44 protein-coding genes and 1 pseudogene are annotated in these 55,484 nt (G+C 46.3%); 24 read left to right on the top strand and 21 right to left on the bottom strand.

The window, feature by feature from the left end; genetic code table 11:
• On the bottom strand, nt 1–3,671 hold a 3,671-nt coding region (locus tag QUA70_RS08710), incomplete at its 3' end, for a cadherin-like domain-containing protein (RefSeq protein WP_333346257.1).
• A 1,417-nt stretch (nt 3,672–5,088) separates the two neighbouring features.
• On the opposite strand from QUA70_RS08710, the gene QUA70_RS08705 reads away from it, so the two are divergent.
• The 4 genes from QUA70_RS08705 (at nt 5,089) to QUA70_RS08690 (ending at nt 9,634) form a co-directional block, all read left to right on the top strand.
• Nucleotides 5,089–5,343 carry a hypothetical protein gene (locus tag QUA70_RS08705; RefSeq protein ID WP_333326765.1) on the top strand — a complete coding sequence of 85 codons (255 nt, stop codon included), beginning with the start codon at nt 5,089–5,091 and terminating at the stop codon, nt 5,341–5,343.
• Nucleotides 5,344–5,347: 4 nt separating this feature from the next.
• Nucleotides 5,348–7,048, top strand: coding sequence for a CHAT domain-containing protein (locus tag QUA70_RS08700; RefSeq protein WP_333346260.1), 1,701 nt, complete (start codon nt 5,348–5,350; stop codon nt 7,046–7,048).
• 1,617 nt (nt 7,049–8,665) lie between these two features.
• A complete protein-coding gene (locus QUA70_RS08695) occupies nt 8,666–9,076 on the top strand; it encodes an AbrB family transcriptional regulator (RefSeq protein ID WP_293126913.1) in 411 nt (136 codons plus the stop codon).
• 90 nt (nt 9,077–9,166) lie between these two features.
• Nucleotides 9,167–9,634, top strand: coding sequence for a regulatory protein RecX (locus QUA70_RS08690; RefSeq protein WP_006634375.1), 468 nt, complete (start codon nt 9,167–9,169; stop codon nt 9,632–9,634).
• 101 nt (nt 9,635–9,735) lie between these two features.
• Here QUA70_RS08690 and QUA70_RS08685 read toward each other — a convergent pair whose 3' ends face one another.
• The 3 genes from QUA70_RS08685 to QUA70_RS08675 all read right to left on the bottom strand — a co-directional run bounded on the left by QUA70_RS08685 (nt 9,736) and on the right by QUA70_RS08675 (nt 11,102).
• A complete protein-coding gene (locus QUA70_RS08685) occupies nt 9,736–10,251 on the bottom strand; it encodes a DUF4385 domain-containing protein (RefSeq protein ID WP_333326761.1) in 516 nt (171 codons plus the stop codon).
• Complete coding sequence (locus QUA70_RS08680; RefSeq protein WP_333326759.1) at nt 10,248–10,673, bottom strand: DoxX family protein; 426 nt, start codon at nt 10,671–10,673, stop codon at nt 10,248–10,250. The genes QUA70_RS08685 and QUA70_RS08680 overlap by 4 nt, the downstream gene beginning before the upstream one ends.
• Before the next feature lie 291 nt (nt 10,674–10,964).
• A complete protein-coding gene (locus tag QUA70_RS08675) occupies nt 10,965–11,102 on the bottom strand; it encodes a hypothetical protein (RefSeq protein WP_333326757.1) in 138 nt (45 codons plus the stop codon).
• A 437-nt stretch (nt 11,103–11,539) separates the two neighbouring features.
• Here QUA70_RS08675 and QUA70_RS08670 point away from each other — a divergent pair, with 437 nt between their 5' ends.
• The 4 genes from QUA70_RS08670 to ureG all read left to right on the top strand — a co-directional run bounded on the left by QUA70_RS08670 (nt 11,540) and on the right by ureG (nt 14,571).
• Complete coding sequence (locus QUA70_RS08670) at nt 11,540–12,031, top strand: DUF4168 domain-containing protein (protein WP_333326755.1); 492 nt, start codon at nt 11,540–11,542, stop codon at nt 12,029–12,031.
• Nucleotides 12,032–12,461: 430 nt separating this feature from the next.
• The gene (gene ureE / locus QUA70_RS08665; protein ID WP_333326753.1) at nt 12,462–12,899 is read left to right on the top strand and encodes an urease accessory protein UreE; all 438 of its coding nucleotides are present in this window, start codon (nt 12,462–12,464) and stop codon (nt 12,897–12,899) included.
• Nucleotides 12,900–13,240: 341 nt separating this feature from the next.
• On the top strand, nt 13,241–13,930 hold the full coding sequence (locus tag QUA70_RS08660) for an urease accessory protein UreF (protein WP_333410373.1): 690 nt from the start codon (nt 13,241–13,243) through the stop codon (nt 13,928–13,930).
• Between the two features lie 44 nt (nt 13,931–13,974).
• Nucleotides 13,975–14,571 carry an urease accessory protein UreG gene (gene ureG, locus QUA70_RS08655; protein ID WP_333346272.1) on the top strand — a complete coding sequence of 199 codons (597 nt, stop codon included), beginning with the start codon at nt 13,975–13,977 and terminating at the stop codon, nt 14,569–14,571.
• A gap of 70 nt (nt 14,572–14,641) precedes the next feature.
• On the opposite strand, the gene murG is transcribed toward ureG, so the two are convergent.
• Nucleotides 14,642–15,739, bottom strand: a complete 1,098-nt coding sequence (murG, locus tag QUA70_RS08650; RefSeq protein WP_445301486.1) for an undecaprenyldiphospho-muramoylpentapeptide beta-N-acetylglucosaminyltransferase — start codon at nt 15,737–15,739, stop codon at nt 14,642–14,644.
• Nucleotides 15,740–15,924: 185 nt separating this feature from the next.
• Here murG and QUA70_RS08645 point away from each other — a divergent pair, with 185 nt between their 5' ends.
• Together QUA70_RS08645 and QUA70_RS08640 are read left to right on the top strand one after the other, a co-directional pair.
• A complete protein-coding gene (locus QUA70_RS08645) occupies nt 15,925–16,830 on the top strand; it encodes a nuclear transport factor 2 family protein (RefSeq protein ID WP_333346277.1) in 906 nt (301 codons plus the stop codon).
• A gap of 214 nt (nt 16,831–17,044) precedes the next feature.
• On the top strand, nt 17,045–17,827 hold the full coding sequence (locus QUA70_RS08640; RefSeq protein ID WP_333346280.1) for an SDR family oxidoreductase: 783 nt from the start codon (nt 17,045–17,047) through the stop codon (nt 17,825–17,827).
• 1,088 nt (nt 17,828–18,915) lie between these two features.
• On the opposite strand, the gene QUA70_RS08635 is transcribed toward QUA70_RS08640, so the two are convergent.
• Both QUA70_RS08635 and QUA70_RS08630 read right to left on the bottom strand, forming a co-directional pair.
• The gene (locus QUA70_RS08635; protein WP_333085886.1) at nt 18,916–19,137 is read right to left on the bottom strand and encodes a hypothetical protein; all 222 of its coding nucleotides are present in this window, start codon (nt 19,135–19,137) and stop codon (nt 18,916–18,918) included.
• Nucleotides 19,134–20,903, bottom strand: coding sequence for a S8 family peptidase (locus QUA70_RS08630; protein WP_333346334.1), 1,770 nt, complete (start codon nt 20,901–20,903; stop codon nt 19,134–19,136). The genes QUA70_RS08635 and QUA70_RS08630 overlap by 4 nt, the downstream gene beginning before the upstream one ends.
• A gap of 254 nt (nt 20,904–21,157) precedes the next feature.
• On the opposite strand from QUA70_RS08630, the gene QUA70_RS08625 reads away from it, so the two are divergent.
• Both QUA70_RS08625 and QUA70_RS08620 read left to right on the top strand, forming a co-directional pair.
• Complete coding sequence (locus QUA70_RS08625) at nt 21,158–21,574, top strand: hypothetical protein (protein ID WP_333326745.1); 417 nt, start codon at nt 21,158–21,160, stop codon at nt 21,572–21,574.
• A gap of 287 nt (nt 21,575–21,861) precedes the next feature.
• Nucleotides 21,862–23,568 carry a pentapeptide repeat-containing protein gene (locus tag QUA70_RS08620; protein WP_333346283.1) on the top strand — a complete coding sequence of 569 codons (1,707 nt, stop codon included), beginning with the start codon at nt 21,862–21,864 and terminating at the stop codon, nt 23,566–23,568.
• Between the two features lie 260 nt (nt 23,569–23,828).
• Here the strand turns inward: QUA70_RS08620 and QUA70_RS08615 are convergent, their stop codons facing one another.
• The 7 genes from QUA70_RS08615 to QUA70_RS08585 form a co-directional block, all read right to left on the bottom strand.
• Complete coding sequence (locus QUA70_RS08615) at nt 23,829–24,911, bottom strand: patatin-like phospholipase family protein (protein ID WP_333326739.1); 1,083 nt, start codon at nt 24,909–24,911, stop codon at nt 23,829–23,831.
• Nucleotides 24,912–25,143: 232 nt separating this feature from the next.
• The gene (locus QUA70_RS08610) at nt 25,144–25,674 is read right to left on the bottom strand and encodes a peptidoglycan-binding protein (protein ID WP_333326737.1); all 531 of its coding nucleotides are present in this window, start codon (nt 25,672–25,674) and stop codon (nt 25,144–25,146) included.
• 300 nt (nt 25,675–25,974) lie between these two features.
• Nucleotides 25,975–28,068, bottom strand: coding sequence for a HEAT repeat domain-containing protein (locus tag QUA70_RS08605; protein WP_333346290.1), 2,094 nt, complete (start codon nt 28,066–28,068; stop codon nt 25,975–25,977).
• Nucleotides 28,069–28,285: 217 nt separating this feature from the next.
• Nucleotides 28,286–28,645 carry a nitrite reductase small subunit NirD gene (nirD, locus tag QUA70_RS08600; protein WP_333326733.1) on the bottom strand — a complete coding sequence of 120 codons (360 nt, stop codon included), beginning with the start codon at nt 28,643–28,645 and terminating at the stop codon, nt 28,286–28,288.
• Nucleotides 28,646–28,841: 196 nt separating this feature from the next.
• Nucleotides 28,842–31,406 (bottom strand): nitrite reductase large subunit NirB, encoded by a 2,565-nt coding sequence (gene nirB, locus QUA70_RS08595; protein WP_333346293.1) that lies wholly within the window; start codon nt 31,404–31,406, stop codon nt 28,842–28,844.
• A 302-nt stretch (nt 31,407–31,708) separates the two neighbouring features.
• Nucleotides 31,709–32,497, bottom strand: a complete 789-nt coding sequence (locus tag QUA70_RS08590; RefSeq protein ID WP_333346296.1) for an ABC-2 family transporter protein — start codon at nt 32,495–32,497, stop codon at nt 31,709–31,711.
• A gap of 222 nt (nt 32,498–32,719) precedes the next feature.
• Nucleotides 32,720–33,700 carry an ATP-binding cassette domain-containing protein gene (locus tag QUA70_RS08585; protein WP_333346299.1) on the bottom strand — a complete coding sequence of 327 codons (981 nt, stop codon included), beginning with the start codon at nt 33,698–33,700 and terminating at the stop codon, nt 32,720–32,722.
• 308 nt (nt 33,701–34,008) lie between these two features.
• Between QUA70_RS08585 and QUA70_RS08580 the strand changes: the two genes are divergently transcribed.
• Nucleotides 34,009–34,818, top strand: coding sequence for a calcium-binding protein (locus QUA70_RS08580; protein ID WP_333346302.1), 810 nt, complete (start codon nt 34,009–34,011; stop codon nt 34,816–34,818).
• A gap of 94 nt (nt 34,819–34,912) precedes the next feature.
• Here QUA70_RS08580 and QUA70_RS08575 read toward each other — a convergent pair whose 3' ends face one another.
• Nucleotides 34,913–35,713 carry an SDR family oxidoreductase gene (locus QUA70_RS08575; protein WP_333326723.1) on the bottom strand — a complete coding sequence of 267 codons (801 nt, stop codon included), beginning with the start codon at nt 35,711–35,713 and terminating at the stop codon, nt 34,913–34,915.
• A gap of 273 nt (nt 35,714–35,986) precedes the next feature.
• Here QUA70_RS08575 and QUA70_RS08570 point away from each other — a divergent pair, with 273 nt between their 5' ends.
• Together QUA70_RS08570 and QUA70_RS08565 are read left to right on the top strand one after the other, a co-directional pair.
• The gene (locus QUA70_RS08570; protein ID WP_333346305.1) at nt 35,987–36,913 is read left to right on the top strand and encodes a DMT family transporter; all 927 of its coding nucleotides are present in this window, start codon (nt 35,987–35,989) and stop codon (nt 36,911–36,913) included.
• Nucleotides 36,914–37,076: 163 nt separating this feature from the next.
• Entirely contained in the window at nt 37,077–37,937 is an 861-nt protein-coding gene (locus QUA70_RS08565) for an Hpt domain-containing protein (RefSeq protein WP_333346308.1), read from the top strand.
• A gap of 112 nt (nt 37,938–38,049) precedes the next feature.
• Here QUA70_RS08565 and QUA70_RS08560 read toward each other — a convergent pair whose 3' ends face one another.
• On the bottom strand, nt 38,050–38,424 hold the full coding sequence (locus tag QUA70_RS08560) for a hypothetical protein (RefSeq protein ID WP_333346310.1): 375 nt from the start codon (nt 38,422–38,424) through the stop codon (nt 38,050–38,052).
• Nucleotides 38,425–38,913: 489 nt separating this feature from the next.
• Between QUA70_RS08560 and QUA70_RS08555 the strand changes: the two genes are divergently transcribed.
• The 3 genes from QUA70_RS08555 to QUA70_RS08545 all read left to right on the top strand — a co-directional run bounded on the left by QUA70_RS08555 (nt 38,914) and on the right by QUA70_RS08545 (nt 44,072).
• Nucleotides 38,914–41,436, top strand: coding sequence for an ATP-binding protein (locus QUA70_RS08555; protein WP_333346313.1), 2,523 nt, complete (start codon nt 38,914–38,916; stop codon nt 41,434–41,436).
• A gap of 122 nt (nt 41,437–41,558) precedes the next feature.
• A complete protein-coding gene (locus tag QUA70_RS08550; protein ID WP_333346315.1) occupies nt 41,559–43,022 on the top strand; it encodes a CIA30 family protein in 1,464 nt (487 codons plus the stop codon).
• A 171-nt stretch (nt 43,023–43,193) separates the two neighbouring features.
• A complete protein-coding gene (locus QUA70_RS08545; protein ID WP_333326712.1) occupies nt 43,194–44,072 on the top strand; it encodes a sugar ABC transporter permease in 879 nt (292 codons plus the stop codon).
• Between the two features lie 158 nt (nt 44,073–44,230).
• Here the strand turns inward: QUA70_RS08545 and QUA70_RS08540 are convergent, their stop codons facing one another.
• Nucleotides 44,231–44,932, bottom strand: coding sequence for a DUF4079 domain-containing protein (locus QUA70_RS08540; RefSeq protein ID WP_333346317.1), 702 nt, complete (start codon nt 44,930–44,932; stop codon nt 44,231–44,233).
• Between the two features lie 360 nt (nt 44,933–45,292).
• Between QUA70_RS08540 and QUA70_RS28560 the strand changes: the two are divergent.
• A pseudogene (locus QUA70_RS28560) lies at nt 45,293–45,661 on the top strand (response regulator transcription factor); the annotation flags it as partial.
• Nucleotides 45,662–45,756: 95 nt separating this feature from the next.
• Here the strand turns inward: QUA70_RS28560 and QUA70_RS08530 are convergent.
• Entirely contained in the window at nt 45,757–46,179 is a 423-nt protein-coding gene (locus tag QUA70_RS08530) for a DUF6335 family protein (RefSeq protein WP_333346319.1), read from the bottom strand.
• 238 nt (nt 46,180–46,417) lie between these two features.
• The gene (locus QUA70_RS08525) at nt 46,418–46,624 is read right to left on the bottom strand and encodes a hypothetical protein (RefSeq protein WP_006634408.1); all 207 of its coding nucleotides are present in this window, start codon (nt 46,622–46,624) and stop codon (nt 46,418–46,420) included.
• A 165-nt stretch (nt 46,625–46,789) separates the two neighbouring features.
• On the opposite strand from QUA70_RS08525, the gene QUA70_RS08520 reads away from it, so the two are divergent.
• Nucleotides 46,790–47,203 (top strand): peptide chain release factor 1, encoded by a 414-nt coding sequence (locus QUA70_RS08520; protein WP_333346322.1) that lies wholly within the window; start codon nt 46,790–46,792, stop codon nt 47,201–47,203.
• Nucleotides 47,204–47,397: 194 nt separating this feature from the next.
• Here QUA70_RS08520 and QUA70_RS08515 read toward each other — a convergent pair whose 3' ends face one another.
• On the bottom strand, nt 47,398–48,909 hold the full coding sequence (locus QUA70_RS08515) for an FAD-dependent oxidoreductase (RefSeq protein ID WP_333346325.1): 1,512 nt from the start codon (nt 48,907–48,909) through the stop codon (nt 47,398–47,400).
• A 101-nt stretch (nt 48,910–49,010) separates the two neighbouring features.
• On the opposite strand from QUA70_RS08515, the gene QUA70_RS08510 reads away from it, so the two are divergent.
• From QUA70_RS08510 to QUA70_RS08495, 4 genes are all read left to right on the top strand, one after another.
• A complete protein-coding gene (locus tag QUA70_RS08510; RefSeq protein ID WP_333326700.1) occupies nt 49,011–49,859 on the top strand; it encodes an ABC transporter permease in 849 nt (282 codons plus the stop codon).
• 106 nt (nt 49,860–49,965) lie between these two features.
• Nucleotides 49,966–50,823: an ABC transporter permease gene (locus tag QUA70_RS08505; protein WP_333326698.1), complete on the top strand. Its 858-nt coding sequence runs from the start codon at nt 49,966–49,968 to the stop codon at nt 50,821–50,823.
• A 51-nt stretch (nt 50,824–50,874) separates the two neighbouring features.
• Nucleotides 50,875–51,936 carry a spermidine/putrescine ABC transporter substrate-binding protein gene (locus QUA70_RS08500; protein WP_333326696.1) on the top strand — a complete coding sequence of 354 codons (1,062 nt, stop codon included), beginning with the start codon at nt 50,875–50,877 and terminating at the stop codon, nt 51,934–51,936.
• 220 nt (nt 51,937–52,156) lie between these two features.
• On the top strand, nt 52,157–53,245 hold the full coding sequence (locus QUA70_RS08495) for an ABC transporter ATP-binding protein (protein WP_333326838.1): 1,089 nt from the start codon (nt 52,157–52,159) through the stop codon (nt 53,243–53,245).
• 222 nt (nt 53,246–53,467) lie between these two features.
• Here the strand turns inward: QUA70_RS08495 and QUA70_RS08490 are convergent.
• On the bottom strand, nt 53,468–55,484 hold a 2,017-nt coding region (locus QUA70_RS08490; protein WP_333346328.1), incomplete at its 5' end, for a thioredoxin domain-containing protein.

Here is a 55,484-nt window from a genome sequence, read left to right as displayed (position 1 = left end):
CCGCCTTCGCCTGTTGCTTTGTAAACAAACAGATCCGCACCAGCACCGCCTGTCAGAACATCTGCACCAGAACCGCCGCTGAAGATGTCAGCAAACTCAGTACCCGTGACGCTGTTAGCCTTCGCATCTCCGGTAAATAAGACAGGAGTAGTGAAGTTGTAACCGCCAGCACCTGAACCGAAGTTGTTAAACTCGCTTGGGTAAGAGTTCCCAGCAGCAGTTAAATCAACAATGCTGCCTGAGTTGGTAGTAGTCGTATTATCAGAAGAGGCGATCGTACCTGTAAATACAAAGTCCGCCGTTCCCAGATTGCTAGCAGCCGTACCCAGATTCGCAATCAAGGTAGAACCACCGGCTGTCGTACCGTTCGAGTCAAAATACAACACAGTCTCGTTCGACGCATTCGTAAAGGCGAAGAAACCAGCACTTGTAGAATTCCCCAGGGCTTTAGCTTGTGCAGCTTCCAAAGAGGCATAACTTCCGCCTGTGAAAATCACTAACTCTTTGCCCGTAATGTCAGGAGAAACCGCGCTAACACCGTCAAAGTTAGTCGTAGTCAAATTGCCGAAAGCGCTCGCGCTAAACTCGAATTTGTCTACCCCAACAGTAAAGTCGGAAATTTTATCGCCGCCTTCTTTAGTTGTCCTGTAAACAAACAGATCCGCACCACTGCCACCGCTTATGACATCCAAACCCAGGCCGCCAGTGATAGTATCGTTGCCGTCGCCGCCCTTGAGGCTATCGTTAAAGTTGCTGCCGACAATCTTGTCATCGCCTGCTAAACCATCGTAATTAACTGGGGCCGGAGAAGTGGTGAAATCCACATTGTCAGCACCAGCAGTACCGACAGGAATAGTTAGTGGCGGGCCCGTGAAGACAAAGTTACTGGCTTGGAGGCGAACGTTCAGCGAGAAACTGGCCACAATGTCCAAGCGCCCCGCAACACCATATACCACCACCACACGGCCGGTCTCGGCATCTATAAACTGACAGAAAACAGGCACGTCTGGGTTGCCACCCAACTCTACAAACCGCGCTTGCAACCTCGCGATGCTGGTAACAGTGATATCCGTCGTGAAGTCGAGGAAATTACCGCCGCTGATCGACCCAAAAGTAGAATTAGCAGTAATATTCACTTGGGTCAAGATAGAAGCGCCGACATTAAAAGCTGCGTTAGAAAGCTCTAAAACATCGTTATTGACATCAAAGTCAAGAATAAAGTCAGCTTCTGCAACTGTTTGAATCTCTTGCCGGGAAATGGAGTAACGGAAGCGATCGTTTCCACCACCACCAATTAGAGTATTGGTGCCTGTGCCGCCTTCGATCGTGTCATTGCCCTCATTTCCTGTTAATCGGTCATTCCCAGGACCGCCTACTACTGTGTCATCGCCGATGCCACCGTCGAGATCGTCATCGTCATCGTCGCCTTCGATACCGTCATTGCCATCGCCGGCTTTAACTGTGTCCTTGCCGTCGCCGCCGATGATTGTGTCGTCGGCCTGACCGCCTGTAATCTGATCGTCACCCTGGCCGCCTTCGATGTCGTTATCCAGCGTTGCAGAACCGACAATAACTTGAGATTGTGTGGTGTCAGCAAAGTTAAAGACATTTTGCTCGACTATCAAGCTAAAACGCTGGCCGGAGAACTCATTTCTGCCGTTGCTAACTTTAAAACGAAAACCAGCCTCACCCTTATAACCTACTGTCGCTTTGAAACTTACAAAGCCTTCGTTAATGTCTGCTTGAGTGAAGGTCGAACCGGGTTGTACGGGGACTCCCTTAAAGAATAGTTGGCCGGTTGTAGGATCGGGCAGCTCGGTTATCGTGTAGACTATGCCGCCAGGACCTTGCTGGTCATCGACATACTCCAACGACTCACGATTAATTTTTTGCTCGCCGCCGCTGGAACCAGCAACGCCGTTCTTATTAGCTCCGACTCGCGGAGGGTTAAAAATCGGGTTCGCAGTTGGAGTTGGAGTTTGAGTTGGAGTTTGATTTGGAGTTTGAGTTTGAGGATCAACTCCTAAAAAGTCGCCAGCATCGATCTGCGTTGCGTTGACATTCGACAATCGCACCAGCGCCCTGTTATTGACCCGAATTTCGGTATTAGCATCGACTTGTACAAAGCTCAAGCTGTTAAAGTTCAAGCCGCCAGTCAGCACAAACTTGTCTTGGCCGTCTTGGTAGTCAGTGATGACTGCACTTACCCCAGGCTGGTCACCGATGCCATAAACGTCAGATCCAGCACCGCCGATACAGGTATGGTTGCCAGTACCGCCCATCAGCGTATCGTTGCCATCGCCGCCCATCAGCGTATCATCGCCGTTGCCGCCGCCGCTAACGCTGTCGTCGCCGTCGCCGCCGTCTGCCATGTCAGTGCCGTCGCCAGTAACGAGGGTATCGTTGCCGGCACCGCCCATCACGCTATCGTCGCCGGCACCGCCCATCACGCTGTCGTCGCCGTCGTCGCCACTGCAAACGTCGCTGCCGTCACCGCCCATCACACTGTCGTCGCCGACGCCACCGCTAACGCTGTCGTCGCCGTCGTCGCCACTGCAAACGTCGCTGTCGCCACCGCCGCTCACGGTATCGTTACCGATGCCGCCGCTAACGCTGTCGTCGCCGTCGTCGCCACTGCAAACGTCGCTGTCGCCACCGCCGTTCACGGTATCGTTACCGGTGCCGCCGCTAACGCTGTCGTCGCCGTCGTCGCCTTCACACTTGTCGCTGCCTGCACCGCCCTTCACGGTATCGTTATCTTTACCGCCGTTAACGGTATCGTTGCCGTCGCCGCCCTCACAATCGTCGTTGCCTCGATCGCCCCGGACGTTATCGTTGCCTTCGTCGCCCTTGCAATCGTCGTCGTCTTTGCCACCGTAGATGCTATCGTTGCCGGCGCCGCCCTTAACCTTATCCTTTCCTTCCTTGCCGTGGACCCAGTCATCGCCGTCATCGCCTTCGCAGTCGTCGTTGCCTTCGCCGCCGATCACGGTATCGTTATCTTTACCGCCGTTAAGGGTGTCGTTGCCTTTGCCACCCTTAACGTCGTCTTTATCGCGATCGCCCTTTATTTGATCGTCGTCATCGCCGCCCTCGCAATCGTCGTCACCTTTACCGCCGTACAGTGTAGTTGGTTTGTCACGGTGTCCTCTGAGTGTGTCTTCGCCTTTTAGGCCGAATATCTCATCCTGATTGCCCGTGGCGACAATTAGGTCAGAGTCATCGGTACCGCGGACGGTTCGGCGGCGATCGATGCCGTTGTCATCATCTAAGTCATCGTCATCGTCATCAGTACCTCCGATGGTCTGGAAATCATCATCATCATCGTCATCATCATCTAAGTCATCGTCATCATCTAAGTCATCGTCATCGTCATCAGTACCTCCGATGGTCTGGAAATCATCATCATCATCATCATCATCATCATCATCGTCATCATCATCGTCATCATCATCGCCGACACCTGTTGTGGATGCGCCGTTAGACTGATTCGGAAATTTGGCGGTAACGCCCTCGGTGTTTTCGGCGAGTGCTTGGTTAATTAAATCGGCTAACTCCTGATCGGAAATTGTAGGGGTGTTGTTGCCTAAACCCTCGACAGGATTTTGTGTTTCATTTTGAACTGGAAAAAGTGTTCCCTGTCCTTCTTCCAACGAAATTAGGTCGTCCATCGTTGATATTTCCCAAAAAATGGTAAGCTTCTTAGAATCAATTTATCAGCAAACAGGAGGCTGCAGAAGAATTTTTTTTAACTTCATGCTTTCGCCTGCTAGAGGAGTTCGTCTCCTTCTCTTTACTATTATAGATGCCACTTAAACGGCAAGGTTTTTTTCATTGTGTTGCGAGTTTTATATTCTGCAATTGCGTATCAAAATTAATTGCTCCGCAACCTACACTGTAATTGCTGCGCCGAAGCTCCGAGCATTTAAGATGTTCTCGGTAATTTCTACAGTAAGCGGCGCCGAAGGGCCTCTGATTGTAGATTTTCTACGTAATTTCTACAGTGAATTAGCTGAATTTAAACTCGCAACTGACAACTCCCAAATAACTACCCAAAACCTGTATCCCCCAAATTTTACCCTTGCTTTTTTTCCGATCTCGGCTGGGTGTATTGAAGTTGTGTAACACTCCCAGCTTTGACAAATCCTTCCCTGACTTAGGATTTGAATCTCTTGACTAAACGACTGCACGCTTCTAATTTTAGTTCCCGATGAGTAATTAGAAATTTAGATAATTCGCCCGGGCAAATATTTGTTCTAATTTTTAGTTGCACAATTTTCTCTCGATTCGAGGAAACCTCGCGAACTGAGAAAAAGTTTTTTTTTCGGCTCAATACTAAGAGTTTTGCCAAAATATATCTATCTCAAGACGGATTGCAAAATTTTTCAAGAAGTAGTATTAGTGCAGAAGTCGTTTTTGGTGATAGTTGCAAGCTCGATCGGCATTTTGAGCAAGAATGACCCACGGCGAGGCTGCCAAACCCAGTTGCTTTGTAGAGGCTTCGCTACCAAATCGAATAATTCTCCGAGAAACCGACCTGATGAGGCGTAATCCTCTAGATGCCAAAAATGATGGTTGCTTGAGAGTACCGGAATAATTTGATTGCCATTGTATTGTTGAGAGTTCTTGGCTACTTAAGTTTATTTTTGCTGCTTAACTTTAACTAGATTAAGACAGTTAAAATAAAAATTTTCCATATCATGAAAGTGGTAAATTAGCAATAAGTTATTAGCAATTATCGAGGGTCAACTATCGATTACCGATCGCCACTGATGTCTTAAGGATGAGGGCGGAGGGCTTACGGATGAGAATCCAGGGCTGACCAATTAATTAATTGACACAAAATCAAGATTACACATGGGGGGTTGGTGGTAGAGGATAAGCGGTAAAGACCGATCGACCGATCGAAAAAAAAAAAAATACTCAACTTTGCCTGCGATATTGCCCTGAAAGCGGTTGGTGAGAGCCGAAGTAATTTTAATAAGAACTAGAGATCCGCCTGGTAAAGTGCCTCCACTTTAACTTTACTCAGCAATGAGAAACTCAAGTTCACGACGAATCTAAAGGGGTCTGCGGTAGAGGTGCAAAATGTCAAAGATAGCAAGATTGGAGAAAATTCGGCTTTCATCGAGCCACAGGGCAATCAAAACTAATAAACTGTTATTAAAGTACAACTTTTATATCCTCAAAGTGTTTGAACAAATATATATCACCCTAGCGATCGCCCGATCGGGGGAAGCGAATTCAGAAACTTTGATTAAAAGAGTAAAAAATATGTTGCCGAGTGCTATTGCTAGCCACAAAAACGCAGGCAAATTCAGAATTAAGGCGGGAGGGCGCTAAATCCGTGAGCCAGGAATTTCAACTCTCAGTCACCCCTGTTGGGGACGACGAATATCTAGTGCGGACAGAAAGGGTTGCACCCGGTGTACCCTTAGCCGAACAACAAGTCCGCTGGCCGATCGACGAATGGCTTGCACTGTCTGCTCAACTGATGAACGACCCACTGGTGGGCTTGCTCCAGGGAAAAGCAGTACAGGGAACCAATTTTGCTGGTCGCGGCCTCTCCCGTTCGGGAAACAACTCAGGGCCGAATTTAGTAGCCCTGGGGCAACAATTATACAGTGGGCTGTTTCAAGGAAATTTGCGCGATAGCTGGACTTGCGCTCAAGGCATTGCCCAGCACCGCCGAGAAGTGCTGCAACTGCGACTCGGACTCAAAGGCCGGCGCTTGCCGCGGCTGCCGTGGGAAGTTCTGCACGCCGGCGATCGCCCTTTGGCAACTGGCACCGATGTCGTGTTTTCTCGCTACCAACCAGGTACAAGTTTGTTCAAACAAACCCGGATACTGCCTAGTGGCGGGCCACTAAAAATTTTAATGGCGATCGCATCTCCAAGCGATCGAGACAGCTTGCAGCTCAAGCGAGAAGTGCTCCACCTGCAACAAGAACTCCAAAACCGCACCGGTAATCCTCTCAAAAACAGCCCCCATTCCCCGGAAATTCAACTGACTATTCTCGAACAGCCCGATCGAGAACAACTTACCCAAGCCCTAGAACAAGGACACTACCAAGTCCTGCACTACGCAGGCCACAGCAACTTAGGTTCCAGAGGTGGCGAACTCTACCTAGTCAGCAGCCGCACCGGCTTAACCGAAACCTTGAGTGGCGACGACTTAGCTGGATTGCTCGTTAACAACGGTATTCAGATGGCCGTGTTCAACTCCTGCCGCGGCGCCTACGGCGACCCCTCAGACCTCGCGGACGACAGCCCGGAACGAAACTTAACCGAAGCTCTAGTGAAGCGGGGCATTCCGGCAGTGCTAGCAATGGCAGAAAGCATCCCCGACGATGTAGCCCTAACTCTGACGCGGCTGTTTTACCGCAATCTCAATCAAGGCTATCCAGTCGATCTCAGCCTGAGCCGGGCCAGAGCTGGCCTAATTTCTGCCTATGGTTCTCACCAGCTATACTGGGCTTTGCCGATTCTCTACCAGCACCCGGACTTTGACGGCTATCTGACCGGGGCGCCAGCCCACAGTGCGACATCCGGTTCTATGGTGCACATAATCGCCTCGGGAACGCAACCGGCGCTCGCGGGTACAGAATGGAAGGCTCCGTCTTCGGTTTCGGCGATCGCCCAACACCCCCCAATCCCAGCCAATCGATCGCATGAGTCAGACAGTTCTGATGGCGAAGTTTGGGAATACTTTCCCGACCAATTAAAAGATCGTAGGGATTGGGTTCACCAGAACGATCGACCCGATGCTACTAATTCACCGAACTCACCGACGGCTTCGCCGTCCTCTATTCCTAATTCTGAGTGTTCGGTGATCCAAGCAACTCGCGCCGCTGTACCGACTCAGAAACCGTTAAAAAAACCGGGATTGAACAAATCTGTGGTCGTGATGCTTTGCTTATTGCCCGTTGCTTTGAGTGCTGGCTTTTTTGGGTGGCGGTACTCGAACCAGCGAGGCACGAAACCAGAAGAGTTACTGCCGGCGGTACGGACTCCCCTGTCGCAAAATTACCTACAACAACGTCACTAAAAGCGATCGCCCACTGCAATGCTGAATTTAGACCCTCTTGGCCTGGCTCCAAACTGGGTGGGGTTTTTGCTGGCCATTCGCTGCAGCCACTAGAAAAGTTATCAAAAGTATGCTGCTCGATCAAATCTCGGACTTACGTTCATCAAGCCGGTTTTTACCCCAAATAAGCAGCAGCCCAACCAAGCATCTAAGAAGAAACTGGGTTTCTCGTCGAGAGAGTAAGTCCGGGACTGCTTGATGCAGTATTCGTCAGTCAATTTGAGATTTTAGACTTCGGCTTGAGCCGTGAGTCGAAGGATTTTAGATTTTAAATTTACTCCACAGATAAATCTGGGAACTGGAACAAAACTCTAAAATTTTGATCTCTCCACGACAGGAGTCGGTGGCTTGTATGCGTTTTTGAGCGGGCTGATTCGCCAGCAGGAGCATTCATCATTCGGCACAAGACAATAAAAGCCAGAGTGGCCACAATTAAGAATGTCCTCACCGTCAGCGCGGTTGCTATATTTCACAATAATTAATTATGGAAGCGGCGTGAGTTTGACGGGCTCCTCCAGTTGGTGTATAAATTGTGAGAGTGTGGCAGTTTACAGGCCATGAGTGGAAACCAATACATTCGCACCGAAACTCCCTGTGGGGAACCGCTGCTAATTTGTAGTGCATCAAACATTTAAGCTGTTGTGCATTTAACTCGGTCTTTTTCAATTCCCCTGTGGAAATAATCTCAAATTCTCTGCCTTGGGGCCACAGGAGGAAGATTTTCCCGAGTTCCGCCTAGACATCTACTGATTCGTGGCGAAGTGTTAAGAGTCGCGAAGCAATCTCGCCCGATCAAAACTATTCCCCTCCTAGTTGCTGTGCGATGTTTCTGCCGCCGCGCCCATTGAGTCGGCTTTTAGCTTAAACCCGTTCAACGAACAGGTGAAATTTCCTTCAATTTTTACCGGATTGCCTTCCCCAGACTGCGTTCTGTGGAAGTTATATGCCCAACACCTTAATAGAAGATTGCTCGTTGGTATTTGGGGTTTTGAGGGGATTTTCCGCCGGAAAAATAGGGTTTATACCATTTTAGATTTTAGATTTTAGATTTTAGATTGAAGAATTGGGAATGACTTATTCCATAAGGGTTTGGAGCTTGCCTACAGTTGGATTCTTTTTGTAAACTGGTTTTGCAAGTAGCTGGCAGGGGCATCGAGAACAAGTGCTGTCTCCCCTTGTTGAGGTAAAAGTTAACCCCGGCCGGTAAATGCTTTCGGCAGATTTGCAGAGGCCACGCTCTAGGTATTTCGATTCATGGCTGTCTTGTTTTTACCTTGACCACAGACTCGATCAGGGATTGGTGAATGCAGGGAACAGACTTTAGTGTAAAAAAGTAAAGCATTTAATTTGCGACAATAATTTCCCGCGCGATCGCAAGAGAGGCTTACGCAAGCATTTGGGCCACAAGCAGCAAATTGATCGCCCTTCGAGCATCCTTACTTGCACCCCCGGTCTTGAGACCGCAGAAATTTATCCAGAATCTTAAATATTGAGAATTATTAGTATTGACAGTGAAACAAAGTTAATCTAATGTGTTGTAATTGATATAAGTAAAGTCCAATAAGCGAGGTACGGTCAATGGCAGAAACAGCTACAGCACCCTTAACAGGAAAAGGTCTGCTTCAAAAAATCAAAGGCAGTGATTTGCCGCGCAGAGAACTTGCAAAGCTTTGCGGCTACTTCACGGTCAGCAAAAGTGGAGAAACCCGGATTAATCTGGCTGAGTTTTACGATGCAGTGTTAGCTGCTAAGGGCATTGAGCTAGAGAAGTCGAAAGCAGACGGACGCGGGCGAGAAGCGAGTTATCGAGCTAGCGTTCACAAGAATGGCTCGATCGTGATCGGGGCAAATTATACCCAAGAAATGGGATTAAAGCCGGGAGACGAGTTTGAAATTAAGCTCGGATACAAGCACATTCGCTTGATTCAGATCGATGTGGACAGACCGGATGTGGAAGTGGATGATGAAGAGGAGGATACAGAAGAATAGAGGCGATCGCGATGCAGTCAGCCGATGGCAAGGCGACTGGATTTGGCATTCGCTACACGAGTATTTGCGCGCCACCCTTCGATTGAACTGATGAGCTGTCTTGACTATTTCTATTTTCTCTTGTCCCGCAAAGACTACAGTGCCTCTGAACTTCGCAAAAAGGGGCAAGAGAAAGGTTTTGGCAATGAGGAAATATTGGAGGCGATCGCGCAAATTCAAGACCGCGGCTATCAGTCTGACACTCGCTTGGTGGCAAACTCGATCGCCTCTGCAGCAGGCAAATACGGGAAGTCGGCCATCAAGCGCAAGTGCCTGCAAAAAGGAATTACCAACGATTTGTTCGAGCAAGTCTGGGAAGAAGAAATTGCCGAAAATCAGGACTCCGAAGCAGAAAAACTGGCCGAATTAAAAGCCAAAGTCATGCGGAAATACAAGATCGATACTTGGGGTAAAGCAGATCCGAAAACCAAGGGCAAAGTCTTGAATTACCTGCAATACAGGGGCTTTAATGCCTTTGAAATTTGGCGACAGTGGCAAACAGAAGAAGATGACGAGTAAATAGTAGGGCCACGCCAATAGGTGCGGCCCAGATGGGCAAGCACAACTACACTGCTGCCGACAAGGCTAAAGTGTAAGTCCTGAGTTTTTGTAAATGTATGTCAATCCTCAGGGTTGACTAAATAAGATTCGTACATCTGGCGGTGTCTGGCTAAAAGCTCGAGATATTTCTCGTTGATTTTGGCCAGCATCCATTTCTCTTGAAAAATAGCCGCGGATTCTGCTTTCACCGGATCTGCTTCTAACGGCAAAATATCTTTTCGAGCTGCGGTTTGCTCTGCAACAGACTTCAGCTTCTGAGGGTTTTGCTGGTATTTTCGACCGCTTTTGTGGTTGGCGTAGCGACGCGATCGAGTATACCCCATTTGCAAGAACTTGCGAGCCATGTCGGCCCCAACAAAATCTTCGCGATCGAGATACTCTAAAAACAAGGAGTAAATTTTGCTGCTGGACTCCCTGGCAATTTCAGGAGTCTTAAATCTCCAGAAAGGCAGAATTTCTCCTTTGTAGGGTTCCACCAACAGCACTCCCTGTTCTCCTTTCCCTACCCGATAAAGTTCGGGGTGCTGTCGAAAGTCGATGTTCTTAAAATCCAAAGAGTAGTCGAACTGCTTCATTGGGCATTTTCTGTTCTATCTGGAACTATAGAAGCCCGGGGTTTACCTTCGTCTGGTTGGGTATAAACCCAGGCCCAAGCAATGAAGACAGCTTGAAAAGGCAGCCTCAACCAATACAGTAATTGGTTGTGGGGAATCCCTTCTATCGGAATGTTGTTGACGGCTTGATTGATATTAGCTGGAAACACGGCAATAAACAAGGCAATTAATCCCCATGCCGCCGCCCTGCTGACAGGAGGAACTAACAGCCCAATGCCGCCCAAAATCTCGAAAAAACCGCTGATATAAACCAAGGCTTCCGGGTAAGGAAGCTGGGGCGGCACGATTCTGATAAAAGGTGCGGGTACTGCAAAGTGCAGCACGCCTACAATACTCATAGCTACTGCGAGAATAACTCGCCAAATTTCTTTTTGACTTTTCATGGGCAATGGGTAATTAATAATTGTTAAATTGCTGCGATAATGCTTGCCAAAAGTCGCTATCTGCGATCGAGATGACAAGAAAACTGAGGCACAAAAATTCCAGCTTTCCGGGTTTGTCTGCTCTTACTGGTGGCTGTAACGATTTTATTTCGTAGAAAAAGCAGGTTTCTGGGTAACTCCCAGACAAGTTTTCACAGCCCCAAACTGGAGGAAGCGAGAACTGGAATCGAAGGTCTGCCCGTTGACTGCCGACAACAGAGAGCGCGCATTTTAATAACAAGATTTTAATGTCTAGTTCCCTGCTGCGGCCTCTATCTTCCGGTAGTAAAACGTGATTTTTGGTTCTGGCTCTGCCTCCGTCAGCAGCCAAACCAGCCGGGGATTTTCTCGATCGACAAATGCACCATCGCTTAACATTAAATAAATCATCGCGGGAATTGATGAGTGCGATTATGGCTAAATTTGACCTTGCCTTGCAGGTGATTCCCGACCCTTCACCGAAGGCACACGCATTCGGAATAGCATCGCTCGCGCGTAGACTAAATAATGCGAGTAATTTGTCAAGAACTTTTAGAATTATTTAATATTTGCGCTTTGAGAATTATTGGGAGAGGCAATTCAGTAACGCTCTGTAATTAAAATTACCATCTAAAGTTTGAATTTTGTCAACTTCCCACAGATGTTAGAATGAATGAAATTATCGAATTTGCTAAAAAGTCGATCGTCGTAGCAACTCCCCAACCATCCTGCTGGAATTCAAAATAGTCACCAACGGCAGGAACTTTTTACCCACCATATTATTCAAAAAGATTGAGCCTCCAAGCGCTGTGTCATTTTTATCTACACGCAATCAATCACCGACGACCATGAACACCTCACTAAACACCTCTAAATTTGGCATAAACCGGATGCTGCGACAATCGCTGTTGCTTGGCATCTTTTCTGCAGCAGCTTTAGCTAGCGGGTGGGCGCCCGGTTTGTATGGACAATCCCCAAACCTCGTTTTCGGATCTGCAGCCCAAGCTCAAGAAATTAGCAGCGAAGAAATTACTAGCTACGCTCGTGCTGTGTTGGCAATAGAACCTAGACGGGTGGAAGCTTATAACGAAATTAAAGGAATGGCTGGGGGCTCGGTTCCCAGAGTAGTGTGCAACGAAACTCAGGAAATTAATAGGCTGTCTGGAGGTGTTCGCGGCATCGCAGTGAATTACTGCCAACAAGCTAAAAAAGTTATCGAAACCAATGGTTTGACAGTTAGTCGCTTCAACCAGCTCACTTTGCTCCAGCAAGCGAATCCGGCAGTCAAACAGCGAATTCAAGCCGAGCTGCTGCGACTGCAACAAGCGGGCAATCAATAAGCTTGAGGGTTTGAGTCTTTCTGCCTCTCCCGTTCTATTAGACTTCTCCATAAAAGCAGGTTTTGGGCAGGCATGAGGCCTAACCCCTACTCCCCCCAACAATATATTGGAGATTTCAATTGTTCGAGTTACTAGACGGTATGCAAATATTTTAGAAAAAAGGGCGATCGTCTGTGATCAAGTGCTTGACAAAATAACAAAAATTTGGTAATAAAGCCATAACGGGAGCGGTTCAGAGAGATGAATATTTTTCAACTTGCTGTAAATGGCAAGGAGATATAGTGATTGCCAAGACGATTAAGAAGTTTTTAATTGCTGAAACCTGAAGTGAAAATTACAACTTCATTCTTCCTTGTTCCTTCGGCTATAAAAAATATATTCCTCAAAAACTAGATGTCAAGTGAATTGCTCTGAGGAATAGAATAGAAAAATGCTAACATTCACAAAACATTTACCTGCAAATCCCAATGCTATTGTCAGCTTTACTGTACCAATGACGGCGGACGATCGCACTCGCAGTCGCCACCGATTCGAGACGGAGACGGGGGAAAAGCTGCACCTGAGTTTGCCCAGAGGTACCGTATTGCGCGATCGAGATTTATTGCAGTCGGAAGACGGTAGCTGTTTGGTACTGGTAAGTGCAAAACCCGAACCGGTGCTGACAGCGCGGGCATCGAGTCCGCTGCGACTGATGCGGGCGGCTTATCATTTAGGAAACCGTCACGTAGCTTTAGAAATTGCCGATAATTATTTAAGGCTTTCTCCCGACTCTGTGTTGCAGGGAATGCTAGAAAAAATGGGTTTGGAAGTAACAGAGGAAATTGTGCCGTTTCAGCCAGAAATGGGCGCTTACGGGCACAACCATTAGATTTTAGATTTTAGATTTTAGATTTTAGATTTACTGCTACCGATGAATCCGACGGCTTATGACCAAATTGGTTTCGGTCATTCAAGAAAGGAGAAGTCATATCAAATCCGGTAGCATCGTCGGGCGTAAAATCCAGTCAACAGTCAACACTCAACAATCACGGAGGGTGGAACCGTAATTGATATAATTCATCTGCGTTAATCTGTGTTTATCTGCCCTCATCTGCGGTTTAAAAAAGAGAATTGATCCGGCCGCAGATGACAATGGATTGACGCTGATTCACGCAGATTAAGAGAATAGATATATGAATAATTCCGATGGTAACAGATTTGATATCAACAGTGAACAATCAACTTTTATCTTTGTTGCAGTTAGCTTTTGCACCTGTGGGAGCTTATAGTTATTCTGAGGGAATCGAAAGTCTGGTAGAAGCAGGTGCCATCGACAGCGAGATAACTTTGAGGAATTGGTTAGAAAATTCGCTGCAATTCGGGGCTGTGCGAGTAGAAGCCGCTGTGCTGGTAAGAGCTTTGAGGGCGGCACAGATAGGGGATTTGACGGCTTTGACTTACTGGAATGCTTGGGCGACTGCTGCTAAGGAAACAGAAGAGTTGCGCTTGCAAAGTTGGCAAATGGGGCGGACTTTGCTGAGGTTGCTGTTGGATTTGCGATCGCCTGTTTCTTCTGGATTAACAACAATTGTAAAAGAATTCGTGGAATCTGGCGGCAATCAGTGCAATTTTGCGATCGGCTTTGGCATTGCGGCCGCCAACTGGCAGATTGAAGAGGAAGCGGCCGTGTTAGGATATTTGTACAGTTGGGCTGCCAATTTGGCAAGTGCGGGCGTGAAACTGATTCCCCTCGGTCAAACAGCCGGTCAACAGTTACTGTTAGATTTGCAGTCTCAAATTAGCTGTACGACCCAAGAAGTTTTAAAATTAGAAGATGATGACCTTAGCAGTTGCAGTTGGGGATTAGGACTGGCTAGCATGGCGCACGAAACTCAGTACACTCGGTTGTTTCGCAGTTGAAAATCAGACAATCTAAAATCTAAAATCTAAAATCTAAAATCGCTATGGGTGCTTTTCGTGTAGGAATTGCTGGGCCAGTTGGTTCGGGGAAAACAGCTTTACTGGATGCTTTGTGCAAAGCGCTGCGACAGCAATACCAGATTGCGGTTGTTACTAATGATATCTATACTCAGGAAGATGCCCAGTTTTTGGTTCGGAGTCAAGCTTTAGATAGCGATCGAATTTTGGGCGTAGAAACGGGAGGCTGTCCCCACACAGCAATCCGCGAAGATGCTTCTATTAACTTAGTAGCGATAGAAGAGTTAGAACAAAAATTTACTGATTTAGATTTAGTCTTTGTCGAAAGCGGCGGCGATAACTTGGCGGCAACATTTAGCCCAGAGTTAGTAGATTTGACAATTTACGTAATCGATGTCGCTGCGGGTGATAAAATTCCGCGCAAAGGCGGTCCAGGAATTACTAAATCAGATTTATTAGTAATTAATAAAATAGACCTCGCCCCTTTTGTGGGAGCAGATTTGGGCGTGATGGAACGGGACGCTAAAAAGATGCGCGGGGAGAAGCCTTTTGTGTTTACTAACCTGAAGACAAAGGAAGGCTTAGAATCGGTAGTTAAATTCATCCGCTCCCATATCGTGTAAAACATCAGTCATCATCTGCGTTCATCGGCGTTAATCTGCCTTCATCTGCGGTTAAAACTCCTAAAAACTATCACCTCACCACCAATTGCCTGACCAAATTTGCCAAACGTTCTGTACTGTCTCTCACGGCTAATTGAGCAGCAGCTTGAGACATTTTTGCCAAATATTCGGAATCTCTTAACAAATACAACACTTTGCTTTGCAACACATCTGCTGTCAGTTCGCTTTGACGGAATACCACGGCGGCGCCGGCTTTAGCAAATACTTCCGCATTAAATCTTTGGTGGTCGTCAGCGGCGTGAGGAAAAGGAATTAAAATAGAAGGTACCGCCGTCACTGCTAATTCTGTTAGAGCACTCGCGCCCGATCGACTAATTGCTAAATTTGCTCGCTGCAACAAACTCGCCACATTGTCGTAAAATGGCATTGACAAATATTGCTCATGTTTCAAACTCTCAGCATCCGGGTCATTATTTCCGGTGAGGTGAACTACCCAAGCACCAGCATCAAACCAAGCCGGAGCACACTGGCGCACTAACTGATTGATGGCGACAGCACCTTGAGAGCCGCCCATGACTAAAATTACAGGTACACTGTCAGGAATTGGCAAATTTAGAGGTTGGCGAGTCAGGAATTGCGATCGCACCGGTGTACCAGCAACCACGGTTTTCCCGCCGGGTAAATGATGGGCTGCGGCTTCAAATCCGATCGCCACAGCAGTGCACAAAGGACTAAACCAGCGCGTCACCTTCCCCGGAATTGCATTAGATTCATGGAGAATCACCGGCAAACCCAAAGAACGAGCCGCTAGAATTGCCGGTGCTGCGATGTAACCGCCGGTAGTAAAGACTCCCTGAAAATTGCCCGCTTTGAGCAACTTCCGCACCTGAAGGATGGAGCCGGCGAGTCCGCCCAAAATCCGCACTGTACCGAGTCCAAATCGCTGCTGAAAGCCTTCAACGGCGATCGTGTGGAGGGGGTAAAGGGATGAAACTAACTGAGTTTCCATGCGGTCTGGGACTCCTAGCCATTCGATCTGACAGTCGTTCAACTGACTAGCGGTGGCGATCGCGGGAAATAAATGTCCACCAGTGCCACTAGCTGCAACCAACAACCGGAGGGGGGCTTTTGTCAAGGTTTTTGTTTCTTTTACAAGTACAAGTTCCACAGGTCAATCGATTTTATATTTGAGGTTTTAGATTATTATGCTTATTATTCCGGCAGTTTCAGCCAATTTTCAATCAGCAATCTAAAATTAGATTGTGCCGTGTCCGTCCTTCCGTTGTCAGTTTTCGTTGCAGGCGAACAGTTGCCTGTGCCACGACTCCTGACAGATAACCAAATTATCACCTAATGCGTAATTTTTTGAATTTAGTGCCAAGTGTATCTCAGTATTTTTCCAGCCGTCGGGAAGAAAAAGCCGATCGGGCGATCGTTTTTGGCTTTAACTGCGGGCAGTCGATCGCTCAAATGTTGTTATGTTTAACAGTGGTAAGTGCTGGCGTACTGCATCCGAGTGCAGTAAGAGCGATCGGTGCGATCGCGGCGAGTCCCCAAACGATCGCCCAAACCCCTGCAAATGCGCCGGCCCCACTTACAAAACTGCTAACAGAAATTGACGCAGCAGCCAACCGACGCGATATCAAAGCAGTCATGGCATTTTACAGCCCGAATTTCACTCATTCTGACGGCTTAAACAGCCGCATCATGGAAAAAGCCCTCACCCAACTCTGGGATCGATATCCGAGTTTAAATTACCGCACCGAGATCAAATCTTGGAAAACCGAAGGTAGCGCGATTCTCGCAGAAACCATAACTACAATTGCCGGCACTCAAAAAAAGGATGGCAGAGAGTTAACTCTCAAAGCTACCATCCGTTCCCAGCAGCGCTTTGAAGGTGAAAAAATAGTTAGTCAAGAGATTTTAGCAGAACAAACTCAGCTTAGTTCTGGCCAAAATCCTCCCACAATTCAAGTGAATTTTCCGGATCAAGTTAAGGTGGGCGAAGAGTACCATTTTGATGCCATTGTGCGAGAGCCGATCGGGGATGATATTTTAATAGGGAGTGTTTTGGAGGAACCCATTACCGAAAAAACCTTTTTTAATTCCTCAGAAGTCGAGCTGGAGTTGCTAAATTCCGGGGGGATTTTTAAAGTAGGTAAAGCTCCGGCTACGCCCGAAAATCGGTGGGTTTCAGCAGTTTTGATGCGACAAGGCGGAATTGCAACGGTTAGTGTGCGATTGCGGGTTGTCAAGTAATAAAAGTAGGTGTTATGGATTATGTAGGTAATTTATGTAGTGGCAGGTTCATTAAAATCTCTAATACAAATGAGAGAATCAGGTAAACCAGCCCTTACATAAATTATGGTTAAGTGACCAAACTTGATTTTATGCCAACTAAAAACTAAGTTTTTCCCTCTTCCCTCTTCTCTCTGCGTCCTCTGCGCTTAATACATCTTGTTTCTTATTAAAAATGATTTCTATCCAAAATCAAATTGTTTTCATTACAGGTGCGAGTAGCGGTATCGGAGCAGCCTGTGCCAAGATATTCGCCCAAGGTGGAGCCAAACTAATTTTAGCAGCCCGCCGTCTTGAAAAGCTCGATCGACTGGCAAACGAACTTGTAGAAACAAAATCGATTGCGTCGGCGAAGGAGATTTATTTGCTAGAATTGGACGTGCGCGATCGCCCGCAAGTGGAATCGGCGATAGCTGCGCTTCCCGATGCCTGGAAAAACATCGATATTCTGATTAATAATGCGGGATTGAGCCGTGGTTTAGACAAACTACACGAAGGCAACTTCCAAGATTGGGAAGAAATGATTGATACCAATGTTAAAGGCTTGCTTTACATGACTCGCGCGATCGTGCCGGGAATGGTAAGCCGAGAACGGGGCCATGTAGTGAATATCGGCTCAATAGCAGGCCGCCAAGCTTATCCGAAAGGCAATGTTTATTGCGCTTCCAAAGCAGCAGTGAGAGCTATTTCTGAAGGGTTGAAACAAGACCTTTTGGGAACACCAGTGCGGGTGACGGAAATAGAGCCGGGTTTGGTGGAAACAGAATTTAGCAATGTCCGGTTTCACGGCGATTCAGAAAAAGCCAAAAATGTCTATCAAGGATTAACACCACTGACTGCTGACGATGTAGCGGATGTGGTGTATTTTTGCGCGACGCGATCGCCCCACGTCAATATTAGCGAAATCTTGCTAGTTCCGACAGACCAAGCTAGTGCCACTCTGGTTCACCGAAAATAGTTTTGAGTTTTTAGTGGTAAGTGTCCGGATTGCGCTGGAATTCTCAGGAAGCTTAATTGGTAGATGCACCCTGATTAATTAACTCCCGACCAATTTTGGCCGGGTTTTTTTTGTCGATCGCACCCTTAGCCACACATTCTCCAAAATTCTGCCAAACTGTCCGGAACAGGTACACCTCGAACCGGAGACTAAATTAGTAGATGCACCCTGATTAATTAACTCCCGACCAATTTTGGCCGGGTTTTTTTTGTCGATCGCACGCCCTCGCCACAAATTATCGCAAATTCTGCCAAAGTGTCCTGAAAGAGGTGTTTTGAGGCGGGAGATTAAATTAGTAGATGCACCCTGATTAAATAACTCCCGACCAATTTTGGTTTGGGGTTTTTTTTTGCGGTATCGACGGTGATGCTGAATAAAGTTTGAGGTTATCCGGATTGCGCTGGAATTCTCAGGAAGCTTAATTGGTAGATGCACCCTGATTAATTAACTCCCGACCAATTTTGGTTTGGGGTTTTTTTGCGGTATCGACGGTGATGCTGAATAAAGTTTGAGGTTGTCCGGATTGCGCTGGAATTCTTAGGAAGCTTAATTGGTAGATGCACCCTGATTAAATAACTCCCGACCAATTTTGGTTTGGGGTTTTTTTTTGGGCGATCGCACCCCAAACTACAAATTTCCCCAAATTTTCCCAAACTGTCCGGAACAGGTGCACCTCGAACCGGAGACTAAATTAGTAGATGCACCCTGATTAATTAACTCCCGACCAATTTTGGCCGGGTTTTTTTTTGCGTATTACAGCCAAAATCGCTAATTTTCCCAAATTTTCCCAAACAGTCCGGAATAGGTGCACCTCGAACCGGAGACTAAATTAGTAGATGCACCCTGATTAATTAACTCCCGACCAATTTTGGCCGGTTTTTTTTTGCGATCACACGCCCTCACCACAAATTATAGGAACTTCTGCCAAAGTGTCCTGAAAGAGGTGATATGAGGCGGGAGATTAAATTAGTAGATGCACCCTGATTAATAAACCCCAGCCAATTTTGGCCGGGGTTTTTTCTGCTCGAAAGCTGGATTAGTCGATCAACCTACAACACCTCAAAAGACTGCACCTCAAGCACCGGGCCGATCATAGCAAAAGTCATCACATCCTTGCGGACTTCACCTTTAACGCTGACTTTCAAACCAGCTTTTTTCAAGTCAGAAGGAGCATCCTTAAGTTCGTAAGTTTCCCCATCTTGGCCAACCAAAGCCCAAGTACCCGGGCCTAATCCTTTGCGTTCAATTTCACCTTTGACAGTAATACTCATGCCGATCGCACCTCTGTTTTAATTGCTAAACGCGCCAGTCCGAAACACAGTAAAGCATTGACAATCAAGAATGTTTGTGATACAAAACCTGTGCCCAATCCCCAGACTGCGGGAGACACAAAAGCATTCACTGCTAAACTGCTGGCAAAACCGATCGAAATTGCGATCGCGATCCACTTCCACTGTTGATGTCCCAACAGCAAAGCAATCAAAATCCCAGGAATCAAAACGCTAGCAAAAAAGGGATTCAGCATACTGCTGCCATTAATTGCACCGCCGAGTTCGGGAATAGAACTTCCCATCACCCGCAGCGGCCACTGCGGCAAGTCAAATACAAACAAGTTCCGCAGGAAAAAGAACCCAGAACTACCAGCCATCAAGCCCCCAGAAAAGCCCCAAGTCCACTGGAACGGAAAATAATTCCGCATAAAGAAAGCCAGCAGGTAAGAACCGAGCACCATTGCAATTTTAGGCAACAGGGCAACTGCACCGCCGTCAATCCAGAAACGGGGGCTGAGATAGCCGTTATCGCGCAACCAGCGGAAGAAATCGCGGAAGTTGATTTGTCCGCGCTGGGCTAGCTGAACTGCTGCGGCTGCGTCTAGGTGTCCTGAACCAAAATGGTTTAACGGATCTTCAGTGACAGTTCGCGAGGACTGCAAGAGTACGCTGCGAATTTCGTCTGGTTCTGTGATGCCGGAAGCCTTGACAAGGGCTGCAACGGCGGCAACGTGGGGAGAAGCCATGCTAGTGCCTTGGTAGCCTTCAAAGACTTCGGCGCCGGTTTCCGGGTCGATCGTACTTTGCAGGATTTTGCCCATTTCAGAACCGCCGGGGGCTGCAATATCAACCCCTGCGCCGAAATTGGAATAAGAGGCTTTTTCGTCGTCGGGGCCGAGGGCGGAAACGCCGATGACGTGGGGATAGCGGGCGGGATAGGAAGCGGAACTGTCGCCGGAGTTGCCGGCGGCTGCGATGATCACAACGCCTTTAGAGTGGGCGTAGTCGATCGCCTCGGACATTAACTGACTTTCGCCACCGCCGCCTAAACTCATGTTGATGACATCTGCGCCGTTGTCAGCAGCAAATTTAATCGCTTCGGCGATGTCAGAAACCGTGCCGCCACCGCTGCCGCTTAACACTTTTAGCGGCATTAAAGCTGCTTCGTAGGCAATGCCTGCGACGCCGTAATTGTTGTTAGTTGATTGGGCGACAGTACCTGCGACGTGAGTACCGTGGCCGTTGTCGTCGTAGGCTTCGGCGCGATCGTTTACAAAGTCGTAGCCCGGTACAAATTTGGTTTCTTTTAAGTCAGCGACTGGAGTAATACCCGTGTCAATTATCGCTACTGTTGTGCCGCTGCCTTTGGTTTCGTTCCAGGCAGATTCTACATTGATGCTGCGGAGATTCCACTGCTTGGTATACATGGGGTCGTTGGGAATCTCGAAAGCGCTGTAGACAAAGTTCGGTTCAATGTATTCGGTATCTTTAGCCAAATTCGATTTTCTCAGGGCTTTTAGCAAAGTGCGATCGCCCTTAACTACATATACATTGTCTGCCGCTGAGAATTCGCTGTTGAGTTGCGGTGCGACTTGGTACTGTTGGGCGATCGCATTTACTTCTTTCGCAATCTCAGCAGCACCCAAATCTTCGCGGAAATCCAGCACAATCGAGTCGTAAGTGCCTTGAGTAGCAAGTCCTGGGAAATTAGAAATCGCCCAGCCGAGCCCGATTAAAAATAAGCACAGAAGGAAAAACTTTTTCATTGCCGATCGTCCGTTTAGGGAAGGCGTGTTCACCACAATAACCCAATTTTCACCGCCAGCGCCAGTTTTCCTTGCTGCGGCTTGTGGATATCTCGCACGCGGGCGTTTGGTAGTTTTCGGGGGTGGCTGTTGCTCGAACAAAAATTGCTCTAATTTGTAGTTTAAATTGCAGAGCAAGTTTGAGGAGTTCAATTAATTGTATCATGAGAGAAGATGAGAAACAGAACCTGGACTATTTTCAACAAGGGTATTGCATGGAAAGAGGTTTAATGTGGCTGCCGCTGCTGGCAATTTTTATTTCTCTAGCTTGGGCTGGATGGAACGAGTATCAAAAGCTGGAAGCGTATCGCGTCTGGGCCGAACAATTCGCTAAAGCCAAGTACGATATTTATGCTGTACTCGGTCAGCAAGAAGACAGTTTAACTTGGGGAAAACCTACTCGCAGCGGGCCTGTGAATTTGCAAACTTTTTCTTTAAAAGACGTGCAGTCGCTGCGGTTGTTAGTCAACTCTCAGGCAGTTGATTTAGAGTCGCCGCCGAGTTCGGGAAGTCCAATCGCCCTCGAATTTTTGTTGAAAGATGCTGCTGCGGTGCAGGTTCCTTTTACAGAAATTCCTCTAGCGACTAAATGGGGAAACTACTTGCAGCAAGAATTGCAGCGCTTTAGGTAAAAACACTCTCCGACGGGGCAGCGTATCAGATATCAACTCTGCTACTTGAAGTTACGAAAGTCTGTCAAGCTGGTAGTAGAAAGAGAACTTACGTAACAAATCCTTTGAGCTGCTATCTATAAGGGTAAAGGGGGTACGGATCACCCGGAGGACGTGAGTTCTGCCAGTAAGTAGTAGAGGTAGTTTCCCCATGCCTAGCCCGATCGTGTTCCGTGCACACCTTAGAGTTAAAGTTATTGAACCGCGCGTCCTAAAACAGCTAAATTGCCAGCCCCCAAACCTGCGGAATGCAAACACAAGAATTTTTACAGCGCTATCAACAGGGAGAGCGCAACTTTGGTCACATTGACCTCAGCGGCGCTAGTTTAAGCGGTGTTAACCTGCGAGAAATAGACCTCACTGGTGCTAACTTGACCGGTGCTAATTTGAGCTGGTCTTTTTTGAGCAATGCCAAGTTGATAGGGGCTTGTTTGCGCCGCTCGGATCTCCGCAGTGCGAATTTGAGCGGGGCGAATTTGAGCGGGGCAAATTTGAGCGGGGCAAATCTTGCTAAAGCGGATTTGCGCCTTGCTTGTTTGGAAGTCGCAGAGCTCAATTGGGCCGCGTTCCCGGAAGCGGATTTGGGCGGTGCTAATCTTCAAGGAGTTAAATCTGACCAAATTAATTTTGCCGGGGCTAAACTCGACGGTGCGAAGTTGATGGCGGCGGAATTGATGGAGGCCAATCTTAACCGCGCCAGTCTTGTTGGTGCTAATTTAACGGGCGCTAATTTGCGGGAAGCGCATTTGGTGGAAGCGAATTTGCGATCGGCAATTTTAATCGGTGTAAATTTGATTGAATCTGACTTGAATGGCGCTCAAATGCGATCGGCAAATCTGACGGGCGCTGACTTGCACCGAGCTGTGCTGGCGGGGGCGGATTTGACTGAGGCGGTGCTGGATAACGCTGATTTGAGTCGAGCTAATCTGGCGGGTTCTTATTTATTGAAAGCGAGTTTTAAGAAGGCACTTTTGCTGCGAGCTAACCTGCAAGGAGTGTATTTGCTGCGGGCGGATTTGAGCGAAGCTAATTTACGCAGTGCAGATTTGCGGAAAGCTGATTTGAGTGGCGCTTATTTGATGGATGCGATGTTGGGTGAGGCGGATTTAAGAGAAGCTTGTTTGATTGAGTGCCGTTTGATTCGGACGAATTTGGAGGGGGCCCAACTTACGGGTTGCTGCATTCAAAATTGGCAAGTTCAAGATGTCGATCTGTCGAGAGTTGACTGCAACTATGTTTTTACTCAGTTTGATTATACTGCGAAAGTTGCGGCAAATCGCTTTCCTGTTGATCGCGATTTTGAGTCTGGGGAATTGGGGCGGCAGCATCAAGAGGACAGTTCTATTGTGAAGGTGTGTTTTGCGGAATCTCCTAATTGGGAGGCTTTGGTTTTTACGATGCGTCGAGTGGAGTTGGAGAGCCGCGAACTTAAGTTGCACGTTCAATTTTTTGAGTCTGCGGGAGAACAAAGTTTACTGAGGCTGAGCGCGAACCGTTTGGTGAACGGCAAGATTTTGGGCGATCGTATTTTGGAGCTTTATCCAAATATGTTGGAAAAGGTTTTAGCCAAGGACGCTGAAATTTTGGGTTTGCTAGACTTGGCTATTCCTAGTAACAGTGCGGCGGCGGAGCCGAGTCACAAGGAAATATTGCTCAGAAGACAGGAAATCTACCAGCGGATGGTGCGCCAAATTTCGTTTATTTTGATGTCTCAGACGCCGGATAAATTCGCCGAAAGCGTGCAGCGGCTGTTGGATTATTTGAAGCAGCAAGGTATCCCGACAGAGCAGATTCAACAGAAAGTCATCAGCCAGGCGATCGTGCAGCGGGCCAAGCAAGACCCGGCTTTTCGGGAACAGTTGCTCAGGTGGGAGAAAACGGCTTCCGATCGCGTTCGTTGTTCAATGATGGGGGAAGCGGTGCGGTATGCGATCGCCCTTTTAATCAATGATTAACAGTTAATTGTTAACACTTGCAGCCGGAGATCGGCTAATACCCGCACTTGCTTGTCGGTGTCGGAAACTGCAAGCATCGTGCAGCGGCGCAAGCAATACCAAGTTTTTCGGGAACAGTTGCTCACGTGGGAGAAAACAGCTTCGGATTGCGATCGGTGTTCGGTAATGGGGGAAGCAGTGCAGTTTGCGAGCGTCCTTTTTTGGGAATGAATACACACAAAATCTTACCCCCATTAAAAATCCTCCAACCGGATCTCGATTTAACTGTCCGGTTGATTAGAATATAGTTCAGTTTCCTCCTTCAAAAGCTTACACAACTCATCCAAATCTTTCTTACTGTGTTCAATCAGTTTTTCACCTCGGTTCTCTAGGTAATCAATATTACTGGGACTTGCGTTGTCGATTTGATCGTGACTATTCTCGCTACTCAATTGAAGTTGAAAACGATAGTAGTTTCTGTTATTTTCTTTGTCTCCTTTAGTCACCATTAGCTGATTGAGCTGATACGCAACAGATTCGCTTTGACCATCTAGAAAAACGTTAAGTAACGGAAGAGCCCATTTGATTTGTCCCCAATTTTTTGCGTCTTTATACTTATATTTCTTAGTGAGGGAGCCAGTACCCAAGGAAACAACAAGAGTATCCTTACGGTGTAATTCTTCACCAGTCTTTTTCTTGTAAGAAATCATCGCCTCCATCATTGCAAGTGAAGCAGGATTATTTGCCAAGATTCCGCCGTCTACCAAAGCGTAATATCCCTCATCGGTATTATGTCCCGTTTCGAGTTGGTAGGGTGGAAAGAATGTCGGTGCTGCAGAAGTTGCCATTGCTGCCTCCCACATTTTGAATCCGCTACATACTTTGCGACTATGAAAACTTTCGATTTCCTCTGCGTCCCGATTGCTTGTAAAAAAAATTGGTGCTCTGAGTTCTATATCATAGCTCGGTATGAAAATTTCTCGTAATGCCTCTTCAACCTTAGCTTCACCTAAAAGCTCCTTTAAAACTTGTTGCCTACCTTTTGGGTTGTGCTTGGGTTGTAGCAAATCATCAAAATCCAGTGGAACATACTCATTAAAAATCTTTTGTCCATATTTGCGATAGAAATTTACAAGTTCGCCAGCGGTATACTCTGGCTCAAGATTGATGCTAGAGTCTGAGTTCTTTCTAGTTAAACCCAGTGCTAAAATTCCTCCTGTTGAAGTGCCTGCAATAAAATCAAACATTGTTGCTATGCGTTTTCCTGTGCGCTCTTCAATGTAGTTGAGAACGATCGCAGGAATAATACCCCGAATACCACCACCATCAATTGAGAGAATTCTTCTCTTGAATTTAGTACCCATCACACGTACTCCTTTAGATATTGCTTAAATGGTCAACAAAACTGAAACTAACTCATACAGCATCAAAATACCAACAGCCAACGTCATCATATGGTTTCCGGTTGCATCGGAATAATAAAATCGAGTCAACAGTTAACACTCAATCATTCAGTTTTTGGTTCCGGACTAAACAGTCAACAGTCAACAATTATTTCGCTTATGCAACCGGAATAGATATGAATCCAACCCGTCATTAGTGGGGTAACTTGCTGAGGGCGTGCCAAGTTCTGTAGCCGACAATTCCATCTTGCGGTAAAGCCTTGCTCAGTTGCAATTGTCGCACGGCTACATCTGTCATCGGCCCGAAGAATCCGTCAATGAATCCGAAATAGTATCCATTGATTTTCAAGACATTCTGAACAATTTTAACAGCATTACCAGAACTGCCCTTCATGACTACCGGCATATTCACAGGTGCACCAGAGTATAGTGCTTCCCAAGTGATAGGGCCGACAATCCCATCTTCTTTTAAAAAGACGCGGTGTTGATAGCCTTTGACCGCGTTTTGAACTTGGACGCCGAAAATACCGTCAATCGGCCCGAAATAATAACCCCAATGATATAGAAGCTGTTGTAGTTCCTTGACAGCTTGACCTGTTGAACCCATTTGTAATGTGGGTTTGTTTACTCCAGTGGTTTCAGCAAATGCCAGAGTTGATTGAGAAGTAGTATCGGCGACGAGAGCCATAGTTTCATTGTTCAAGCTTCTTTCTTCGGTGTACATAAGGTGGTTCCTTTCAACATTTAAGTTTTGGTGTTTGATATTTCAGGTATAACTGGTGGGATTTGTGGATGCACAGTCACTTTTTCGAGTGTCACTCATTTGAGTGTCACTCGTTTGAGTTAGTCCCAGTGTTAACTGTTAATATCTCTTCCGGCTGCGCCGGAATGATATACAGAAAGAATGTTAAGAGTGCAATGAAGACAAGTTATGCCTAAACATCTAAAGTTGGAGCTTCCTCAAACTCCAGAAATAAGAGCAGGCATGATTAATTTTCCGAGGTGTCTAAAGGATTGTTTCTACTTACCACTCTTGGCTGCGTAGCCGGCGACCCGCTAAGGCCCGCACTTGCTCTTCTGCGTCGGAAACTGCAAGCGATCGCAACAAGGGCACAACTCCCGGATTTTCGGGATAATGTTCGATAATCGCTTCGAGTGCTGTAAATCTGGGATTGTAAGGAAAAGAACCGTTTTGATTTTCAGGATCGCTCAAAGTTCGATCGCGCAAAAACTCAAACATTCCCGGCTCGTCTTTCCATCCCCGCATTAACTCTACCAGGGCGATCGCCCGCACCTGCGAATCTTCATCTTTTTGAGCTCTACTTTTGAGCCACTCGAAAGTTTGAGACTGATTTGTCCACCCGCGCGCTAAGTTTTGCAAAGCGATTTGCCTGACAGCGGGACTCTCATCGCCCTCTGCTTTAGCCTCCAGCAGCATCCAAGTTTCAGGATTATCTGGCCAGTTATAAGCGAGTTCAAGCACCGCCGCTTCCCTCACTAGCGCTTCCCCAGAATCGAGCTCAATTTTCAGCCAAGGCAAGGTTTCCGGGTCGTCGGGCCAGCGCCGCACGATCGATCGCATCAGCACGCTCAGCAAGTGAGCATCATGCTCCAACTCGACCCGGCTTTTGAGGAAAGGCAGCGTCTCGCCCCGGTGAGACCAGCGTTTTGCGATCTCTTCCACCGCAGTTTCTCGGACGTTGAGGTGTCTGTCTGACTCGGCGAGATTTTGCAACCAAGCAAAGACTTCGAGACTGGCTGACGCCAGTGCGGCGACAGCTTCCACTACTACTTGCCGCACAGTCCAGTAATCCTCGGAATCAGCTATTTTTTTCAGCAGGGGCAGGGTTTCTGGGTGGTCGGGCCAACCTGCGGCTATCTGTTTTAGGGCTATTTCGCGCAGGTCGGCGTCGCGATCGCCCAATGCTATATTTTTCAAAAAAGTCAGAGTTTCGGGGTTCCCGGGCCAGCCAGAGGCAATTGCTTGCACTGCTGCGCGCCGGACGCTCGAACTCGCGTCTGACTCGGCTTTAGTTTTCAGCAGCGGGTAAATGTCTGGTTCGTCGGGCCAGTGCGAGGCCAATTCTTCTAAGGCTGCTGTCCGCACTTCTTTGCTGCTGTCGGATTCGGCTAGGGTTTTCAGCAAGAGGCAAACGTCGGCTGCAGCAGGCCAGCCCGCTGCCAACTCCCGCACCGCTACGGTTCGCAGGATAGAACTTCCTGTCTGGGCAAGGTTTTTGAGCAGGGAGGCCGTGCCTAAAAGGCTGTGCCAACGTCTGGCTATTTCTTGCCACGCTGCGACTCGCACTCCCAAATTTTCGTCGGATTCGGCGGCGTTTCTCAGCAGCAGCAAGGTATCTGTGCGATCGGGCCAATTAGAGGCTAACTGTTGGAGTGCTGCGGTGCGAACTGCGGGACTTTGATCAAACTGAGCCAAGGCAGTCAGCAGCGGCAAGGTATCGCTCGTGTCTGACCAACCACAAGCCATTTCTCGCACACAGGTCGATCGCACTGCCCAGCTTCCATCGGATTTGGCGAGGTTTTTGAGCATCAGGTAAATTTCTGGCTGCTCTGGCCAACCACGCGCTATTGCTTCGACTGCTGTGGCCCGGACTTCGCCACAGTCGCTGGAGTGAGCGAGTATTTTCAGCCAAGGCAGGGTTTGCGGGTCGTTTTTCCAAGTTTGGGCGATCGCCGCGATCGATCGATTGCGAATTTGATAAGTTTCCTGCAATTCTTGAGCGCTTTGATAAAGAATCAGGAAACCCGTACCGTATTGCGATAACTTTTTTAAAGCGTTTAACAGTTTTTTTTCTGTTTTTTTATTAACATCATTTTTAACTTTTAACAGGCATTGCGCTGCTAAAAACAAATTAATAAATTTTTCTGGTTGACCGTTTTGATCTGTGAGATATTCTATAATTTCGCTCGCTGTTTCTTTGTCGAGCTTGGCTGCAATTTCTCTGAGGACTTCGTGCAAAGATGCGTCCCGCCAGTGCTGGCCGAAAATTTGTGCGTTGAGTTCGCCCCAAGTCAGTTGACCGATTTTGAGTTGGGCATGGATTAACTCTGCTACAGTCTGGGGATTATTTTCGGAAACAAGTTTTTTTAACAACATACCGATACCCTGCCCCTGAAGTTTGTTTGCATTGACAATCCTCGCATCAGCTCCGGTATTAGTTTAGATTTTTTTGACCGAGCCTGGAGTATGGAGCCAATCGACTCTATTTTATACGAAAAATACTGACTCTGGAGCGTCCCAATGCAAAATCCGCCAGCACCCACAGGAATGTTAGGTGGTGGCGGATGGCGATCGAACAATTAAGCCGCTGAATCTAACTAACAGCTACTTGGACGCGATCGGCAGCAACCCGAACCGTAAAAGTCGGAATTTTTACCGTTTCATCGTCCAGACATTGCCCGGTAGTAAGGCTAAAGTTTTGTTTGTAAATGGGAGAAGCAACTTTGAGAGTGCCGTTGCGATCGCCCACAATTCCCCGCGCCAAAACAAAAGCTTTGCTAAACGGGTCGTAATTGCTAAGCGCATAAACTTCATCCCCGTTTCCCACTCGGAAAATGGCCACTTGTTCGCCTGCTACTAAAGCGCAAACTCCAGTATAAGGGGCGATCGCATCGAGAGAACACACATCTACCCAAGTTGTTACTGTATCGGAAACCGATAATGATTGAACCATTTTCTTTTCCTGTTAGTTTACTTCAATCTAGTTCCTTGGCTCTGCCTGATAACGTAGGTTTTGAGGCTATGCCTCACGGTTCTAGGATGCCTCGCGGAAGGAGGCAGAGCCTCCCGGAATTCATTCCCCGGCAGAGCCTGGGAACGAGATTAATACTCTTGTCCCCCCCTTATTAAGGGGGGCTAGGGGGGATCGATTATTCCGATACTCCAACCAAAGATTTTTCATGTTCGTAAGGAGGCCGCGTTTGTCCCCGTTCCGCAACACGAACAATACTCGGATCTGGCAAATCGGAATTCACAAAATGCTGGAACCGCTGCACTTTTTGCGGGTCTTCAATCGTCGTTTTCCACTCACATTGATAAGTATTCACTAAATGTTCCATCTGCGCTTCTAATTCAGCACAAATGCCCAGAGAATCCTCAATTATTACCTGTTTCAAGTATTCAATCCCGCCCTCAAGTTTGTTCAACCAAGTAGCAGTGCGTTCCAATCTGTCGGCCGTGCGGATGTAGAAAACCAAGAATCGATCGATATACTTAATCAGCGTTTCCTTATCGATATCCGTCGCCAGCAAAACCGCGTGCTGTGGCTTAATTCCCCCGTTGCCGCACACATACAAATTCCAACCATTCTCAGTAGCAATTATCCCAAAATCCTTGCTTTGAGCTTCCGCGCATTCGCGAGTGCAACCAGAGACAGCAGATTTGAGCTTGTGGGGCGATCGCAAACCACGATACCGCAATTCAACCTCGATCGCCAAACTCGTAGAATCCTGCACCCCAAAGCGGCACCAAGTGCTACCCACACAAGATTTGACAGTACGCAGAGCCTTACCGTAAGCGTGTCCCGACTCAAATCCCGCATCAATCAACCGACGCCAAATATGCGGCAATTGATCCACGCGAGCTCCAAACAAATCAATGCGTTGCCCGCCAGTAATCTTAGTATAAAGCCCAAAATCCCTGGCAACTTCCCCCAAAACAATCAACTTATCGGGAGTGATTTCTCCCCCCGGTATTCGCGGCACCACCGAATAAGTACCATCGCGCTGAATGTTTGCCAAAAAGTAATCGTTCGTATCTTGCAAAGCGACGTGAGGCTTCTCTAAAATATGGTCATTCCAAGTAGAAGCCAGCATCGAAGAAACAGCGGGTTTGCAAATTTCACAGCCCTTACCTTTGCCGTGTCTTTCAATCAACTCCTCAAAGGTTTTAATTTCTTGAGAGCGCACCAAATGGTACAATTCTTGACGAGAATATTCAAAATGTTCGCAGAGATGATTTTTGACGGCAAACCCAGCTTTCTTCATCTCCGCCTTGAAGATATCCGTCACCAAAGGCACGCACCCGCCGCAGCCCGTCCCAGCTTGAGTGCATTTCTTGACGCTGGCAACATCGGTTAAATTGCGATCGCGAATCGCTGCACAAATCTGCCCTTTAGTAACATTATTGCAAGAACAAATCTGAGCCGAATCCGGCAAACTGTCTACTCCAAAACCTGCCGGAACTCCCCCTTCTCGCGGTGGCATCAACAAATCTTCGGGATGCGGCGGCAGAGCAATTTCATTTTGCATGAATTGCAGCAAAGTGCCATAAGCCGAAGCATCTCCCACGAGAATTCCGCCTAAAATTCGGCTGCCGTCTTGATTTAAAACTAATTTTTTGTAAATGCCTTGGAAGGTGTCAGTGACAACAATTTCTTTAGCATCGCCAGACTTGGGAAAAGGATCTCCAAAACTAGCGACATCCACCCCCAATAATTTGAGTTTAGTGGACATATCCGCACCTGTAAAAGTGCTTGTGGGACGGGCATCTTGCCCGTCATCCGCTACAGTGCTCAAAATATCTGCTGCTACGCTTGCCATTGTATACCCAGGCGCAACTAAGCCGTAGATGCGATTTTGATACAGGGCGCATTCTCCGATCGCATAAATGTCAGGATCGGAGGTTTGGCAGCTATCATTAATCACAATGCCGCCGCGTTCTCCTACTTCTATACCGCAACTTCTGGCAATTTCGTCGCGGGGGCGAATGCCAGCAGAAAACACTATCATATCTGTTGCCAATTCCGAACCGTCAGCAAACAGCATTTTAGTAACTTTGCCATCTTCGCTGACAATTTCTGTTGTAGATTTGCTGGTGTGAACCGAAACCCCCAAATCTTCTATTTTGCTGCGGAGAATTGCACCGCCCATCTCGTCAACTTGCACGGGCATCAGCCGCGATGCAAACTCAACTACGTGAGTTTTTAGACCCATATTTTGGAGCGCGTTTGCACATTCTAGACCTAACAAGCCGCCGCCAATTACTACACCAGTTTGGCAATTTTTAGCGTAATCTGACATCGCTTCCAGGTCGTCAATTGTCCGGTAAACAAAAGTTCCTGTAGCGTCTTTGCCTTTAATTGATGGCACAAATGGATAGGAACCGGTCGCGAGAACAATTTTGTCGTAGGGAACTTCTAAACCGTTGGCTGAAGAGACTATTTTGTGTTCCCGGTTAATGGCGACTGCTTTGTCGCCGATGTCAATTTGGATGCCGTTTTCTTGGTAAAATCCGGGTGCAACTAAAGATAAATCTCCCGCTGTTTTGCCAGAGAAAAATCCGCTGAGGTTTACGCGATCGTAAGCAACGCGCGGTTCTTCACAAAAAGTAATTAAATTCCAGTTTTTGGCAGCATCCGAGCTGACCATTAACTCTAGGAACTTGTGACCTACCATGCCATTGCCGATTACAATGAGGTTTTTTTGGGCTGTCATTAGAATCTCTTTTATCCCGTTTATCAGTCGTTGGGTTTATTAATATAAGACTTTATTGTAAATTTTTGTACTTATATATACAAAAAATTGATGTTTATGCAATTGTCGAATACTCCCGATTGCATTTTTGCATGATGTGTGCGATCGACTTAAGTAGGTGCGTCAGTGGATTTGAGATTTGAGATTTGAGATTTGAGATTTACTCCACAGTTAAGTATGGTGCGTCAGCTAAGTCTTTTTGATAAAACGATTAACATTTTTACTGTGACGCACCTTACAGTTTTCTAATTTTTAATTATTATTTAAGCGCCCATGCCGGAATACTGCTTCAAACCCTGGCGCCAAAGCCAGCGATTCCCCACAAAAAATACCGCACTCCAACCCAACATTACCAACAAACCGCGGCCTACATCTACGGGCAATCCTATCAAGATTGAAGCGGGAAAATGAATCAAATAAGGAAAAGGCGTCCACAAAACTACTTCGCGCACGGGTGCGGGAAACACTTCTAGCGGTGCGATAAGTCCCGATAAAAACAGGTAAATTAAAAACCAGAATTGTTCGATCGCACTTGCCCTTTCCAGCCAAAAAGCAAACAGCGCAAAGGTATACTGTATCAGGAACCGCAAGCAAAAAGCCAAGACGATAACCAACAAAAACAGCAAAAACCTGCCCAAACTCGGCAGCCAAAAAGCCTGCGGGTAAAGTGCAAAAAACAGCAGCACTAATCCGCATACAAAGGGCAGCCTCGCAAACCTTTCGGAAACGTGAGATGCAAAGTGATGCCATACGGGGTCGAGAGGCTGCAACAATCTATTAGATAGCCGGCCTTGCACTACTTCCTTTTCAAACTCCCAAATCACCCAAACTACATTTGTTTGCCTGACAATGAAAGCCGCTAAAAAATAACGGGCAAAGTCGATCGACTTCAGCCCAAATTGACCAGTCTCGGCCGCCTGCATCCAGACACCCATCAAGATAAACGGCAAAGCTCCAGACAGCGCCCACAAAAACAATTCTGCCCGGTATTCGAGCATATAAGCGTAGTAGGTAACTAACAAAGTTTTAGTAATTCTGATGATTTTTTTCATATCAATTGCCACAAAAAAAATATTCGATCCAACTAAAAGAGGGAGGCAGAGCCTCCGGATATGCCTTCCCAGGCAGAGCCTGGTAACGAGAAGTAAAGGTACGTAGTTGGGCTTTAGCCCTTTTTAGACGTATATATAAAGAGGGCTAAAGCCCAACTACGTACCTATTTCTAGGATGACAATAAAACCACCCTGCTTTTTAAGGGAGCTAGGGGGGAATCTCTACACTTTTCCCGTGCGGAAAACGCGACCGATTACCTCTTCAATTGGCGGATCAGTAACAGTCAAATCTATCACTTCCAACTCCGCCAAAATCTTCGCCACGCTCACCGTCAGCTCCTCCCTTTTGACTAAAAACCGTACAGAATTTCCCTCAATAGATTCTACCTCCCCGTAAGCAAAAGCACTATCTTTTGCCAGCGGCTTAGCTAATTTTACCTGAACTTCCCGATAAGGTGCAAACCTATCGAGCAATCCGTCCAAACTGCCATCATAAACTAATTGCCCTTCATGGATTAACAAAACGCGCTTGCACAAAGCAGTAATGTCAGCCATGTAATGGCTCGTCAACAGCACTGTTGCTTGATAGCGCTCGTTATATTCTCGCAGAAATTGCCTGACGCTAAACTGTGCGTTTATATCCAAACCTAAAGTCGGTTCATCTAAAAATAATACCTCTGGCTGGTGCATTAGTGCGGCCATCAATTCAGCTTTCATGCGTTCGCCTAAAGACAGCTTTCGCACCGCCTGATTTAACTTACCTTCTAGTGACAGCATTTCTGTCAATTCTCCGACTCGCCGCCGATAATCTGTATCGGGAATACCGTAGACAGCGGCATTGATTCGCAGAGAGTCAAGCACTGGTAAATCCCAAATTAACTGCTGTTTCTGCCCCATGATTAAGGTGATTCTTTGCAGAAAATCGGCTTCGCGACGGAAAGGAGTACGATCGCACACTCTCACAGTACCCGCAGACGGATAAATCAAACCAGTCAGCATTTTCAGCGTAGTAGTTTTGCCCGCACCGTTAGCACCTAGAAACCCCACGACTTCCCCCGGTTCAATACTGAAAGAAACGCCCTCAACTGCTTTGATATTGCGGTAAGTGCGGTTAAAAAAGTGCCGCACTGTTCCTTTAAGTCCCGGTTCTTTAATCGCTATTGGATAAACTTTGCTCAAGTCTTCAACTAAGATAATTGGCATCGGCTCAAATTGTAACTTTTATTTTAATCTAGGGTATTTCCATCAGACTTGTGCCAAGATGGAGCGATCGAGCTGTCTAGTAGGGTGCGCCAGGGATTGCTCGATCGCGAGTGAGAAAGTCACTGTGTTCGGGCGCACCCTATTAAGCTGTTCTGCCTTTAAATTGTATGTCAAAAAACAATCAAACTTTTGTGGGGAGTAGGGGTTGGGCGTCCCGCCCGCCTCTAATATGCAATTTAAATGCGCGACAGCTTAAACTGTAGAATATTGCACAATATCCATGCTCACATCGCACAAAGTTTACAAATATGGTACTCACACCAGATAATTCAGACACCTCTCGTTTGTTAGGAGACAATTCTTCTGAAAATATTACACTTGCACCAGGACAACTGGCTAGTTTTCCTGGGGGACTTTGGATGCTGGGCGGCAATGATACTGTCACGGGCTCGTCAGATGCAGAACGGATTTTCGGCAACGATGGTAAAGACAGTCTGTTAGGCGGTGTCGGCAATGATTCTATTTACGGCGGTAAAGATGATGACGATGTTTTGGGAGAAATTGGCGAGGATTTCTTGACAGGAGATAGAAATAGCGATTTCCTTGATGGGGGTGCGGGAAATGATTTCCTGCGCGGAGGACAAGGTGTTGATTTGTTAGTGGGCGGTGACGGTAATGATACTTTAATTGGCGACAGAGATGTGGATATTTACCAAGGTGGTGCAGGGAGCGATGTATTTGTTCTGAGAGTCGATCAAGCGGGAAGCAGAGTAGTTGGAATTGAAGTTCCTGACGCGGTAATTGTGGATTTTGATAAGTCTAGCGATTCGATTGGAATTAGTGTGGCATTTACCAGCAGCAATATCTCCTTGGAAGAAGTAAGTTATAGCTTGAACGATCCGAGACTGCTGCTGATCGATCCTGCAACTATAACGGGGGGAACGAGTTTGTTAGCCAAGGGCGGGATCTCGCGGCAAAGTCTCGATCCCGATGGCAACGGCCGTGTGGAAGCTACTAATATTAGATTCGGTTTTACTAATGCTTTGTTGGGTACTGTGTTGAATGTGACCCCAGCCGATTTAAACGGTCGTTTTATTAATGCTAGTTCTTTGCTTTGAAGCAGCTAATTGATTAATTATCTCTCAAGAACGGGCAAGATGCCCGTTCCACAAAAAAACTTAGTTTTTGTGGAACAGGCATCTTGCCTGTTCTTCAGTTGCGTTTTTCCATTGCCCACTGCATCAAACCGGGGAACAACCGATAAGCTTCCGATGCCAAAAAAGCAGGGCCGACGGTAACTTCTGCACGCTGATTTTTCACAGCATCCCAGATAGCTTTAGCAATATCTTCTGGCTGAGTTGCCCACTCAGATTTCAGCATTTTGCTCATTTGCTGACGACGCAATTCGACTGCGGGTTCGTCTCGATCGCGAAATTGAGCTCTTTCTAAAAAATCGCTATTAATCAGGCCAGGATGCACGGCGCAAACGTGAATACCTTGAGGCGCCAATTCCAAGCGCAAACTTTCTGTTAAACCGGTTACGGCATATTTGCTGGCGCAATAAGCAGTCATTTGAGGCAAAGGCATTTTGCCACCAATGGAACCAACATTGACTATTGTCCCTGTTTTTCGTTCCAGAAAATGTGGCAACATTTCTTGAATTGTGTTAACGCAGCCCCAAAAATTGGTATTCATTAATTGCTGCCAGTCTTCGGAGGTAGTGTGCTCGATCGCCCCCGTGAGACAAATGCCAGCATTGTTAACCACAACATCGATGCTGCCACAGGTATCTAGGGCTTTTTGGACGATCGCGCGCACTTGTTGAATGTCGCCAACATCCCCCGGAATAGCTACAGCGGAAGTGCCTTCTCGCTGCACTTGAACCGCTGCTGCTGCCAATCTCTCTGGCTGGCGAGCTACCATCACTACATCGTAGCCTTTACTTGCAAATAAAATTGCTGTTGCTTTGCCGCTTCCTTGAGAAGCGCCTGTAATCAAAACTGTAGGAGCCATAGATAGTTATAAATTGTAAGTGGAGAAATCGTTGTCGGCGGTATTGAAACTATAACAGAGGTAATCTAATTTTAGGCGCGCTCTACATTAATATTTCTTGAGTATAGCAATTTTTTGTGATTTGCGAGCGGGCTTTTTTTAACGAACCGCGAGGGTACGAAGGACGCGAAGGAAGAGAGGAGAAGGGAAGAGAAGAGAAAGAGTTCAGGATTTGTGCGAAAATTGCTATGTAAATCTTACTTTAGGCAATTACCAATTACCAATTCCCCCAAAATGAATCTTCCGAAACAACCGCCGAATTGGTCGATCGCCCTAGTGTTAATTATCGGGGTTTTAGCCGTCTCAACTTCCTCAATCTTAATTCGGCTGGCTAACTTGAAAGCAGGCGCGGGCGGCTTTGGTTTCAGTCTGGTACTTGCGGCTTCTCGCCTGACTTTATCTGCTTTAATTCTGCTTCCTGCTTGGCGGAAAATTCAGTGGAAAGCCCTGCAACCGGGAGCTCGGCGCTATGCTGCTGCTGCGGGTTTGTGTCTCGCCCTGCATTTTGCGCTGTGGATTACCTCACTTTCTTATACTTCGATCGCCGCCTCGACTGCTCTTGTCACCACTAATCCTGTCTGGGTAGCGCTGTTGTCGCGCTTCTGGTTCGGCGAAAAACTCAGCAAAATGTCGATCGCTGGCATTACTATAGCTCTTGCTGGGGGAATGGCGATCGCCCTTGGAAGCACGGGCGCAGCCGATGCTGGCAGCAGCCAACTCCTTGGCGATTTCCTCGCTCTGGCTGGTTCCTGGGCGGTCAGCTTGTATTTGCTGCTGGGCCGGGAAGCTCAGCGGCGGGGACTGGGAATTGGTGGCTATATCGCGATCGCCTATACTGTGGCTGCGATCGTCCTGCTGCCTCTCCCCTTCGCCTTCGGCACTACTTATACTAATTACCCCGACATTGTATATTTTTATATTTTGTTAACGGCGGCTTTGCCTCAATTAGTCGGCCACACCATTTTGAACTGGGCTGTAGTACAGATTTCCCCAACTCTGGTAACTCTTGCCATCTTGTTTGAACCGGTGGCGGCGAGTTTTTTGGGTTATTTGCTGTTTGGGGAAGTGCCGGGGCCGGCGGTACTCGCAGGTGCTGCGGTGCTGCTGTTGGGGGTAGCAACCGCTACCTTCGGAGTAAAAAAAATCACTGTCACCAGTTAAGAGTTAACAGTTTTCGACATTGCCACTACTGTTGCCGTGAGTCAGAATAAAACAGATTAGGGCTTAAAAACCAAAATAACTCGTCAGTTAAATATCGATTCAAAACTATCAAAGGTCTGAGTAATGACTAATAATACTCGCGTGCCTTTCGGAGAATAAAATTATGCTGCCAGAACAACTACAGCGGATCATCGGCTACTTTATCGAAGAAGCCACAGAACAGATCCAAATTATCGAACAAGGCTTGCAATATCTGCAAAACACCGTGCCCGCTCCCCAAAGATTACACCAGCTCATCCGAGCCTCGCACTCGATTAAAGGGGGAGCAGCTATGCTTGGATTTAGCAGCATTCAGCGAATTGCTCATCGGTTGGAGGATTATTTAAAGCTGCTCAGAGAATGTCCGATCGCCATTGATAGCAGGCTGCAATCGCTCTTAACCGAAGTTTTTGATATTTTAGCAGCCCTCGTGTCAAAGGTTTCTAAGGGTTTTGGGCTCAACCACGAAGACGCAAACCAAATGCTCTCCCTCGCCGAACCGGTTTTTGACGAACTCGACGCTTACCTGAGATTGCGAATTCCCACTCGCCTGACTGTGAGAGCTACTACGGACGAACATATTCACGTTTTCTCCGGTTACTGCACCTCCCTGAGCGAATTTTCGTCCGCTATTGCTTCGCACGTCGGTTTGCTCGGAGGCACTATTACACGCCACGAGCAGGATAGCCAGGGCCTACGCCTTTGTATTGACATTTACCTGCCGCCTTACACTAGGATCGAAAACATCCGCCAAGCTGTCGAACTTTCCGGCGCTCTTATCGGGACTGTTCAGACGCAACGCGACTTTTCGCTACTGGCGACTGCGGATTATCCGGTTTACCAACGTGCGATCGAACGTCCCGCAATTTGCACCGGATGCCGCTACTATTACGGCAGAAGCGATGGCGGCTACCTGCTCAACTGCACGATCCATCCCCGCGGCCCGGAAGAACCTGAACAATGTCGCGATCGGGAACCGGAATAACCGCTGAAAACTCATACCTCGGAAGTACGATTTTGCACCAGAACAACTTGCTTCAGAAACCAATATTTTCCCTGAAACCTTTCACATTAGCCCCAGCCATTTTTTTTAGTTTCTAGATAACTAAATCATTCTTCCTTCTGAAAGCTCCCCTAAAAACTGATACCGCAACTCGAATTAATTGCATCATGCTTGTAGGATGAGCGATCGCCCAGACATTGATTGTCAGACAAGTGATTCCCATCACTAACAAGATGTATGTCGGAGGCATTACTACCCCGATCGCGAACCAGCTAAAAACGTGAAATATCATTGCTGTAGCCCAAAGGCTGGCGACAACCACAGACGCCCAAATTTGTATTCGAGGTCGGTTTAGTGCTGTCAAAATCACTGTCTGCAAAGTAGTCAGCAAGTTTGCCGGAACTAAAAAGGCACAGATAGCTATGCAGTGGGTACAAGAAAACTCGGTAACTGTATTGAAGTCGATCATCAGTCTAATTGTCGGGCCTGTTGGATATACTTAAAGAGCTTAGCGTGACTTGACTTTTATATCTTGTCACCCTTACCTTAACTTAATATTTCCCTAAGTAGGCCGCTCTGGAGACGCATTTCTCTCCCCCTTTTCCCGCAGGCCAAATTTTACCACAAATATTAAAGTTTGGGAAAATTATTAAACATATTTGAAGAATGGCAACAATTGCTATGATAATTAACATCGGGAAGCGATAGTATAGAAGAGCCAAGTCGGTAAAAGTTTTAAAAGGCTGAGGCTGGTCTAACAGCAACAAATACGGCAGGCTGATTTTAGACTAAATCATTTTTGATTCGCTAATTATCGGATGATTGATTCTCCGTGTCCGTCAAGGGATCGAGCTGTTAGGCGATCGAACAATATGAGATTATTATGAAAAAGCCAATTTGCTCTCAAATCTCAAATCAATAGAACCCTCTCGAAATTTTACAGCGGAAGACAAAGAAAATGGATCAACAAATCACAATTCCCGCACTCGAAGAAGTTGACTTGACAAACTGCGACAGAGAACCCATTCATATATCGGGGCACATTCAGCCACACGGAGTGCTACTTGTTGTACGAGAACCAGAACTAGAAATACTGCAAGTCAGCCAAAATACCCAAGATTTGTTAGGACTAGATCCGGAAAATGCGATCGGTCGAAATTTGAGCTTATTATTCAATCGAGTTCAACTAAAAAAACTCAAGCTTTGTTTGTGTAATGAAAACTTAAAAATCGTTAATCCCATTAAACTCTCTGTCATAAACAAAGGTAAATATTTAGAATTTGACTGCATCCTCCACCGAGTAGAAGAAGTATTGATGGTCGAGTTGGAATTAGCCACAAGCCCAGAAAATCTTTCTGTTTTTAGTTTTTATCATTCAGTGAGAGCCACTGTCAGCAAAATTCAAAGCGCCCACAATCTCAAAGAATTATCTCAAATAACTGTAGAAGAAGTCAGAAAAATATCGGGTTTTGATAGAGTGATGGTCTATCAATTTGACCACGAAGGCAACGGCGCTGTGATCGCTGAAGACAAAGCAGAAATGCTGAGTGCTTTCTTAGGATTAAACTACCCCAGTTCAGATATCCCCAAACAAGCCAGACAACTGTATACGTTAAATTGGCTGAGGTTAATCCCAGATATTAATTATCAACCCGTCCCCCTTGTTTCGGGAAACAATGCTGTTACCACCCAGCCCCTAGACCTGAGTTTCAGCGTGTTGAGAAGCGTTTCTCCCATTCACATAGAATACCTGCAAAATATGGGAGTTGCAGCTTCGATGTCAATCTCATTAATCAAAGACAAAAAACTGTGGGGATTGATTGCGTGCCACAACTATACACCAAAACACCTCAACTATGAATTGCGCGCAGCTTGCGAATTTATCGGGCAAGTAATGTCCTTAGAACTGCAATCAAAAGAAGGAAACGAAGACTACGACTATAAACTACACTTGAAATCCATTCAAACCAAGATTTTTGAAGACATATCCACCTCCGACAACTTGTCACAAGTGTTAGGTAAATGTCAGCATAATTTGCTAGAAGCAGTCAACGCCCAAGGAGCAGTCATAGTATTTGGAGACAATTGCTATCAAGTAGGGCAAACACCTCAAGGAGAAGCACTCAAATACTTAACACAGTGGGTGCAACAACATTTAAAGAAAGAAATTTTTTATACAGACTCCCTCACCAAATGCTATCCAGAAGCTGAGGAATTTAAAGACACGGCCAGCGGGTGTTTGGCCATAGCAATATCGCCAACTCAGAAAATATACGTTTTGTGGTTTCGACCGGAAGTAATTAAGACGGTAAATTGGGCGGGGAACCCCAACAAAAAAGTTCAAATAGATGAAGATGGCAGTCATCGACTGTCTCCTCGGAAATCCTTCGCTCTGTGGCAAGAAAATGTGAAGTATAAATCATTGCCTTGGAAACAATGCGAAATAGACGCTGCATTAGAACTGAAAAAAGCAATGATTAATATAGTGCTGCGTCAAGCCGAAAAACTCGAAAAATTAAATACAGCACTAGAAGCCTCAGTCGCCAGAGAACGCGAAAAAACAGCTAATTTAAAAACAGCAATGTCCGAGCTTCAGCGGGCGCAAACTCAATTGGTGCAAAGCGAAAGAATGTCAAGTTTAGGACAGTTGGTGGCGGCTGTAGCTTATGAAGTCACTAACCCGATTAACTTCATCTACGGCAATCTTAGCTATGCCAACGAATACACTCAAAAACTCATCAATTTATTGCAGCTTTACGAGCAGCACTATCCCTCACCTTCGCCCGAAATTCAGGCAGAAATAGAAGCCGTAGAATTAGAGTTTATAGTGGAAGACTTACCGAAGTTGGTGGGTTCAATGAAAGTAGGAGCTAACCGCATCCGCGAGATAGTTCAGTCGCTGCGAAACTTTTCGAGAATTGACGAAGCCGAGATTAAACCAGTTGACCTTCATGACGGATTGGACAGCGCTTTGCTGATTTTGAGCAACCGACTAAAACCGAAGCCCGATCGCCCAGCAATTCATCTCATCAAAGAATATGGTTCTTTGCCTTTGGTTGAGTGTTACGCAGTTCAAATCAACCAAGTATTTATGAATGTACTGGCAAATGCAATTGATGCTCTCGAAGATGCTTTTGTCAACAATAATTTATCGTCGCACGGCGGGGACAAAGAAGAGCCAGTTAAGTACGGACAAATTCGGATTGTGACTGAACTTTGTCCGGGAGAAAAAGCCGTAGCAGTTCGGATCAAGGACAACGGTTGGGGCATGGAAGAAAAAGTTCGCCAGAAAATTTTTGAGCCTTTTTTTACCACCAAACAGGTGGGCAAAGGTGCGGGGATAGGTTTGGCTATTAGCCACGAAATTGCGGTAGAACAACACGGTGGCAAATTGACTTGCATTTCAGCCCCCGGAGAGGGAACCGAGTTCATTATTGAGATTCCCTTAAGCCAAACTCATCCTAAACCCATTGTCAAGTGAAAAAAAGTCCGCGCTAGCGAAGCTATCCCGAAAGTAGGAAATCGACAAAATTCAAAAATCGAAAATTCGATTAAAATACAAAAGCAGCTAAGTAGATTTGAGCCAATTCAGAGGAAGCTAGTATGACTGAAAAAAAAACCGCCCAATGGGATGCCGGCCGGTTTCTCAAAACCTTGGCTTATTTCGGCGTCATTCCCTTCATTGGCAGCATTAGCTGGCTGCAACAACTCTTTGGAAGCAGCAGCAAAACTAAAAAAGACCAACCCAAGCTGATACTGGTAGCCGGTGCCACCGGCGGCGTCGGGAAGCGAGTTGTCAAGCGGCTGCAACAGCGGGGAATTAGAGTGCGAGCCCTTGTCAGAGATACCAAAAGAGCAACAGAAATTCTCGGCAATAATGTCGAATTAGTCGAAGGAGATATCACTCTGCCAGAGACGCTAACACCGCTAGTAACCGAGGGTGTGGAAGCAGTTATTTGCTGCACCGGCACCAAAGTTCAACCAGTAGAAGGAGACACCCCAACCAGGGAAAAATACTATCAAGGCATCAAATTTTATATGCCGGAAGTTGTGGATGTTCCCGAAATAGTCGAATACAAAGGCCTTAATAATTTAGTCCAAGCGGTTCGCCGCCAGCTAATTCAACCAGGCGACAAAACAATTTTTGACTTCACAAAACCCAGCCAAGATTTAAAAGAAACTTGGGGGGCCCTGGACGACATCGTGATGGGTGGCACTAGCGAAAGTTCGATCCGGCTGACAGACAATACAGCTATATTCACAGGCAATGTTTCTACTGCCAACTCGGGCGGCTTTGCTTCGGTGCGTACCCGCAACTTCGATACTCCCCTCAATCTCACAGGATTTAGCGGCCTCCACCTGCGCGTCAAAGGAGACGGCAAGCGCTACAAATTGATTGTTCGCAACGAAGCTAAATGGGATGGAATTGGCTATTGCTATTCGTTTGATACTGTTTACAATACCTGGATTACTGTCACCGTTCCTTTCGATGAGTTAATTCCAGTATTCCGCGCGAAAACTGTTAAGGATGGCTCTAAATTTGATGGCAGCAGTATTTTTTCTTTTCAGTTAATGTTGAGCAAGTTTGAATATGACGGCGGGCTCAACCCGAAATTTACACCGGGTATTTTTCAACTGGAGTTAGAATCGATTAAAGCTTATGGGGGACAGAAGTTGCCGCGATTTGTGATGGTGAGTTCGGCAGGAGTTACCCGCCCGGGCCGCCCTGGAATTAACTTGGAAGAAGAACCGCCTGCTGTCAGGATGAATGATATGTTGGGGGGGATTTTGACTTGGAAGTTGAAAGGGGAAGATTGTGTGCGATCGAGCGGCATACCTTATACTGTTGTCAGACCTTGCGCTTTGACTGAAGAACCGGGAGGTAAAGCTTTAATATTTGAGCAAGGAGACAATATTAGGGGCAAAGTCAGTCGGGAAGATATTGCAGAATTGTGTGTGCAGGCTTTGGAACAACCGCAAGCTTGCAACGTTACTTTTGAGGTGAAAGAGGGGGAAAATGCCACTTCTCCGGGAGAATGGCAGGGTTTGTTTGCAGGAGTTAAATAACAATTGTTTGTAGGGGCTGATTAGTTTGTTACTCCCTTATTACTCGGCGCTTGAAACCGCGTCTACACAAACGAAGTCTGCCTCCGCAGACTAAGAAATAACTGGTTCCCAGGCTGAGTCTGGGAACCAGTTATCACCAATAACTAATAACTAATAACTACTAATTAATTTATGTCTGTGACTTTTTCCCGACGCAACCTGACTCCTTATTTGTTTTTGCTACCTGCTTTATTTATTTTGAGTTTGACTGTTTTGTGGCCGGCGGTGCAAGCTTTTTATTTGAGTTTTACCAACTACGAATATGATTTAACTCAAATGCCGCAGTGGGTGGGTTTAAAGAATTTTGAGAGGTTGTGGGGCGATCGCACCTTTTGGCAAACTTTGACGAATACGCTGCTGTATCTCACCTGCGTTGTGCCTGTATTGGTTGTTCTACCGTTGGGAATGGCGATTTTGTGCAACCAAAAACTTAAGGGGATGAACTGGTTTCGAGCAGCATACTACACGCCGGCGGTGATTTCAATGGTTGTCGCCGGGATTGCTTGGAAGTGGCTGTTTGCTGAGACGGGACTGCTGAATCAGTTGGGGGAATTGTTGGGTTTACCTCCTGTTTCTTGGTTGGCTAATCCGAAGTTAGCAATCTTTAGCGTTATGGCAGTTACTATCTGGAAAGGATTGGGTTATTACATGGTGATTTATTTGGCAGGGCTGCAAGCTATTCCGGCAGAACTTTATGAGGCGGCTGCTATAGATGGTTCTGATGGTTTGGGAAAGCACTGGGATATTACTGTGCCGCTGATGAAGCCGTATCTAGTTTTGGTAGCGGTAATTTCGGCGATTTCTGCTACTAAGGTTTTTGAAGAAGTTTATATTATGACTCAGGGCGGGCCTCGCAATAGTTCTAAGACTGTTGTTTATTATCTTTACGAACGGGCTTTTAAGGACTTGGAAATTGGCTATGCTTGTACGATCGGGCTGGTTTTGTTTTTGCTAATTTTGGGTTTGTCGATTTTGCAAGTTAGTCTTCAGGGTTTGGCTCGCAATGATTAAGATTGGTGACTGATGATGACGGACGCAATCCTGGCATCATAAACTCGGTTTCTCGTTCTCATTCCTGTGATTACCAGGACTTGGTTACATTCAGGAGCCCGGTTTCTTGCTCTAATTTATACTAATTTTAGACTGGAATCTCGAAGTAATGCGATCGCTCACGGCTTTGGGCAGGTCTTATTGGTGAAATCACAGGTATAAATATAGGGTTTCTGCCAGTTCAGAGGAATTTCTAATAAATCCCTGGTTCCGGTCATTCCCTGTCCAAGAAAGAGCAGCACAGCGATCGAGCTCAAGATGACATGGATAGTGCGCCAGCGATTTGAGCGGTCTTTGTAAATGTCTTCAATGATGGCAAGGGAAAAAACCATAATTAGCGCAGCGGCGATGCCAATGTAGTAGTGAGACCAATACCATTCATTGGTTCGCCGATAAACGCCATCTTGAGTGCCAAGAATCACCAAACCAGTACCTGTTAGGGTCGCAAATATGCCGCGCCATAAAGCGGGTGTAGCTCGATATAGCATGACCAAAGAGGCGACAGTTGCAACAAACATCAGGACAATGAAAATGACCTGAAACGAGTTTTTGCTCCAAACATCCTTGCTCCAAATATGCTCAAAAATTGGGTAGGCTAGACCCAACAACGTCACTCCTACCACAGAACCTGACAGAATTCGACCTGCTTTGACGTGTTCGGGACCGACTACAGGTGGAATTTTGCTCTTGGTGTCGATCGCAATTTGCTTGCGACGCTGCATAGTTTGCCACGCCATATTGAGAACAACACCAAGCATAGGAAAAACAATCGCTACAGCTAAAATAGGATGCAGCAAGGCCAGAAAATCTTTAAATTCCATAGATCAGCTTTTTGTTGAGGAGGGTTGGCTTCATCAACCCGGTTTTTGCGATACATAATATCATACCCGGTGATCTAAGCACAGTAAGTTTGTAGTCAGGACTAATAGTGATTATTCACCCCCATATAGAGGGCTAAAGTCCTGACTACCAACACGCTTTATGAGGGGTAATTCACCGGAGATGTTGAGCAATAAGAAGATATAGCAGTTGTCAGTTGGGTGAGCTACAGGTTTCTCAATTACGCAATGAAGCAATTACAATTACCTTGTTCTCAGGGAAATGAAAACTGCTGGCGGTAATGTCAGTGCCGGTTAGCCACTAATTCCCTGCATCACTTTGAGCCTATATGTTACTGGCTTTTCAGCATTAAAGAACTCCTAGCGAGAGTGAAATCACTTCTGCACCGAACTAAACCAAATGACCCGGATAAGTTATAATTTGAAGACCTAATTTGGAACGGTTTAACCCCTGAAGTTTAGGGAGGCAATCAACTAATTGAACTCACTGCCAAAGAGTTGAATTTGTTAGAAGTTAGGCGGTAAAATCCCCGTCATTTCCTTACCCGCGAGCGAACTTTAGAAAAAGTCTGGGGTGACGCTTTTATGGGCGAGTCAAACATTATTGAAGTGTATATTCGTGCGTTACGGATTAAATTAGAAGCAAGTAACTCCAAACGCCTGCTGCCTACTGTCCGGGGAGTTGGGTACGTGTTGCGAGAGCAAAAGTGATGAGGGGCGGATTTACAAATAGTTGGCAGATAAAGTATCGATACTGGTGAACCCGCTCCTATTATACTACCTATTTTTTTTTGTAAAAAATAGACTTAGAAATCCGGTCGTTCCTGATAATCTTCCGCCGAACTAGGGTCTAATTCCCAGCGACTTTCATCTCGATGTTCAAGCATATTTGTTGTGTTCAAAATAGCGCCATCGGGCATTTCTATGCCCGCAGCGGCTCCCAGTTCGTCAACCATATCCAGGTCGGGAGTAGGCGCGGTTCCGCCCACCGATTGCTCCCCAGTGGCACTTTCTTGTTCCGCAGCCGGATCGCCATCCTCGCCGCCGATTTGGGAACTGGTGGAAGAGTAGTCCGAACTGCTGTCCTGCAGGGTTGTTATGTCGTCTTGGCTCAATCCCGGTTGATCGATGACGCCAGTACCGTAAGATTCGGTAATTTCTTGAGGCAAATCGCCCAAATTATCGCGTTCTGTTGTTGTTTTTGCGTTGCTTTTCTTTTGCTGGGCCACGATACTTGCTCCTGTTTGTTTTTGAACTCAATTAAATTAAAAATGTCCGAATTTGGCTTTAATTGAATTGTTTTTAGTAATTGCCTATGGCTAGAATTAATTCATATTATAATTACTATTTAAGCTTTTAGCTTCTATCCCAGGAAATATATTGAGTCGGCTCAGCTATTTCATAGGGAATACAAAAAGCGATCGCCATTTTCAAAACGGCGATCGCTTTTTAATTCGGAGGCTAATGCTATTCTGGAAAATCAGGGATTACCCATTTGGGGGGTTCCGTCCGTTTCCTTCTCACGGCTTCCTCTGCTATTTCTAGCATTTTATCCAGAGAAGTATTTTCAATAAAGTTAGAAGTTGCTTCTGCGTATTCCCGCTTCGGGCACTTGTCACCCAGAACGCAGCCATTGACGCAAGCCACAGCACAATCGACAGTGTTCTCCACCATAACTTTTTTCCTTTCACGGTTCCAACAACTAGCAGGCAGATGCTCGGGGTTAATTTGTCAAGAGACTGCCCTCTATGTTTATTTTACTTTACAAACAGGCCTCAAAGGTCGATCGCCAGGGCAAAACTGTTATAAAATCAAAGCAACCTACCTAATCTGCCGATCGTGAATAATTTTCTTCGGCGCTTAAAGCTTTTACCTTGGCGAGAAATGCTGCAAATTGCCGCCCTCGTCAACTGCATCGTGGTTGGATTGGAGTTATTTTTAGCCTGGGGTTTCACGCAATCGCAGGTAATCCGCAACGTCGTGACGCTTCTGTTCAGCTCCCCGCTGGGAAGATTGATACCTTTTGCTGCTGCTGTGGGAATGGGAGCTTTAGCAGTGTACTTTTTAGAGTATTGGCAACAACAATTTTTGCTCAACCGAATTAGTTTGTGGGTTTTAGTTTTGTGCGTGCTCTTGGGTTTGGTATTAAAGTCCTTCCTGCCCATACCTCCTTTATTAGCAAGTTTATCGCAAGCTGCACTAATCGGAGTTACGGTGGGAGTTTTTTGGAAGGGTCGGCCTTATTGGCGATAGTCAGGCGATTTTAGATTTTAGATTTTAGATTTTAGATTAGCTATGAATGATGAATCTCCTGGTTCGAGCTTGTCTAAAGTTGCATTTTTTTTGAATATAAAATCAGTCGTCATTGGTCATTGGTTATTAGTCTATAGGTAGGTGTGCATTGCACACCTTACCACTTAAAACAAGAAATTCCTTCTTCCTTCTGCTTAGGGCAGCCAAAAATCAGGAATGAATGTTTTAGTCAAACTGCGAGTAAACTGATTAATCCTTCTCCCGATTTGAATGTGCGGTTCGTCAGCTTCCACCGGAATAATTGCCGCTTTGTTTCCGATTCCGAAACGCGACATTACCAAATTAGCCGCCTCTAAACCAGTAACATAAGCCTTTTCCTGCGACCAAGAACCGTGACGAGTAACAACCCAATCGCCGCTCATGAATACATTATCATAACTTGTTATTGCCGGCAACAAATACTGATAACTGCCCGGGGCAAAATGCGTCACCGCCCGCGACAGCCGAATCGCGCTGCTATCAATTACTTTTGCCTCCCGAAAAGCCGGAAGGCAAGTCGCTAAATCCCGCTGAACTAAAGAAACAATTTCCTCATCTTTTAGGGGAATTAATTGGTTTGCGTGATAAAAGTCAGCTTCGACAACTGTTCCCGGTTCGTCTCGAAATTCGTCGTGCAAAGCATTCAAATCAAAAAACGTCCAACCTGTAGTTGAACTAAACCCAAAACAGGCATTAGAAGGCAGCGGGATGTCAATTTTTCGGTCAAACCACAGGCGAACAGCTAACACGTCCACTGCACCCAAATTCATCGCGTCCCGAAACTCTTGGCGACTTTGCAAAGCTGGGCTGCTGCTGATAATTTTTTGCATTCCCGTGACGCCAACTGCAAAAATAACTGCATCTGCATCGAAGGTTTCTTCGCCGCAAACAACGCCTGTTGCTCGGTTGTGGGTGTCAACTACTAAGTCAGTAACTCGCTGCTGTGTCAATACTTTTGCACCGAGTTTTTCCAGGCGTTCGACCCAGGGACGAAAGATTTTTTCTCCGACAGTTCCGCGACACCAAACTACATCAAAATCCGGTTGGTGTGCTAAGATGAAATAATAAAGCATTCCCAAAGCTGCGGCGGCAGAACATTGTTCTCCTGGTGCAAATAAACCTACTAATAACATCGGTTCAAAAGCATCGCGGTACAGTCTTGCAGAAACGCCAAACTGTTTGAAGAGTTCGCGGGCTGTGACGCGATCGTACCTGCGCCAAGCTTCGTCGGAATTGTCGAAATCTAGGACGGCGTAGAGTAAGGGCAAGGCTGAAAGCCGATCGACTAATGGCAGCCTTTTAAATCTGGTATAAAGAAATGTTCCTAACGGTGTGGGAAGGATCGGTTCGTCCTGAAAAATCGGCGATTCTACTTCCAATCCTGCCGGTGAATACTGACAAGAACGAGTCCAAGGCGTGAAGGGAGCGAGTCCTAATTCCTTGACCAAGGAAAAGATATTTTGGTAGGGATACCAGAAGCCATGAATCCCAGCTTCTACGGAACGCCCGCCGGCGGTTTTCCACCCTGCAACTAAGCCACCCGGATAAGGGCCTGCTTCTAACAAAGTTACGTCATAGCCTTGCTGAGCTAGGTGATAGGTAGCGCCTAAACCGGCCCATCCTGCACCGACGACGACTATTTTTGGGGCTGACGATTCTGCTGACATTGCGTACCTCTTGATAATTTATTAATGATGACATAATTCATAAAATGCGGATTTGATATAAAATGTGTTGAATTATGTGTTAAATTTCGCTTGAGTGAATAATGAGTGTCAAAAACCGCCAGCAGACTAACCTGTTGCTGCTCTTATTTCCCGCTACCGCATGGCTGATGGTTTTCTTCATTTTGCCCGTGCTAATTGTACTGTTGTACAGTTTCTTAGAACGCGGTACTTACGGCGGTGTTACTTGGATATTTACTCTCAGCAACTACCAGCGTTTGTTCAGCGGACTTTTCTTAGGAGTCATTGGGCGATCGCTCTGGCTGGCTTTTCTGACAACAGCCGCTTGCTTGTTAGTGGGCTATCCCCTGGCATTTTTCATCGCCACCCGTTCTCCCCGCTGGCGAAATGCTTTGCTTTTGCTGGTAATTATTCCATTTTGGACTAATTTTTTAGTTAGAACCTACGCCTGGATCATACTCCTACGTAGCGAAGGAGTAGTTAACACAGCCCTGCAAAGCCTGCAAATTATTAGCGAACCGTTAAACTTGCTTTTTACGCCTTTCGCTGTGGCGATAGGTCTTATTTACGGCTATTTACCTTTCATGGTTCTGCCTTTATATTCTAGCATAGAACGCTTCAATTTTTCATTGGTAGAAGCCGCTCACGATTTAGGGGCAAATGACATCCGCACTTTTTGGCGCGTATTTTTACCCTTAACAAGTCGCGGCATTGTTGCCGGCTCTATTTTAGTTTTTGTTCCCGCAGTGGGCGCTTTCATCACACCGGATATATTGGGGGGTTCTAAAACAGTTATGGTGGGGAATTTGATTCAAAATCAGTTTATGAAAGCCCGCGATTGGCCTTTTGGGTCGGCGCTTTCTATGCTGTTGACGGTAATCATATTGATTCCTGTGTTAATTTACTTCCGCGTGTCTGACGAAACTCAATAAGGTAAGGTATACACGATCGTTGCACCCTGCGTTTAGGTTAAGATGCGCTAATGATTAATGACTAATGACTACTGACTCCTGACTAATGACTACTGACTACTAACTAATGACTAAAATAAAACTAGATTTACTCGTGCGTGCGATGGGCAAAAAGTGGCTTTGGGTACAAGCTGCACTAGCATTTGCCTTTCTTTACTTGCCAATTCTCATCTTAATTATTTACTCCTTTAACGCCTCCAGATTCAATGCCGTTTGGCGTGGCTTTACCCTTGACTGGTACCGCAGTTTGTTTAGCAATGCAGGCACGACGATTGCTACGAGTAGCAGCGCCGGAATCTTGACATCACTCAACAACAGCTTGCTAATTGCAGCTATTTCGACTTTGCTGGCGACCGTTTTTGGTACAATGATCGCCCTAGCGCTGGAACGCTTTCATTTCCCCGGGCGCAAAGCAGTAGAAGCTTTACTGTTTTTGCCGATTATCATGCCCGAAATTACGATCGGCATTTCGCTGCTAGTTTTCTTTACCCTAGTATTTCGGATCGTAGAAAATTTCACGGGAATTCGCCTCAATCTCGGCTTACCTACCGTAATTATCGGTCATGTTGTCTTTAATATTTCCTTTGTGACTATTACTGTCAGGGCGCGTTTGGCGGAACTAGATCCTCAATTAGAACAAGCAGCTTTTGACTTAGGCGCTAACGAATGGCGGACTTTTTGGCGCATCACTCTCCCTCTAATTTGGCCCGCTATTTTCAGCGCGGCACTGCTGGCTTTTACTCTGTCGCTGGACGATTTTGTCGTGACATTCTTTACCACAGGCGTCGGTTCAGTGACCCTGCCACTATTTGTTTACGGCATGATAAAATTTGCAGTAACGCCAGCGATTAATGCCATTTCAACTTTGATGTTGTTGGCTTCCTTATTGCTTGTTTTATCATCTTTAAAAGTTCAGAAAAGTTAAAAGAATTGCTTTCTGTGTCATAATTATTGTCATCTGCAACTAACACAACCTATGAAACGCCTGCTGACTTTCCTACTTTTGTTTGTGATGAGTGCAACGGTGGCTTTCGGCTGTAGCCCCACAGGTGGCAACCAGCAGCAAGTCCTCAGCATTTACAATTATGCAAGTTATATCGCCCCAGAAGCGATCGCCCAATTCGAGAAAGAAAATAATGTTAAAATTCAATACGACACTTTCGAGAGCAGCGACGCACTCTATGCCAAACTAAAACAGGGAAACCCCGGTTACGACTTAATATTTCCCGCCGATTACATGGTGAAAATCATGATCGCAGAAAATATAATTGAGCCGCTGAATTTAAACAATATTCCCAACCAAAAAAACCTAGAACCTAAGTTTATCAATCAAGCTTTTGACCCAGGGAATAAATATTCCCTGCCCTACCAGTGGGGAACGATGGGAATTGGCTACAACGTGAAAACCACCAAGGGGGATATCAACAGTTGGGCGGCGATGTTCGACCCGAAATATACCGGAAAAGTGGCGTGGCAAGACGATGCCAGATACACATTTGCAGGAGTTTTAATGTATTTAGGATTTGACCCAAATACAACCAACCCCGAAGAAATTAACAAAGCCCGCGATTTGCTGATTAAAAGTAACAATATCATTGCCGCTTTTGTCCCGGATACTGGTCAAAATCTGCTCGATCAAGGAGAAGTAAGTCTGACAATGGAATGGAGCGGCGATGTTTTCCAAGTTATGAAAGAAAATCCTAATCTCCGCTACGCTATTCCCAAAGAAGGAACAATTATCTTTTTAGACAACATGGCAATTCCCAAAGGTGCGCCCCATAAAGAGTTAGCGGAGAAATTTATTAACTTTATTTTGCAGCCAGAAGTAGGCGCTAAAGTGTCTAATTTTACCCACTATGGCTTGCCCAACAAAGCAGCAATCGATCAAGGTTTAATCGACCCGAACGATTTGAAAAACCCTCAAATTTACCCCCCGGCTGAGGTGTTTGACAAAATGAAATTATTGCAGGATGTCGGCAAAGCAACTGCATTGTACGATCGAGCTTGGACGGAAGTTAAAGCAGGGGCTGGAAAGTAGATATAAAACAGGTTTCTGCCGGGGCTGGTTTACTTAATTTTTTAGCTTGTTTTGGAGTTGCACCATTCTCAAAAACAGGCAAGATGCCTGTTCCACAAAGAATAAATTTCTTGTGGAACGGGCATCTTGCCCGTTCCTAAACCAGTAATTGAGAATGGTGCAAGATATCAGTTTAACCGAACTCGAACTCAGATTTTTATCACTCAGACATACTAACACAATGCACGCTGTCGAAGTTTTAGAAGTTTCCAAAGTATTTAAAAGTGTCCGCAGTCAAGATTTTTTAGCTGTAGATAACATCAACCTGCAAATTTACGATCGAGAATTCTTTTCTTTACTCGGCCCTTCCGGCTGCGGCAAAACTACAACCTTGCGAATGATCGCGGGTTTTGAAACTCCCACAGCGGGCGAAATTTACATTCACGGCCAACCGATGCAAAATCGCCCACCGTTTCACCGCCCAGTAAATACGGTATTTCAAAATTATGCTTTATTTCCGCACATGACAGTAGCACAAAATGCCGCTTTTGGGTTGGAAATGGAGAATTGGCCTCAGAAAACAATTCGCGATCGCGTTGCTGAAGCCTTAGCATTAGTACAGTTAACCGAGGTAGGAAAACGCTATCCCCGCCAACTCTCAGGGGGACAGCAGCAGCGAGTAGCGCTAGCAAGAGCATTAGTCAAACAGCCGTCTGTTTTGCTGTTGGATGAACCCCTAGGAGCGCTGGATTTAAAATTGCGTAAAGAGATGCAATTAGAATTAAAAAAAATGCAGCGTAAATTGGGAATTACGTTTATTTATGTGACTCACGATCAAGAAGAAGCGCTAACTATGTCTGACAGAATTGCAGTAATGGATGGAGGAAAACTGCAACAAGTCGGGACGCCTGTTGATATTTATGAATATCCTAAAACGCGGTTTGTTGCTGATTTTATTGGCGATAGCAATTTTTTAAGCGGGCAAGTTGTAGAAAAGCAAAACGGTCAAATAATCGTGTTGGTTGACCAGCAGTTGCCCGTGTTAGTTGCGACAGCCGAAGATATGCCCGCTGGGAAAGTTGTCACCCTGGTGTTGCGGCCAGAAAAAGCTGCTATTTACCCGGCTAATTATGACGCTGAAAATACCTGGCCGGGAATAGTAGAAGAGGCTATTTATATTGGCACTGACACGCGCTATACGGTGCGGTTGACTGCTAAAAGTTCGATCGCCCTTCGCCGACAAAACTTGCACAGAGATGACTTGCAGCGACACCAAGTCGGCGACAGCGTTCGAGTTGCCGTGCCGCCGGAAAGTATTTGCATTTTTTGACATCTAACTATCGCTACCGTCGTCAAGCACCGTCTAACCAGTAAAGCTAAGTCCAAGCGACGTGACAATGGAAAACTTAGTTGAGATTTTAGAAGATTGAGGAGCCGATTGAAGATGTACTTCCTTCCCGCTAGAAGATAATCTACTTCTTCCTCCAGCTTCCTCCTTCTTCCTTCGCGTTCTTGGCGTCTTCGCGGTTCAATAATATAGACAGTATTGGTGCTAAACTCGCGTTTGACTTTGCACAATTTCCTCCAAGAGTCGCTCTTGACTTTTCGCAGGTTCCTTGCAAGTTAAACATTCGCAAACTAACCCGACAATACCTTCAGGCAAATCAGCCTCAATCTGACAGACAGCAGTCGGATAATACTGGGAAATCAAGCCAGAAATTTGATCGGGAGTCGTGCGAATTAGGGTAGAATGCTGATACCAATCGAGAGCAGAAAGCAAACTAGGACAAGCTTGCGGAGAATCTTGTACAATACTGCTGAAAGCTTGCAAACCTTGCTCCGCGCGATCGAGATATTCCAAATTCTGCCCCAGCAGTGCGAGACGAACCAAAGAGGCGATCGCAATTCCATTCGCCGCCGGAGTTGCATTGTCTATATAGCTACGTTCCCGCACCAACAAATCTCCGCTAGCATCCTTAGCAGTATTGTAATATCCTCCCAATTCCACACTCCACAAAAACTCATCAAACTCTTCTTGCACCTGCACAGCTTTCTCCAACCAAAACTGAGAATTCGGCAACTGTTTTGCCTCTTCCCCGTTGCCTAAAGTCAAACTCGCTTGATGCAAATCCAACAAAGCTTTCACAAACAAAGCATAATCTTCCGACTGCGCGGTTACAGCAGATTGTCCGTCATAATTCAACCGCTGAAACCGCCCATCCGTCCACTGATTATCTAAAATAAAATTAGCTGTTGTCACAGCTAATTCCAGATATTCCAAATTTCCAAAAACAGCCGCAGCGCGGGCTAAACCCGAAATCATTAAGCTATTCCAAGCAGCAATCATTTTCGTGTCAGTAACTGCGGGAATTCTACCCGACCAACTGTCGTTTTTAGCTTCTTGATTGTTGCGGGCTGGCGGAAAGGTTTTTACAGTATCGGGATTGCCACCGTAGCGAACTTGAAAGAGTTTAGCCAAAGCCGCTTCTACCGTGTCGCTCAGTTTTCCTGGATGGCGGCGCTGTAATACATTCTTGCCTTCAAAATTGCCGCTGCGACTAACAGTAAACTGTGCTTTAATTTCTGCCAATTCCTCAGCAGTTAATAGTTGTTCTAGTTCGGCATAAGTCCAGACATAAAATGCTCCTTCTTCCGGTTCAACTTCTTCAGAAGTGGTAAAGCTGTCCGCATCCTGTGCAGCATAAAAATAGCCTGTTGGCGCAATCATTTCTCGCTTCAACCATTCTACTGTCCCCGCGATCGCAGTTTCAAAAGCGGGTTCTTGTATTCCCGCGCTCCACAAATTTGCTAAATACTCAACAATTTGACCGTTGTCGTAGAGCATTTTTTCAAAGTGGGGCACAGTCCAAGTCGCATCAACTGTATAGCGGTGAAATCCGCCTCCTACGTGGTCGTAAATGCCTCCCAATGCTAAGTCTAATCCGCGTTGAGTGCAGACTTGTTTGCTGTCGTATTTTGATTCAAAATTAAATCTGGTTCCCCGCAGTGCTAGCTCAGCATAAGGTATCATCGGAAAACTGGGGCCGGGGTTGCTGCCCGCAATAATTCCGGTGTTGAGTTCTAAGCCTTTTTGGAAGACTTCGCGATTTAATTCGGCGGTTACTCCTGACAGCGCTGCCGTCTGTTGGAGGTTGCCTAAAATCTCTGCTTTGAAGGCTTCTACTTTGCCTTTTTCTGTGTCGTAAAAGCGGCGAATTGCTTGCAAAACTTCTAAAAATCCCGGCCGTCCGTAGCGCGGTTCTACGGGGAAATAAGTGCCTCCGTAGAAGGGAACTCGCTCGTCTGGAGTGAGAAAAACGTTGAGCGGCCAACCGCCTTGACCAGTCATCATTTGCAAGGTTTGCATATAAATGCTGTCGATATCCGGGCGTTCTTCGCGATCGACTTTTATCGGTATAAAATGCGAATTCATGTATTGGGCGATCGCGCCATCGGAAAATGCTTCCCCTTCCATCACCGTACACCAGTGGCAGCTAGAGTAGCCAATTGACAGGAAAATCGGTTTATTTTCGCTTCGGGCCGCTTCCAAAGCTTCGTCGCACCAAGGC

The sequence above is a fragment of the Microcoleus sp. LAD1_D5 genome (assembly GCF_036702115.1).
Lineage (GTDB): Bacteria > Cyanobacteriota > Cyanobacteriia > Cyanobacteriales > Microcoleaceae > Microcoleus.
The sequence above is the reverse complement of the archived record's forward strand: the minus strand, read 5'-3'. Positions and strand labels throughout refer to the sequence as shown.

Bases quoted from the DNA above. Each gene is read 5' to 3' on its own strand.
- ureE (WP_333326753.1), top strand. From the start codon at position 12,462: ATGCTAACATTCACAAAACATTTACCTGCAAATCCCAATGCTATTGTC.
- QUA70_RS08575 (WP_333326723.1), bottom strand. From the start codon at position 35,713: ATGGCTCCTACAGTTTTGATTACAGGCGCTTCTCAAGGAAGCGGCAAA.
- QUA70_RS08500 (WP_333326696.1), top strand. From the start codon at position 50,875: ATGAAACGCCTGCTGACTTTCCTACTTTTGTTTGTGATGAGTGCAACG.
- QUA70_RS08635 (WP_333085886.1), bottom strand. From the start codon at position 19,137: ATGAGTATTACTGTCAAAGGTGAAATTGAACGCAAAGGATTAGGCCCG.
- QUA70_RS08690 (WP_006634375.1), top strand. From the start codon at position 9,167: ATGAGCTGTCTTGACTATTTCTATTTTCTCTTGTCCCGCAAAGACTAC.
- QUA70_RS08615 (WP_333326739.1), bottom strand. From the start codon at position 24,911: ATGGGTACTAAATTCAAGAGAAGAATTCTCTCAATTGATGGTGGTGGT.
- ureG (WP_333346272.1), top strand. From the start codon at position 13,975: ATGGGTGCTTTTCGTGTAGGAATTGCTGGGCCAGTTGGTTCGGGGAAA.
- QUA70_RS08560 (WP_333346310.1), bottom strand. From the start codon at position 38,424: ATGATCGACTTCAATACAGTTACCGAGTTTTCTTGTACCCACTGCATA.
- QUA70_RS08685 (WP_333326761.1), bottom strand. From the start codon at position 10,251: ATGAAGCAGTTCGACTACTCTTTGGATTTTAAGAACATCGACTTTCGA.
- QUA70_RS08510 (WP_333326700.1), top strand. From the start codon at position 49,011: ATGAGTGTCAAAAACCGCCAGCAGACTAACCTGTTGCTGCTCTTATTT.
- QUA70_RS08610 (WP_333326737.1), bottom strand. From the start codon at position 25,674: ATGTACACCGAAGAAAGAAGCTTGAACAATGAAACTATGGCTCTCGTC.
- QUA70_RS08680 (WP_333326759.1), bottom strand. From the start codon at position 10,673: ATGAAAAGTCAAAAAGAAATTTGGCGAGTTATTCTCGCAGTAGCTATG.
- QUA70_RS08590 (WP_333346296.1), bottom strand. From the start codon at position 32,497: ATGAAAAAAATCATCAGAATTACTAAAACTTTGTTAGTTACCTACTAC.
- QUA70_RS08640 (WP_333346280.1), top strand. From the start codon at position 17,045: ATGATTTCTATCCAAAATCAAATTGTTTTCATTACAGGTGCGAGTAGC.
- QUA70_RS08605 (WP_333346290.1), bottom strand. From the start codon at position 28,068: ATGTTGTTAAAAAAACTTGTTTCCGAAAATAATCCCCAGACTGTAGCA.
- nirB (WP_333346293.1), bottom strand. From the start codon at position 31,406: ATGACAGCCCAAAAAAACCTCATTGTAATCGGCAATGGCATGGTAGGT.
- QUA70_RS08565 (WP_333346308.1), top strand. From the start codon at position 37,077: ATGCTGCCAGAACAACTACAGCGGATCATCGGCTACTTTATCGAAGAA.
- QUA70_RS08625 (WP_333326745.1), top strand. From the start codon at position 21,158: ATGGAAAGAGGTTTAATGTGGCTGCCGCTGCTGGCAATTTTTATTTCT.
- QUA70_RS08705 (WP_333326765.1), top strand. From the start codon at position 5,089: ATGTCAAAGATAGCAAGATTGGAGAAAATTCGGCTTTCATCGAGCCAC.
- QUA70_RS08620 (WP_333346283.1), top strand. From the start codon at position 21,862: ATGCAAACACAAGAATTTTTACAGCGCTATCAACAGGGAGAGCGCAAC.
- QUA70_RS08670 (WP_333326755.1), top strand. From the start codon at position 11,540: ATGAACACCTCACTAAACACCTCTAAATTTGGCATAAACCGGATGCTG.
- QUA70_RS08545 (WP_333326712.1), top strand. From the start codon at position 43,194: ATGTCTGTGACTTTTTCCCGACGCAACCTGACTCCTTATTTGTTTTTG.
- QUA70_RS08540 (WP_333346317.1), bottom strand. From the start codon at position 44,932: ATGGAATTTAAAGATTTTCTGGCCTTGCTGCATCCTATTTTAGCTGTA.
- QUA70_RS08555 (WP_333346313.1), top strand. From the start codon at position 38,914: ATGGATCAACAAATCACAATTCCCGCACTCGAAGAAGTTGACTTGACA.
- QUA70_RS08570 (WP_333346305.1), top strand. From the start codon at position 35,987: ATGAATCTTCCGAAACAACCGCCGAATTGGTCGATCGCCCTAGTGTTA.
- QUA70_RS08505 (WP_333326698.1), top strand. From the start codon at position 49,966: ATGACTAAAATAAAACTAGATTTACTCGTGCGTGCGATGGGCAAAAAG.
- QUA70_RS08585 (WP_333346299.1), bottom strand. From the start codon at position 33,700: ATGCCAATTATCTTAGTTGAAGACTTGAGCAAAGTTTATCCAATAGCG.
- QUA70_RS08695 (WP_293126913.1), top strand. From the start codon at position 8,666: ATGGCAGAAACAGCTACAGCACCCTTAACAGGAAAAGGTCTGCTTCAA.
- QUA70_RS08580 (WP_333346302.1), top strand. From the start codon at position 34,009: ATGGTACTCACACCAGATAATTCAGACACCTCTCGTTTGTTAGGAGAC.
- QUA70_RS08630 (WP_333346334.1), bottom strand. From the start codon at position 20,903: ATGAAAAAGTTTTTCCTTCTGTGCTTATTTTTAATCGGGCTCGGCTGG.
- QUA70_RS08515 (WP_333346325.1), bottom strand. From the start codon at position 48,909: ATGTCAGCAGAATCGTCAGCCCCAAAAATAGTCGTCGTCGGTGCAGGA.
- QUA70_RS08645 (WP_333346277.1), top strand. From the start codon at position 15,925: ATGCGTAATTTTTTGAATTTAGTGCCAAGTGTATCTCAGTATTTTTCC.
- QUA70_RS08525 (WP_006634408.1), bottom strand. From the start codon at position 46,624: ATGGTGGAGAACACTGTCGATTGTGCTGTGGCTTGCGTCAATGGCTGC.
- QUA70_RS08675 (WP_333326757.1), bottom strand. From the start codon at position 11,102: ATGATTTATTTAATGTTAAGCGATGGTGCATTTGTCGATCGAGAAAAT.
- QUA70_RS08550 (WP_333346315.1), top strand. From the start codon at position 41,559: ATGACTGAAAAAAAAACCGCCCAATGGGATGCCGGCCGGTTTCTCAAA.
- nirD (WP_333326733.1), bottom strand. From the start codon at position 28,645: ATGGTTCAATCATTATCGGTTTCCGATACAGTAACAACTTGGGTAGAT.
- QUA70_RS08495 (WP_333326838.1), top strand. From the start codon at position 52,157: ATGCACGCTGTCGAAGTTTTAGAAGTTTCCAAAGTATTTAAAAGTGTC.